Source organism: Allobosea sp. TND4EK4, assembly GCF_900156025.1.
Lineage (GTDB): Bacteria > Pseudomonadota > Alphaproteobacteria > Rhizobiales > Beijerinckiaceae > Allobosea.
In genome coordinates this window covers 1-57,671 of the sequence record NZ_FTMO01000009.1, presented here as the reverse complement: position 1 = coordinate 57,671, position 57,671 = coordinate 1, and the positions used below count along the sequence as shown (strand labels likewise).

The window sequence follows — 57,671 nt, the reverse complement described above, 5'->3', positions numbered from 1 at the left end:
CGGTCACGCCGCCCTCGTCCTGGATGAAGCCCTGAAGCCGTCGTCCGGTCCGGATGGCATCCTCGCCCAGCCGCTCGGCCACCGCGTCGCGGATCACCTTTTGCAGCCGGCCGCGGTGGATGGAGAATTGCGGCACCGGCGCGCCGGCGTGCAGCCCGCGCGGCTCGCGCCAGACCGCCTGCCCGAAACGGTTCATGTAGACCAGCTCGCGGGTGCGGATGCCGACCGCGTCGAGCGCCGGCAGCAGGCCGAGGTCCGCAAGCTCGCGAATGGCGTGCGGCAGGGTATTGATCCCGACGCCGACCTCGCGGATTTCGCTCGCCTGTTCGTAGACCGTGGCCGCGATGCCGCGCGAATGAAGCATCAGTGCCAGCGTCAACCCGCCGATCCCGCCGCCAACGATGATGGCCCGCATATCTCTATCCCCGCCTTATTATTTTAAGTTTGAAATATCGCGGCGGGCGTTGTCAATCGGGGCCGGCCCTCCTCGGCGGCGGCGGCCGGGAAACCGTCAGTCGAGGCTGCGGGCCTTTTCTTGCTGCATCGTCTTGGCGTGAAAGATGTTGTAGCCGACGAAGATCGAGACGACCACGAAACCGATCAGCGCGGCGACCGCGATCAAGACCCTGGCGGGCCTGCGGCTCTGCGGGCGGTCCTGGTCCATACGCTGGTCTCCTTGTCTCTGATCTGGACTGGATCAACGCTGGCCACTGCCGGAGCTGGGAAGAGGGTGCGCCAGCGCACCTTCAGCCCTCAGCGAGCCTTCAACGCGATCCAGACCGGAGCATGGTCGCTCGCCTTCTCCCAGCCGCGAACATGCCGGTCGACGCCGGCCGCCTTCAGCCGCTCAGCGAGCTGTGGGCTCAACAGCAGATGGTCGATCCGCAGGCCGGCGTCCCGGCCCCAGGCATTCCGGAAATAGTCCCAGAAGGTATAGATTCGCTCCTGCGGGTGGAGCTTGCGCAGCGCGTCGGTCCAGCCTTGTGCGACGAGTTCCGCGAAGGCTTCGCGCACTTCCGGGCGGAACAGCGCGTCATCGCGCCAGCGTTCCGGCTTGTAGACGTCGAGATCGGCCGGCATGACGTTGAAGTCTCCGACCAGCACGACCGGCACCTCATGCGCGAGCAACGTCGCGGCATGCTGGATCAGATGGCCGAACCAGCGCAGCTTGTAGTCGAATTTCGGCCCGGGTGCCGGGTTGCCGTTCGGCATGTAGAGGCAGCAGACGAGGATGCCTCTGACGGCAGCCTCGAGGTAGCGGCTCTGGCTGTCATCGTCTTCGCCCGGCAGGCTGCGCCGGGTCTCGACCGGCTCGGCGCCGCGCGTGAGGATCGCGACGCCGTTCCAGCTCCTCTGGCCATGCCAGATCGCCGCGTAGCCGGCGTCGCGGATCGCCCGCTCGGGAAACTTCTCCTGCGACGCCTTCAGCTCCTGCAGGCAGACGATGTCCGGCTTCGCCTCGCCCAGCCAGCGCAGCAGCACCGGAAGGCGGCCGTTGATGCCGTTGACGTTGAAGGTCGCGAGCTTCAAGGCCGGCTCAGCGCTTGCTGTCGCCGCGATCCCCCTGCCCCGGCTTCACCTCGGTTTTTGCCTTGCGACGCACATCCTGGGACAGAGAGCGGCCGACATCGTCGGATTCCTTGAACTGGCCCTTCTCGTCGCGCCGCACATAGCGCTTGTCGGTTCCGGTATCGATGAGTTCGCGTTTAGACATGGGCACCTCCCTGGAGCGATGCCTCTCCAACGCACGAGGACGCGATTGGATCGCGTTTGCCCCCGAAGCTCCCGTCAGCGCGTGTAGAGCGCCAGATAGCGCCGGGCGACATCATCCCAGGAGTAATGGCTGATCTGCCGGGCCACATCGGGGTCCAGCCCGCCCGCGACGCGCAGCGCCTCAAAGGCTGCGGTGATCGCATCCGCAGCCGCCTCCGGACGGCTGAAGTCGGCGAGGCGGACGGCCGGCAACTCCGAGGCCAGCCCCGAAAAGGCAGCGTTCGGCTGGACGACGGGCACGAGCCCGGCGCTCAACGCCTCGATCAGAACGAGGCCGAACCCCTCGAATTCCGAGGCCGAGACGAACAGCGAGGCCTGCCCGAGCAAACGCCGCACCTCATCGTCACCGAGGCCAAGGTGCAGGGACACATGGCGTTCCATCCCGGCCTTGGCGATCGCCGCGCGCAGGGCCGGCCCGGTCCAGTCCGAGGCGACGCCGACGAGGTCGAGGTGCCAATCCGGGTCGCGGCTGGCGAGGTCCTGCATCGTCGCGATCAGCCGGTCCGGCCGCTTGTTCTTGGAGAAGCGCCCGATGCTGACCAGCCGGCGCCGCGGTACCGGGCTGGCCGCCCCGGCGAATTTGGCGATGTCGACGCCGTTCTCGATCAGCATCACCCGTTCGCCGGCAATGGCCTGGAATCGCACCGCGTCGGCCGCGCTGCAGGCGGCAAGGCCGCGATAGGCGCGCGCCGAGAGCCGCGTCACGCTCCTGAACCAGAGCTCCTTCAGGGAGGCATAGTCGCCGGAGTGGAAGAAGCCGCCATGGGTCGTCGCGACCAGTTTCTTGCCGTGGACGAGGCGCCCGAGCGCCAGCGCATCGAAGAAGAAGTCGATCGCATGGACATGGACGATGTCGGCGTCTCGCAGATGCGCGAAGACGGAGGGGGCCAGCGGATAGCGGCTCGAGCCCCGGAAAGGAATCCGCGTGACCGGGATGCCGTCGATGACCTCTCGCGCCGGCAGGAGCCGGTCAGGTTCGACGAACAGCCGGTTCAGCGTGACGACGGAGGGCCGCAGGCCAAGACGCAGTTGCGCCTTGCAGAGATTCGAAACGACATCCTCCAGCCCGCCGCGATTGGGCAGGAACTGCCTGACGACATGGACGATGCGCGTGCCCTGGGGCAGCTCCGCGGCAACGGGAAAGCCAGTCGCGTTCAAGGCCGTGCCTCGCGCCCGCACACGGCCTTGCCCTTCGTCGCCCGGAAGCGGTCGATCAGCACCTTCATCTGCGGCCGCTCTCCCGAGGCGGTCGGCTCGATATTGAAGACATAGTCCGGCGGCCACCAGGCTCCGGCACCCCAATAGGCCCAGCCCACCCATTGCCGCGGATGGGCATCCACCCGCGCCGCGAGCTGGCCCAGCGCCGCGAGGCAATCCTGCTGCGAGGACGACGCGAACTCGCCGAGGAAGCCGCGCCGGTCGTGCTGCTTTAGCCAGGCCGTGACGCTGTCGATCGCCGTGACGGCGCGTTGAGCGGCAGAGCACTCGGCGGCGCGCCCCGAGAAATCGGCATCGAGATATTGATGGAAGTCGTAGGCGTAGCGGTCCAGCGGGTCCTTCACATCGAGGAGGTCGCGGCCGTTGTTGCCGACGGGCAGGTCGCTGGTCCAGCTATGGGCGCCGCCATAGGCGGTCCCGGTGACGAGGATGAGCTGGCCGGCCCCTGCCTGGCGGATCGCCGCGACGGCGACGTTCTGGATCCTGGCCCATTCGGCGCTGTGGATGTCGTAGGGCTCGTTCATGATCGAGAAGACGAGCTTCGGCCGGTCCTTGTAGTGCGACGCCAGACGCCGCCAGACATCGCCGAGCCGCTCGGCCGGCATCTCCTTCGAGCCGAGGCGGCGCTTGTCGTAATAGCCGAAATTATGCAGGTCGAGGATCGGGACCAGCCCGGCATCGGTGGCCTGGCGCACCGCCTGGTCGAGGCGGGCGAGTTCCATGATGTCGAGCCCTTCCCCCAGCGCCGGCTGGAGCCGCTCCCAGCGGAAGGGCAGCCGCACGGAGCCCGCGCCGAGCGCCGCGAGCCGCTTGAAGGCCGCCTCGGCGGGATAGGTGTAGTCCTTGTCCGGCTTGCCGGGCACGTCGCCGAACTCGGCGCCGGAAAGATTGACCCCGCGCAGGCACATCTCGGCCTGCGCCGGCGGCGCGGCGAGCAACGCCGCGACCAGTGCGAGGACGAGGCGCCTCACGGCGCCACCAGCCGGGTCAGCACGGCCAGCAGCCGGTCGGCCGCCGCGCGGTGGGTGAAGTTGTGGTCGGCATCGGCAATCATGGTCAGCGAGGCCTCGCGATAGCCCGAAAGCCGCTCGCCCCTCGCTCCGAAATAGGTGCGGTACTCGGCCATGCCGACATCGCCCTCGGCATAGACCAGCGAGACCTCGACCTTGCGCCCCGCGAGCACGCCCATGCGGCGATGGACTTCCCGGTGCAGCCGCCCATGCTTCGTCAGCCGGCCCAGGACAGGCGCGAGCGCGACCGAGACCTGCTTGTGCCAGCGGAAGAGGATGTAGCGCGCCGCCGGCCCGACCCTGAGCTGACCGGTGAAGAGTCGCCGCAACCCGCCCTTGCGCCGCAAGGTCGCGCCGAAATCGCCCACGCTGCGATGCGCGTAGCGAATCGCGTCCTCGACGCTCTCGTCCGGGTCCCAGACGAAGCGCTCGTTGTTGACCATGACGAGGCGGCGCACCCGGGCATCCGCGACCGCGGCATTGAAGGCGGCATAGGCCCCGCTGCATCGGCCGACCAGAACCGGAGGGGCGAAACCGCGCGCCGCCAGCGCATCGATCGCGAGGCTGACATCGTCGATCTGCGCCTGCGAATAGAGGATTTCCTCCGGGCCGTCGCTCGCCGCCGGGCTGTCGCCGATGCCGCTGCAGTCGAAGCGCAGCGAGGCGACGCCGCGCCTGGCGAAGGCGCGTGCCTGGTTCAGGGTCACCCGCGCCCAGCCGATATGGTAGTCGCGCCCCGCATTGACGAAGAGCACGGGGTCGCCTTCGGCCGCCGCGCCGGCCGGCTCGCAGAGGATGCCGAGCAGGCGTCCGTCCGGCCCGAAGCGGAAGGGCCGCTCGACGAAGCCCTCGCCCTTCAGCACCTCGTCGTCGCCCTGCGGCCGGGGGAGAGGGACCACGCGCTCGCCCTGCGGCGGGATGGATGCCGAGGCGCGCTCCAGCACCCATCGCACGATCGCCGCGAGTGTCTCGCGCGGCGGTCGCGCCGCCGTCGGATCGGTCGTCAGAACCTCATAGCCCTCATAGGGCTGCCGGGTGACGCTGCAGCCCAGCCCGGTCAGCACCGCTTCCACCGCGTCGTCAGCCGCATGCCCCGGTCGCGCGACCAGCAGCACCTCCTCGGAGGGCGCCGCTTCCACCGCATCCGCCTTCAGGCCGGCGATGGCATGCAGGCGCCCGGGGGCGATGCGGATGCCGGCGACCGCGCAGGCGGTGTCGTCATCGGGATCGACGCCGATGCCGATCCGGTCGCAGACCATGCGCGTCCAGACGGAAAGCTCGCGCTGATAGCGCTTGCCGTTCGCGACCGGCGCCATCAGCACGGTCCCGGCCAGCGGCTGCACCGCCTGAGCCGCATGCAGCGCCAGCATGCCGCCGAGGCCTTGCCCGACCAGCACCAGCCGCGAGGAGCCGCTGGCGCGCCTGAGCCGTTCTGCCGCCGTGCGGACGGTCTCGAACCAGTCGGCCAGGCCCTCGACATCGTCCGCCTCCGGCGCGTCGCCCTGGCCCGGCCAGTCGAAGCGCAGGCTGGCGATGCCGGCTTGCGAAAGCCCCTCGGCCAGCGCCTGCCAGGTGGTGCGCAGGCACATCTCCTCGTAGCCGACGGCGCCCAGCATCAGCACCGCGATCCCGGCATCGCCCGGATAGAGCAGGCCGAGGCTGTTGCGAATGACGACGGGCTCGCCGAAGCGCGAGGGCTCGTGCTCCGCCCCGGCCGGCCGCAACGGAATGATCTGTGTTGCAGCACGCACTGCCGAAGCGCTCATTGTCCCGCTCCATGGGCCGCTTCGGGCCGTTCGAAAGGTTTCTCGGTCGGCCGCCCGCCGAACAGGAAGGGCCGGATGAACGCACTGGCCATGTTGTCGACGCCCCAGCGCGACTTGACCCAGTGCCAGGCCACGAGATTGAGGGCGACCGTGAAGATGACGCTGGCGATGGCGATGCCCATCAGGCCGCCGATGCTGCCGAGCCACCAGAGCAGCCCGATATAGAAGACGAACAGGATCGCCCGCGCGCCAAGGAAGTAGCGCTCGCCGCCGCCGATCATCAGCAGCCAGGACCCCGGCCCGAAGAAGGCCTGCACGACCGCGAGTACGCAGAGCGCGGTGAGGACGTCTTCGTGCCGCACGAATTCGGGATTGAAGAGGGTGAGGACGAACGGCGCCAGCACAGCGAGGCAGACGCCGCCGGCCAGCGAGATCACGAAGCTGCCGAAGGAGAGCTGCGCGACGAGCTTCTGCACGCCGGGCATGTCGTTGTTCTGGACCCGCGCCGCGATCATCGGGATGCCGACGGTGTCGATCGCCGCCACCGGCAGCGTCAGCAGCATCGCGATGCGCAGCGCCACGAAATAGAACCCGGCCTTGTCCAGGCCGAGCAGCACCCCGATCAGGATCGTCTCGAAATAGGCCGAGGCCGAGATGAAGACGCCGTTGGCGATGAAGTAGCCGCTCTCCTTGTGCCATTCGGCCCGCATCGCTGCCGGAGCGCCGGCTCTCGCCCGCAGCCAGGCCGTTCCCTCCCGCCGCAGGAAGGCGGCGCATTGGTAGAAGGTCGTGGCGAAGAGCAGCGCCGTCAGGAGCAGCATGACGCCCTGCCCCCCGCCGAGGATGCCGCCGAGCCCCGCCGCCCCGATCGCCAGGATGGAGCCGCCGCGCCAGACGATCTCGCGCGGCAGCAAGGAGAGGTTGATCTCGCCATGGATGCGGAAATAGTTCTGCAGATATTCGCTGAGCGAAAACACCGCGGCGAAGACGAAGGCGAGCCACAAATGCCGATAGGTCTCCGGCAGCGAGCCGGAGACGGCATAGAGGATGGCCGCGCCCAGCAGCAGCAGAGCGTTGCCGAGCCCGAGCCAGGCCGCATTGACCCCCAATAGCGCCTGGTTCTGCGGCAGCTCGGCGCCCTGCTTGCGCTGATAATGCTTCACCACCAGGATCTGCTGGCCGAGCACGGCGATGAGGCCGAGCGCGCTGCCCACGGAGAACAGGAAGACATAGAGCCCGTATTCCTGCGTCGGCAGGAAGTGGCTCGACGTCAGCAGCACGAGGAAGCTCAGCAGCGTGCTGCTGAACCGCGACGAGAAGGCGGAGATGAAGCGGCGCCCCTCGACATGGCGCAGATGGCGAAGCAGCGCGATCACGGCAGCGAGCCCTTCGCCTGGAGCACGCGCGGCTCAGCCTTCGGCACGACCAGACCGGTCAGCACCTTGTCGAAAGCGGCCGCGACGCGTTCCGGCGCGTAGCCGAACGCCGCCTGCAGCGCCCCGGCCGACAGATCCGCAAGCCGGCCACGCTCGGCCAGCAGCTGGTCGATCCGCTCGGTGAGGCCGGCCTCGTCGCCAGGCTCGAACAGCAGGCCGTTGACGCCGGGCTCGATCGTCTCCGGGATGCCGCCATTGCGCGCGCCGATCACCGGGACGCCCTGCGCGAAGGCCTCGATAACGACCCGCCCGAAGGGTTCGCGGTACAAGGTCGGGATCACCAGGACGTCGATCTGCGGGAAGAACGCGTCCGGGCTCGTCCAGCCGAGGAAGCGGGTATTCCCGGCCGGAAACCGCTCCGGAAGGGTTTTCGCATAAGCGTGGGAGCCCGCCCCGGCCACGATGAACTCGACTGCGCGACCGGCCATGCGATGCGCGGCGCCCGCGAGCGTGTCCAGGCCCTTGATCTGGTCGAGAGCGCCGATATAGCCGACCCGCAGGGGCCTGTCGGCCGGCGGCACCGGGCGGGGCATCGCGCCGGGCGGCACGGCGACGGCACCGGGAATCCGGTGACGCGAGGCCCACGGGAAATAGCCCTCGGAAAAATGCCGCTCGAGGATGAAGTCGGTCTCGCCGATCACGGCATCGACGAAGCGGGAGCTCAGCTTCTTGCCGAAGGAGCTGGCCCGGCAGGAACCGCAGGCGCCCTCGCAATTGCGCCCTTCCCGCCACATGCTTCCCTTCCAGCAGATCAGGAAGGCGCTGCGCACGATATGGGCGACGGGCACGCCCCGGCTCTTGGCCGCCGCCCAGGTCGCGACGTTGATGTTCTCGATCGAGTCGGTCAGCACCAGATCGGGCTTGAGCTCGCGGATCTGCCGGCGCATCGCGAAGAAGGCCCGGGGGTTGAAGTTCTCCAGCGCATGCCAGACGAGCTTCTTCCAGGCTGGCCGCGGCAGGCGGTAGTTCCAGTCGATGTTGAGCGAGGACAGCCGCCGCACCGGGACGCCGTCATAGACCTCGTCGCGCGCCTCGTCGGCGACATTCACCACCGTGACCTCATGGCCGAGGTCGAGCAGCAGCTTGGCGACGATCATCGCCGAGATCGGCCCGCCGCCGTCGATGAACGGCGGAAACGCGGCGCAGGCCATCAGGATGCGCATGGAACTGCCCTGTTCGACGTCGCGGCGTCGATGCGCCGGTGCAAGGCCGGACCTTGCGCAAGGCGCCTTAAACAAATGTGAGCCGAACCCACGTTTCCGATCCGATCGTAAACGCCACGTGACCGCGATGGCCGAAACGGGAAAACCGTCGATCCGGCGCAGGGGCGGAGCCGACAATTTTCCTCAAAGTTGAGCTAACATCTCTGCGGCCCGGCGGGAACGCCGACGCAGGAATCCTGCGCCGATTTAGTTAATCCCGGCAAAGGGATAAGACGGGATTTCCCGGTCAAATCCTAACCTTGCGGTTATCCGAATCTTAACCGTGGCGTCCCAAGCATGGCGACGCGGCGTTGACGCCGGTGTTCGGCCCGATGCGGACCGGGCGGCAGAGTCGGACTAACGAGGAGGACGCGGGTGCAGGCTGCTGCCTTGGAGGCCGGCGAACAGACCATTGCAGCGGCGCCGGCCAGGCCCGCCATGGCGTTCAGCCTGCCCGAGATGCTGAGACTGCTGCGTCGCCGGCGCAGGCTGGTGCTGGCCAGCATCGCGGTCTGCATGCTCCTCGCCTTCGCCTACGCCGCGACGCGGCCCCCCGTCTACCGGGCCACCGCGGAGGTCCTCGTCGATCCCACGGCGCTTCAGGTCGTCGGCAAGGATATCGTCCGGACGGACACCTCCGCGTCGATCGACTTCGCCAATGTCGACAGCCAGGCCCTGATCATGGTCTCGTCGGGCGTGCTCAAGCAGGTCGTCGACGATCTGGGGCTGGTCGACGACCCCGCCATCGCCGGCGCGCCCGGCCTGCTGACCCGCCTGCTCGGCAAGATCGCGCAGCCGACGCCGGCCGAGCGCTTCGCCTCGGCGATCGACGGGTTGAAGCGCGCGATCGTGATCCAGCGCGTCGACAACTCCCTCGTCTTCCGCATCACGGTCTCGCATCCAAATGCGCAAAAATCGGCCGAGATCGCCAACACCCTGGCGCAGGCCTATCTGCAGCAGGGCATCGACGGGCGCCGCTCGGCGGTGGAGCGCGCCAACGCTTCCCTGATCGGCCAGATCTCGGGCCTGCGTGCCCAGCTCGACGAGGCCGAGCGGGCCGCTGACGAGTTCCGCAGCAAGAACGGGCTCATCAGCACCGGCGAAAGCGGGCTGGTCGTCACCCAGCAATTGCGCGACCTCTACAGCCAGATCGGTCAGGCGACCGCCGAGGTGGCTCGCCAGCAGGCCAGGCGCGAGCAACTGAGCCGCGTCGGCAGCGACCCTATCGCCCTTGCGGAGGCGCTGCCCGAGGCGGCGAATTCCTCTTCGCTGACCTCGCTCAAGGGGCAATACGCCCAGACCTCCCGCGAGATCGCGAGTCTGGGCGGCACGCTGGCGCCGCAGCATCCCCGGATGATCGAGCTGCGCTCCGAACTCGCCGAAACGCGTCGCCTGATGACCTCCGAGCTGACCCGGATCCGCGCCTCAGCGCAGGAGGGCTATCGACAGGCCGAGGCCAACCTCGCCAATCTGCAAAGGCGCGCCAGCGAGCTGACGCGCACGCAGGAGGTCAGCAGTGCCGCCCAGATCCGCCTGCGCCAGCTGCAGAGCGAGGCCGAGGCCATCCGCGTCGTCTACAACGCCTCGCTGCAGCGCGCGAAGGAACTGGACCAGCAGAAGAAGATCGAGACCAACAACTCCCGCCTGCTGTCCGAGGCCGTTCCGCCGGTCGTCTCCAGCAAGCCGCCACTGGCGCTGGTGCTGGGGGCAGCGCTGCTTTTCGGCGCCTGCCTCGGGCTGGGGCTCGCCTATCTACTCGAGCTCCTGCCTGCGAAGGGCGGTCTGCTGCCCCCTTTGCCGACCCTGTCGGCCCGCCTCCCGCGCCTGCCGAAGCTTCCCACCCGCCCCAAGCCCTCGTCGCCACCGACGCCGGCGAGTGCCGCTGCCGCCCTCGGCATCGGTACCGTGGTCTCGCTGCCGGAGGCGCAGGCGGAGAAGCGTGCCGCCCTGCGCCCGGTCGCCGACACGCTGGAGCAGCGGTTCGGCGAGCGGCTCCCGGCCACGATCACCGTTACAGGCTCCCTGCCCGCGGCGACGCTGGATTCCATCGCAGACCAGCTCGCGCAGGAACTCGCTCTGCGCGGCGAAAGCGTCCTGATCTATCAGGGCGATGTCGGCAGCCGCCACCTCAGCATTCGCCGCATCGGCGAGGACGAGCCCAAGCCCGCCCGCCGGCGTCACAGCTTCATCATCATGCGCCCGGCCACCGCGGAGGGCCGCGCTCATGCGGATGCCGATGGGGTCGTTCTCGCCACGGCTGTCGCCGGCCAGACCCTCGAGGCGCTGCAGGAAGCGGCGGACCGCGCCGCGCCGGAGCGCAGCCGCATCGTCGCGCTGGTGGTGGCGGATCCGGCCGGAAGCCCCTCCCGCGAGGCGGGCAAGGTGAGCTGGCTCAGCCGCTTCCGCCAGGCCGGCTGACATGAGCGACGCGTCGGCCGCCCCGTCGGTGCCTGGCGCACCGGCTCCGATCCTGCCGCTGCTGCTGCTGGTTGGCGCGCTGACCTTCAACATGGCGCTGTGCTTCATCAACACCAACGTCTTCGGCGTCAACGACGTGATGGTGATGGGCTGCGAGGTCGTCCTCGTCGCCATAGCCCTCTATCTCGGCCTTGGACGGAAAACCGGGCCCTATGTCGTCCTCGCGGTCTTCCTGTCCTATGCGGCGCTGCTGATGGCGCTGCGCCCGCAGCTCGACCCCAAGGCGGTGCGTGACTTTCTCATTCCGATCGCTTTTTATCTGCTCGGCCGAACCTGCAACGACATCCGCATCGCCGACCGCGCCGCGCTGATCTGCGGGATCATCGTCATCATCTTCGGCATCTTCGAATTCGCCGCGCTCGACGTCTATGTGAAGTATTTCAACATCATCAAATATTACGTGGCGCGCGGCACGGTCGCCCCAAGCGACGTGAAGCCCGATACAGGCGCCCTGTTCCAGAGCGGCCTCAGGCCCGACTCGCGCACCCTCCTGCCCTTTCTCGGGCCGCACCGCGCCTCATCGGTCTTCCTCGAGCCGATCTCGACCGGCAATTTCGGCGCCATCCTTTATATCTGGGCGCTCGCGCGCAAGGGCATGCGCCATCGCTGGCTGACGATGGCAGCCGGCGCCTTCGCCATCATCCTGAGCGACTCCCGCTTCGGCGCGAATGTCTGCATCATCGCCACCTTCGCCTGGCTCGTTGCCCCGCTCACGCCCCGCTTCGTCTGGCTCGCCGCCCCTTTCGCCGTGATGAGCGGGCTGGCCATCTACGGCTTCGTCAGCGCCGAAGTGAACTGGCAGAACAATCTGGGCGGGCGCATGCTCTGGGCGGCCAGGCTGATCACCTCCCTGTCGCCGGAGGCGGTCTGGGGGCTTTCCCCCGAAAAGCCCTTCCTCTCGGATTGCGGCTATGCCTATTCGCTGAACCAGATCGGGCTTGTCGGTGTCATCGGCTTCTGGAGCCTGTTCATTTTCATGCCCGAGCGCTCGGCACGGGCCTGGCGCCTTCGCGCCGCCGTCGCGACCTATATCTGCCTGCTCATGCTGGTCAGCGACTCGGTCTATTCGATCAAGACCGCCGCGTTGCTCTGGTTCATGGTGGGGTCCAGCGACGGCGACCAGACACAACCTGCCGACCTCGCCGAGCGGCAGGCACCGGCTCCCGTCGCTCACCCCGCCCCGTCCTTCGCATAGCCGGGGCCGAACGCCCCGGGAACGTTCCGCCCGGGACCGCGCAGGCGGCATATCGGCAGCAACTTCATTTACCACGGCGCGAAATCGCACGCCTTTTTGGCGTTGCTCGCCTGGGTTTTGAAGATCGTCGCAAGACCAAATTAAAGTCCTCGCGCCATACCTGCCGCAACGACAACAACAAGCGTCAACAGCAAGCAGAGCCGCGCGCCCCGCCTTCATCGGCCAGGATATCGGTCCTCCGAGATCCTCCGAAGGCCAGACGGGGCGCGGCGCGAGAAAGGGCAGGCCATGAAGACAAAGATCCGTGAAATCCTGACGAAGACCGCCAAGCTGCCCGTCGATGTCGCGACCCTGCGCGACGACGACGACCTCTTCAACGCCGGCCTGACCTCGTTCGGGACCGTCGAGTTGATGATGGCGCTGGAGGAGGCCTTCGACCTCGAATTCCCCGACAAGATGATGAACCGGCGCAACTTCGCCTCGATCTCCGGGATCGAGCAGGCGCTCCAGAGCATCCTGAGCGAGCACGCCTGATGGCCGCCCCCGCCCTGCGCTCCCAGCCTGCGCCGGAGTCCGGGGCCGGCGCCCCCGCTCCTGTCCTCGTCGATTTCGCCGGCGCGGCCGCCGCGGAAAAGGCGATGATCGCCGCCGCCCGCAAGGTCGCGAAGATCGCGGCCGAGCATGCGGCCGATGTCGATGCGAATTCCCGCTTTCCGCACGAGGCGTTCGAGGCGCTCAAGCGCGAGCGCCTGCTCGGCATCATGATCCCGGCCGCCCAGGGCGGCGCGCAGGCGAGCCTGCCGACCATCGCCGAAATCTGCTCGGTGCTGTCGCAGGCCTGCTCCTCGACCGGGATGGTCTACGCCATGCACCAGATCAAGGCGTCGAGCCTCGTCGTCCATTGCGGCGACGATCCCTGGCATGCCGGCTTCATGGAGCGGATCGCCCGCGAGCAGCTGCTGCTGGCCTCGGCCACCACCGAGGGCGGCGGCGTCGGCGGCGACCTGCGCAGCTCGGTCTGCGGCGTGGTGCGCGACGGCGAGGATTTCACGCTGGAGAAGGAAGGCTGCCTGATCTCCTATGGGGCGCAGGCCGACGCCATCCTGATCACGGCCCGCCGCACGCCCGAGGCCCCGCCTTCCGACCAGGTGATGGCGGTGATGACCCGCGACCAGTACCGGCTCGAGCGCAGCCATGTCTGGGACACGATGGGCATGCGCGGCACCTGCTCCGACAACTTTACCTTTGCCGGCCGCGCCCCGCTGCCGCAGGTGATCCCGACCCCCTTCGCCGAGATTGCGGCGCAGTCCATGCTGGCCCATGCCCATCTGCTCTGGGCGGCGATCTGGTACGGCATCGCGGCCGAGGCCGTGGCCCGCTGCGAGAGCTTCGTGCGGACGGAAGCCCGCAAGAAGCCGGGCTCCACCCCGCCGAGCGCATTGCGCCTGGCCGAGCTTCTGGCCAAGCTCCAGCAGTTCAAGGCGCTGATCGTCGCCGGGCTGGACCGCTACGAGCGCGCCCGCGGCGATGCCGACGAGCTCTCCTCGATGGGCTTCGTCGTCGCCATGAACAGCATCAAGATCGCCGCCTCGCAAAGCGTCGGCGAGATCGTGACGCAGGCTTTCCTGATCTGCGGCATCCAGGGCTATCGCAACGACAGTCCCTTGAGCCTGGCGCGGCTGATGCGCGATGCGCTCTCGGCCCCGATCATGATCAACAACGACCGCATCCTCGGCAACACCTCCAACCTGCTGGCCGTGTACAAGCACGATTCCAGCCTTTCCCGGTGATCTGAATGTGCCAGAACTGCCCCCAGCCGCAGGGCTTCCTCGCGGAACTGATCGACACCGGCCTGCTGATCGACACCGGCGTCGACGGGCTCTACGGCCGCAGCGGGCTGTTCGAGGAGGTCATCGCCCGCTTCGATGACCTGATCACCCGCTATGGCGGGCAGGACGGCGCCGAGATCGTGCGCTTTCCCCCCGCCATGAGCCGCAAGCATTTCGAGAAGAGCGGCTATCTGAAAAGCTTCCCGCAGCTCGCCGGCACGGTGCATTCCTTCGCCGGCGACGAGCGCGCCCATGCCCAGCTGCTGCATAACGTGGCGGACGGGGTGGACTGGACCGACGGCCAGGTCTCGACCGAGGTCGTGCTGACGCCGGCCGCCTGCTACCCGCTCTATCCGGTCGTCGCCAAGCGCGGCCCTCTGAAGGCCGACGGCGCGCTGTTCGACCTGCAGTCGTACTGCTTCCGCCACGAGCCCTCGAAGGACCCGGCGCGGATGCAGCTCTTCCGGATGCGCGAATATGTCCGCTTCGGCACGCCCGACCAGGTCACCGAGTTCCGCGCCACCTGGCTGGAGCGTGGGCAGGCGATGATGAAGTCGCTCGGCGTGCCGCTGGATGTCGACGTCGCCAACGACCCCTTCTTCGGCCGCGCCGGCCGCATGCTCGCCAACAACCAGCGCGACCAGCGCCTGAAGTTCGAGCTGCTGATCCCGATCGAGAGCAAGGAGAAGCCCACCGCCTGCCTCTCCTTCAACTACCATCAGGACCATTTCGGCACGACCTGGGGCATCCAGACCGCCGCGGGCGAGACCGCGCACACCGCCTGCGTCGGCTTCGGCATGGAGCGCGTGGCGCTCGCCCTGTTCAGGCACCATGGCTACGACGTCGAGGCCTGGCCGAAGGCCGTGCGCGACGTGCTCTGGGGCTGATGGTTCCGGTTTGCGCATGAACCGCCGCGTCATCCCGGACGCAGCAATGCGGAGATCCCGGACCCATGCCTGAACCTGCATCGGCAGCGTTCCGGAATGGATCCCGGTCAAGCCTGGGACGACCGCGCGAATGAACAGCGTCGAGACGACGCCACAAGCGAAGGGAAGCGGCGCATGACCGCCCATTCCGCGCTCGAAAAGCCGAGCGCCAAGGCCCTGCTGCCGGTCGACCCGCTGGCCTACAGCCCCCACGCGATGCATGCGGGCGAGCGCCACTGGCCGCAGACCAATTGCTATGCCGATCTCTGGATCGAGATCCTGCACGCGCTGGGCACTGAGCCCGCCGCCGCCTTCGGCTTCACCGTGGCGCAGGATTTCGAGGGCGACCAGTTCACCTTCTTCAAGCCGCCGCTGGACGATCTCGAGGCGCTCTACGGGCTCCAGGTCACGGAACTGGCGCTCTACGACGATCTGATCGGGCATATCGAGCAGCAGATCGCGCGCGGCCGGCTCGTGCTGATCGAGCTCGATTCCTTCTACATGCCGGACACGCAGGGCCTCTCCTACCGCGAGAGCCACGGCAAGACGACGATCGCGGTCAACCGGCTCGATCGCGCCGGCCGGCAGCTCGACTATTTCCACAATGACGGCTTCCACCGCGCCCAGGCTGAGGATTTCGACGGGCTCTTCCGCCTGCTGCCCGGCCAGCAACGCGAGGACACGCTGTTCCCCTATGCCGAGATGGCGCGCCTGCCGGCGAACCCGCCCGCCGAAGCCCATCTGAAGGCCACCGCCCTGCGCCTGCTCGCCCGCCACTGGGCGCGGCGCCCGGCGGCGAATCCGGTCGCGGCCTACCGTGCCGTGGCGATGGCGCAGGCCGAGGCGCTGGCCGAGCGGCCGGGCCAGGCCTTCCATCTCTATGCCTTCAACACGCTGCGCCAGCTCGGGGCGAATTTCGAGCTTCTGGCAAGCCATCTGGACTGGCTCGATGCGAGCGCCTTCACTGAAGCCCGGGACGCGGCCCTGCGCATCGCGGAAGGCAGCAAGATCGCCCAGTTCCACCTCGCCCGCGCCATGAAGCAGAAGCGCTTCGAGCGCTTCGACAACGCGCTCGGCGACCTCGCGACGGCCTGGGACGAAGTCGGCGAAGCGCTGGCGCGCCGCCTGACGGGCTGAGCATGGCCCGCATCGTCGCCCGCACCGGCGAAAGCGTCGCGCCCCTTCCGGGCTGGGAGTGGCTCGCCACGACCGCCAGCGCCGTCGACACCCCTTCGGCGCTGCCGGGCGAAGGCTGGCACGAGGCCGTCATGCCCGGCACGGTCGCCGGCACGCTGCGCCGGCAAGGCCGGCTGACCGATGCCAGCGCCGCCGCCATCGCCGATCAGGACCACTGGTACCGCACCCGCCTTGGCGAGCCGCTCGCGGGCGTGCTGCGCTTCGAAGGGCTGGCCACCCTCACCGAGATCTGGATCGACGGCGAGAAACGCGCCGAGAGCGCCTCGATGTTCATGGCCATCGAGATCGCCGTCGCGGCTGCGGCCGGCGCCGAGATCGCGCTGTGCTTCCGCGCGCTCAATCCCAGGCTCGCCGCCGCCCCGCGGCGCTCCCGCTGGCGCCCGGCGATGATCCAGCCCAACGGCCTGCGCTGGTTCCGCACCACGGCTCTGGGCTCGGCTCCCGGCTGGAACCCGCCCGGCCTGCCGACGGGGCCTTATCGGCCGATATGGCGGGTGGAGCGGGATCAAACCGCCCCCGCGATCACGGCCATCGACCTGAAGACGACCTATGAGGGGGGCACCGGGACCGTCGCGCTGACGATCACGCTGGGCGAAGCCCTGGCCGACGGTGGGTCCGTCACCCTGAATTGCGCCGAGGCGGCAGCCCCTCTCCGCCTCACCGCCCCGAACACCCTCACAGGAACCCTCACCCTCCCCGGCATCGCACCCTGGTTTCCCCATACCCATGGCGAGCCGGCCCTGCACGGCCTGACCGTGACGCTCGGCAGCGAAACCATCGACCTCGGCCGCATCGGCTTCCGCTCGCTGGCGGTCGATCGCGGCGCGGACGGCCAGGGCTTCGGCCTCATCGTCAATGGCGTGCCGGTGTTCTGCCGCGGCGCCTGCTGGAGCAGCGCCGACGTGACGGCGCTCGCCGGGGGACGCGGGGCCTACGAGCCCTGGCTCAGGCTGGCGCGCGAGGCCGGCATGAACATGATCCGCCTGCCCGGTGTCATGGCCTATGAGGACGATGCCTTCTTGGCGCTCTGCGACGAGCTCGGCCTGATGGTCTGGCAGGAGATGGCGCTGGCCAATTTCGACTATCCGCAGGCCGATTCCGGTTTCCGCGACGCCATCCGCGCCGAGGCCGATCAGCTGCTGGACCGGACGCAGGCCTCGCCCAGCCTCGTCGTGCTCTGTGGCGGCAGCGAGGTCTTCCAGCAGGCAGCGATGCTCGGTGCGCCGCCGGAGGCATGGTCCGGCCCGGTCTTCGACGAGATCCTGCCGGCTGCGCTCGCGGACAGGAGGCCGGACATCGCCTATGTGCCGAACTCGCCCTCGGGCGGCGCCCTGCCCTTCGTCGCGAATGCCGGCGTGACGCATTACTATGGCGTCGGCGCCTATCTGCGCGATCTCGACGATGCGCGCCGGGCGGAGGTGCGCTTCGCAGCCGAATGCCTGGCCTTCGCCAACGTGCCCGAAGAGGTGTCGCTGAGCAGCGGGCACCCGCCGGCGATCACCCATCATCCCGACTGGAAGCGTGGCGTCCCGCGCGACGCCTCTGCCTCCTGGGATTTCGAGGACGTCCGCGACCACTATCTCGGCCGGCTCTACGGGCTCGACCCGATACGGCTGCGCCGCGAGGACCCGGAACGCTATTTCGCCCTCTCCCGCGCCACGGTCGCCGAGGTGATGGAGGAGAGCTTCGCCGAATGGCGCCGCCCCGCCTCGCCGACACGCGGCGCGCTGGTCTGGCTGTTGCAGGATCTGCAGCCCGGTGCCGGCTGGGGCGTCATCGCCAGCGACGGCGAGCCGAAATCCGCCTGGCACGGGCTGAAGCGCGCCTTCCGGCCGGTGCAGCTCGCGCTCACCGACGAAGGCGTCAACGGCCTCGCGATCCACCTCATCAACGAAAAGCCCCAAGCGCTTGCCACGCATCTCGAATTGACCTGCTGGCGCGACGGCCGCACCGCCGTGGTCAAGGCCCGGCGCGAGATCGCGCTGGAGGCCCGCTCGGCCCGGACCCTGTCCGCTTTCGACCTCATCGGCCGCTTCTTCGACATCAGCTATGCCTACCGCTTCGGCCCGCCCGGCCATGACGTGACTTCGGCCGTGCTGCGCGACGCGGACAGCGGCGCCGTGCTGGCGCAGGCCTTCCATTTCCCGCTCGGCCGCGGCCATGAGCGGCACGATCTGGGGCTGGAGGCGACGCTCGAAGCGCAGGGCGAGGGCTGGACCCTGCTGGTCTCGGTCCAGCGCTTCGCCCAGTCGGTCGAGATCGTCGACCCGCATTGGCGGCCGCAGGACAGCTGGTTCCATCTCGCCCCGGGCGAACCCCGGCGGATTCGGTTGCTGGCGCGCCGCACGGCACCATCACGGCCGGCCGGCCTCGTCCGAGCCGTCAACGGCCTTCTCGATGCCAGCTATTGAAGGCTGACAGGCGCATACCGCCGTCATCGCGAGGGGCGAAGCGACGAGGCAATCCAGGGAGGCAAGGTGAACCTGCCGCCCAATCCCGTCTGGATTGCTTCGCAATGCTCGCAATGACGGAGGCGCAGAGGGTCGGTCTTCACCCCTTCGTCAGCGTCCTGCGCACCGCATCGCGCCAACCCGCCACCCTGTGCTTGCGCTCGCTGCCGGCCATCGCCGGGCTGAACCGGCGCTCCAGCCGCCATTGATCGGCGAAGCGGTCCGGCTCGGGCAGCAGCCCGGCCTCGAGCCCGGCGAGATAGGCCGCGCCCAGCGCCGTCGTCTCCAGCACGGTCGGGCGATCGACGGGCAGGTCGAGGATGTCGGCGAGGCGCTGCATCGTCCAGTCGGAGGCCACCATGCCGCCATCGACGCGCAGCACGGCCCGCTTGCCCTTGTCGGCTCCCGGCCAGTCGGCATGCATCGCGTCGATCAGGTCGAGCGTCTGGTAGCAGACGCTTTCCAGCGCGGCGCGGGCGAATTCGCGCGGCCCTGTGCCGCGCGTGAGGCCGAACATCGCGCCGCGGGCCGCTGAATCCCAGTGCGGCGCGCCCAATCCCACGAAGGCCGGCACGAGATAGACGTCCTGCGCCGGATCCGCGGCTTCCGCCAGCGGCCCGGTCTCGCTCGCCTTCTCGATGATGCCGAGCCCGTCGCGCAACCATTGCACGGCCGCGCCGGCGATGAAGATCGAGCCTTCCAGCGCATAGGTCCGCCTGCCGTCCAGCTGATAGGCGATCGTGCTCAGGAGCTTGTTGCCGGAGCGGACGGGAGAGCCGCCGGTGTTGAGCAGCGCAAAGCAGCCGGTGCCATAGGTCGACTTGACCATGCCGGGGTCGAAGCAGGCCTGCCCCACCGTCGCCGCCTGCTGGTCGCCGGCGATGCCGCGCACCGCGATCGGCGCGCCGAACAGCTCGGGCGCGGTGTCGCCGAAATGCGCCGCGCAGTCGCGCACCTCCGGCAGCAGCGCGGCGGGAATGTCGAGCAGGGCCAGCAGTTCCTCGTCCCAGGCGCCGCGGCCGATGTCGAACAGCATGGTGCGCGCCGCATTGGTCGCGTCGGTGGCATGGACCTTCCCGTCGGTCAGCCGCCAGAGCAGGAACGAATCGATCGTCCCGAAGGCGAGTTCGCCCGCTTCCGCCCGTCGCCGCGCTCCGGGAACGTTGTCGAGCAGCCAGGCGATCTTGGTCCCCGAGAAATACGGGTCGATCCGCAGGCCGGTGCGGCTCGCGACGAGTTCCTCATGCCCGGCTTCGACCAGCCTGGCGCAATGGGCCGCGGTGCGCCGGTCCTGCCAGACGATGGCACGGTGGATCGCGCGTCCCGTGCGCCGGTCCCAGATCAGCGTCGTCTCGCGCTGGTTGGTGATGCCGATGCCGGCGATGTCCTGCGCCGTGAGACCGGCCCGGCTCATGGCCTCGCGGGCCGTGGACAGCACGGTGTCCCAGATGTCCTCCGGCTCGTGCTCGACCCAGCCGGAGGCCGGGAAATGCTGCGGAAACTCCTTCTGGGCGCTGGCGACGATCCGAAGCCTCGCATCGAACATCATCGCGCGCGAGGAGGTCGTGCCCTGGTCGATCGCGAGGATATGTCTGGCGCTCATCGTCGTTTCCTGCCCTGTCTTCCGGCTCTCTGCGGCGCTCTGCGGCGCCGGCGGAGACTGCCGAGGCCCGCCGTGTCGTGCAAGGCCACAACCCGCCGAGCTGCACTTCCCCTTGGCACGGGGCTTGCGCTGTAGTTAGCTCGTTGGCGAAGCGGAAGCCGCGCTGGAGCGCGGCCCTGCCGGAGCGTCCAGGCCCGGCAGGTCGAAGGAATGGATCGTGGCGGTCGAAGACCGGCAGCAAGCGGGCGCCGCACATGCGGCGCCGCCAAAATCGAGTGTCGATCCCTGGCGGGCCGGCGCCGCTGCCGCTGTGGCCGCTCACCGCCAGCATGGTGCGCCGCAAAGCGCCCGGCCGCACGGGGCCACCTATGCCGCGCTCGACCTCGGCACCAATAATTGCCGCCTGCTGATCGCGCGCCCGGCGCAGCATGGCTTTCGTGTCGTCGACGCCTTCTCGCGGATCGTGCGCCTGGGCGAAGGCCTGGGAGCCAGCAGCAAGCTGGGCGATGCGGCGATGGACCGGGCGGTCGATGCGCTGAAGGTCTGCCGCAGCAAGATGGCGAATCGGGGCGTTACCCGCGCCCGCCTCGTCACCACCGAAGCCTGCCGCGCCGCCACCAACGGGCTCGAATTCGTCCGCCGCGTCTCGGCCGAGGCAGGACTCGCGCTGGAGATCATCGACCAGCGCACGGAAGCCTCGCTCGCCGTCTCCGGCTGCGCCGCTCTCGTCGATCCGAAGGCCGAAAGCGCGATCGTCTTCGACATCGGCGGCGGCTCGACCGAGATCATCTGGCTGGGCGGGCGCAACGAGGCGCGCGACCCCGCCGCCCGCATCCGCGAATGGGCCTCGCTGCCGATCGGCGTGGTCACCGTGGCGGAACGCTATGGCGGCGTCGATGTCGGCCGCGAGCTGTTCGAGCGCATGGTCGCCGATTGCGCCCAGGCGCTGGAGCCCTTCGCCGCGAAGGCGGCCCGTGCCTCCGGCGCCGCCGGCTTCCACCTGCTCGGCACCTCCGGCACCGTCACCACCGTCGCCGGCATCCATCTCGGACTGCCGCGCTATGACAGGCGCGAGGTCGACGGGCTGTGGATGCAGCAGGACGACGTGCTCAGCGTCATCGACCGCCTGATCGAGATGGACTATGCCGCACGCGCGGCGAATGCCTGCATCGGCCGCGACCGGGCCGATCTGGTGCTGGCGGGCTGCGCGATTTTCGAGGCGATCCGCCGCGCCTTCCCCAGCGAGCGCGTGCGCATCGCCGATCGGGGCCTGCGCGAGGGCATCCTGCTGCGCATGATGCATGAGGACCGCGCCTGGTGGCGGCGCAGATAGGGCATTTTCGAGCGAAGTGGACACCGGTTCGCGTAAAGAAAATGCGCCAGGACAGTTTGGATTTGAAACCATGAGCAACGCACGATCGGGAGGCGCCGGCGGCAAGACCGGGGCCGGCGCGCGCGACATGCGCGTCAAGGTCAAGAAGGCCGGCAAGCTCAAGCACTCCTCGCAGCTCTGGCTGGAGCGCCAGCTCAACGACCCTTATGTGAAGCGGGCGAAGGAGAAGGGATATCGTTCCCGCGCCGCCTTCAAGCTCGAGGAGATGGACGACCGCTACAAGTTCCTGAAACCGGGCCAGCGCCTGTTCGACCTCGGCTGCGCGCCCGGCGGCTGGTGCCAGATCGCGGCCGCGCGGATCGGGCTGGAGAAGGGCAAGGGCGCCATCGTCGGGATCGATCTGCTGCCGGTCGATCCGATTCCCGGCGTCGAGCTGATCGAGATGGATTTCATGGCCGAGGAGGCGCCCGCGCTGCTGACCGAGCGGCTGGGCGGCCGGGCCGACGGCGTCATGTCGGACATGGCGGCCAACACCACCGGCCACAAGAAGACCGACCACCTCAAGATCATCGGGCTCGCCGAGGCCGCGCTGGAGTTCGCCCATGACGTGCTGGCACCGGGCGGCTTCTTCCTCGCCAAGCTGTTCCAGGGCGGCGAGAGCGCCGAGCTCCTCGCCGGGCTGAAGCAGGACTTCACCACGGTGCGCAACGTCAAGCCGGCCGCGAGCCGGGCCGATTCGTCCGAGCTCTACGTGCTGGCCACGGGCTATCGGCGAAAGCCTGCCGGCGCAGAGAGCGAATGACGCTCGGCCTGCCGCAATTTGCGGATCTCGATGCCTTCGATGCGTGGCGCGCCGAGCCTGCGGGATGGCTGGCGGCGGCCCTGGACATCGCGCGCGAGGCGGACCTGCCCACCGGGCAGGTCACGATCTTCCGGACCGGGACCAACCTTGTCCTCGGCCTCGGTCCCTCGCTGATCCTCAAGATCTTCCCGCCGCAGCTTCGCGGGCAGTTCCTGGCCGAACGCGCCACCTTGCGTCAGCTCGCCGGCAGGCTGCCCTTGCCTATTCCCGAGCTGCTGGGCGAGGGCGAGCGGGACGGCTGGCCCTGGCTCGCCATGTCGCGGCTCGGCGGCGCTCTCGGCTCCGATCTCTGGCCGGGCCTGCCCGAGACCGACAAGGAGCGGATCCTGCACGAAATCGGCGCCACCATCGCGGCGGTCCAGGCCGTCCCGCCCGGGCCGATCGCGGCGCTCGGGCCGCGCTGGCCCGATCTCGTCGCCGGGCAGGTGGCGCATTGCCGCGATCGCCAGATCAGACGGGGCCTGCCGGAGCGCTACCTCCCCGATCTCGATGCGCTGCTCGCGGCGGTGCCCGCCACCATCCCGCTCGACGTCGCGCCGGTGATCCTGACGGGCGAATACATCCCCGAGAACTTCTTGCTCGAGGAGCGCGCCGATGGCTGGCACCTGTCAGGGCTGTTCGATTTCGGCGACGTCTTCGCGGGCCTGGGGGAGTACGACCTGCTCGGCCCGAGCGCCTTCATGGTGCAGGGCAAGCCTGGCCGGCTCGCCGCGCTCCTCGCCGGCTACGGCTATGGTCCCGGCCGTCTCGACGACGCGCTGCGGCAAAGGCTGCTGACACTGGTCTTCCTGCACCGGGCCAGCGACCCGATGCGCCAGATCGCGATCCCGGGCTGGCCCGCGAGAGCGGGAACCCTGCAGGAGCTCGGCCGGCTGCTCTGGCCGGGCTGAAAAGGGGTCGGCCGGTCCAGCCGCTCACTCCAGCGGCTTCTGGTCCGCGATCGCCTCTGCGGTGACCTTGCGCTTGCTGACCGGCCTGTGGCCCGAAACCTCCGTGCCGGCATCATGGGCGAGTTGCGCCATCCACAGCGCCGAGGAGGCCGAGATCAGCCCGACGATGACGAAGGCCGGCCAGAAATCCCCCGCCGCCAGCGCCCGCCCGCCATGGAAGGCGTTGGCCGCCTCCAGCGCGAAGGCGCCGATGGTGACGCCCATGCTGAGCGAGAGCTGCTGCGCGACGCTCGACAGGCTGGTGGCGCCCGACATGTCGCGATTCGAGACATCGGCATAGCTCAGCGCGTTGATGCCGGTGAACTGCAAGGAGCGGAAGCAGCCGCCGATCAGCAGCACGGAGAGCATGATCGCGTGCGGTGTCGAGGGCGTGAACAGGCCCGACGCCGCCAGGAAGGCGGAGCCCAGCAGCGCGTTGACCGTCAGTACGCGGCGAAAGCCGTATTGCGCCAGGATGGTGCGCGCCAGCGTCTTCATGATCAACGCCCCGGCCGCCGAGGCGAAGGTGATCAGGCCCGATTGCAGCGGGTCGAGCCCGAAGCCGAGCTGCAGCATCAGCGGCAGCAGGAACGGAATCGCGCCGATCCCGGTCCGGAAGATCGAGCCGCCGATCACGCCGATGCGGAAGGTCGGGATGCGGAAGAGCGAGAGGTTCAGCACCGGGTGCGGCACCCGCCTGGCATGGAACCAGTAGGCGATCAGGGCCGCGACGCCGGCCATCGCACAGCCATAGGACACCGCCTGCGGCACCAGGTGCCGCCCGCCCGTCGCCAGCCCCATCATCAGGCTGGCGAAGCCGAAGGCCGACAGGACGAAGCCCTTGACATCGAGCGGCGCGACATCCTCCTCGCGGATATCCTCGAAGAACAGGCTCGACAGCACGATGCCGACCAGCCCGATCGGGATGTTGATGAAGAAGATCCAGCGCCAGTCGAAATAGGTTGTGATGAAGCCGCCGAGCGGCGGCCCCACCACCGGCCCGACCAGCGCCGGCACGGTGAGATAGGCCAGCGCGCCCACCATTTCCGCCTTCGAGACGCTGCGCAGGATGACGAGCCGGCCGACCGGCACCATCATCGCCCCGCCCATGCCCTGCAGGAAGCGCGCTCCCACGAAGGCGCCCAGCGAGTTCGACATCGCGCAGCAGATCGAGCCGAGCATGAAGATGCACAACGCCGAGCGGAAGATCGTCCGCGCCCCGAACTTGTCCGCCATCCAGCCGGAAATCGGAATGAACACCGCCAAGCTGACCAGATAGGAGGTGAGCGCCAGCTTCAGCGCGATCGGGTCCTCGCCCAGCGACTGCGCGATCATCGGCAGCGAGGTCGCGATCACGGTCGAGTCGGTGTTCTCCATGAACAGTGCGCAGGCGACGATCAGCGGCAGGAGTTTGGAGCGTTGCACGGCCTCGACCTTTCCCGGCAGCGCGATCGGCGCGGCCGAAATCATAAGCACGGCTATTAATCCAGCGATGGCGGCCTGACGAGGAGAAAACCGCCGAAATCGGCCCCTTCCGCCCGCCCGGAGCGCGAACCGGCCATGCGCCAGGATTATGCCGAAGCGCCGAAGGCAACGCCGTCATGCACCAGCCGCAGATGGCGCCGCCAATCACCCTTCCTATCTCCGAAGGGCTCGATCGGTCGGGCCGGCGGAGGGGCGAACGCCGTCAAACTTCGGAGTGAATCCATGCCCATCATCTCTCCATCCCTTTTGACGGCCCTCGACAAACGCCTTCTGGCGCGGACATTGGCGGCCGGCGGCTTCGCCATCGCCTTGGGCTACGGCCTTGCAGCGGCCTCGCCCGCCGCGGCCGCACCGGGCGACTGGCGGGCCGGCTGCCAGTTCAGGAGCATCCCCGGCGGCGCGGCCGACGGCATCCGCTACGACGCCTGCATGCACCAGCGCGACTGCCAGACCCTGGCCAACGCCGCCGGACGCCAGATCTTCGAATCGGGCTGCTTCTGGGTCTCGCCGGAGGCGGCGCAGCCTTCGACGCAGCGCCCGACTCCGCCTCCCCCTCAGGCCCGCTGACCAGCTCCTGTCGGCCCGGTTCGCGCGCCCTGCGCGGACCGGGTTGCCGCACTGCAAAAGAATCGGGCCCGCGGGCTAGCGAAGCCGCCGGACGCGTGCTAACGGGCCTCGTCAACTCGGCAACGGGCTCTTCCGCCCCCGCCGCCCCAGAGAGCCGGCCTGCCCGGCGTCGGAGTTGACCATGACGCTTTCCCTCGACGGTCTGATTCGCGACGGCCTCACCTTCGACGACGTGCTGCTCGAGCCGGGCCCGTCCGAGGTCATGCCGGCCGATGTCGACATCCGCACGCAGCTCACCCGCTCGATCTCGCTGAACCTGCCGATCATCGCCTCGGCGATGGACACGGTCACCGAAGCGCGCATGGCCATCGCGATGGCGCAGGCGGGCGGCCTCGGCGTCATCCACCGCAATCTCGAACCGGACCAGCAGGCCCAGCAGGTCCGGCTGGTGAAGAAGTTCGAGTCGGGCATGATCGCCAACCCGATCACCATCCACCCGGACGAGACGCTGGCCGACGCGCTGACCCTGATGAAGCAGAACGGGATTTCCGGCATCCCGGTGGTCGAGCGCGGGCCCCAGGGACACAAGGGCAAGCTCGTCGGCATCCTGACCAACCGCGACGTGCGCTTCGCCGCCAATCCCGGCCAGCCCGTCTCCGAGTTGATGACCAGGGAGCGGCTGATCACGGTGCGCGAGGGCGTCAGCCCCGACGAGGCACGCCGCCTGCTGCACCAGTTCCGCATCGAGAAGCTGCTGGTCGTCGACGATCACTACCGCTGCATCGGCCTGATCACCGTCAAGGACATGGAAAAGCAGGTCGCCCATCCCAGCGCGGCCAAGGATGGCCATGGCCGTCTGCTCGTCGCAGCCGCCACCACCACCGGCGAGCAGGGTTTCGAGCGCTCCGAGATGCTGATCGACGCCGGCGTCGACCTCATCGTCGTGGATACCGCCCATGGCCACTCCGCCAAGGTTCTGGAAGCGGTCACGCGCGTGAAGAAGCTCTCCAACGCCGTGCAGGTCATTGCCGGCAACGTCGCCACCGCCGGTGGCGCGAAGGCGCTGATCGACGCCGGTGCGGATGCGGTCAAGGTCGGCATCGGCCCGGGCTCGATCTGCACCACCCGCATCGTCGCCGGTGTCGGCGTGCCGCAGCTCACGGCGGTGCTGGACGCCGCCTCAGCCGCCTCCAGGGCCGGCGTACCGGTCATCGCCGATGGCGGCATCAAATATTCGGGCGACCTTGCCAAGGCGCTGGCGGCCGGCGCCTCCTGCGCCATGGTCGGCTCCCTGCTGGCCGGCACTGACGAGACCCCCGGCGAGACGTTCCTCTACCAAGGCCGCTCCTACAAGGCCTATCGCGGCATGGGCTCCGTGGGGGCGATGGCGCGCGGCTCGGCCGACCGCTATTTCCAACAGGACATCAAGGACACGCTGAAGCTGGTCCCGGAGGGCATCGAGGGCCAGGTCGCCTATAAGGGTCCGGTCTCGAGCACGCTCCATCAGCTCGCCGGCGGCCTGCGCGCCGCGATGGGCTATGTCGGCGGCAAGGACCTCAAGGACTTCCAGGCCAAGGCCCGCTTCATCCGCATCACCAGCGCGGGCCTGCGCGAGAGCCACGTCCATGACGTCACGATCGTGCGCGAGAGCCCGAACTACCCGACGCGGTCGTAAGGCTCTCGATCGCGACCCGGCAAACTCGAAAGCCCAGGATCATCCCGGGCCAGCGGCTCCAGCCGCGCCGATCCGGGATCCATGCCTGACCCGTTCCGGCATGGATCCCGGGTCTTCGCTTCCTACGCCTCGGATGACCCGCTTGTTTCCGCACGATCTCGGGAACGGGCGGCGTGCCGGATCGATGCGCCGGTTGTCTTTCCGGCCCGAGCCTCCCAGACTGCCGCCTAAATCGCGCCGGAGCAGCCCGCATGACCGTGAATCTCGTCTACCCGGCGCTCGCGCTGATCTTCTGGATCTTCATCGTCGGCCTCATCCTGATCAAGCGCCGCCGCGACGCCCTCCTCTCCCGGGCCGTGAGGCCCGAACAGGTCAATGTCTCGACCGAGGCCTATCCCATCCCGGCCCGCCTCGCCTCGGCGAACTTCTCGAACCAGTTCGAGTCGCCGGTGATCTTCTTCGCGCTGATCATGCTGGCGATGGAGGTCAAGGCGACCAGCCACCTGATGACGCTGCTCGCCTGGCTCTATGTCGCCAGCCGCATCGTCCACACCCTGATCCATATCGGGCCGAACAAGCTGCCGCTGCGCGGCGCGATCTACGGCGTCGGCATGGTCGCGCTGCTGGGCCTGTGGTTCGGCGTGGTGCTCGCCGTCGTCTGAGCATCCGCTCGGGCCGTTAAGCATCGCCGCAGAACGCGCGCGACGGCCCGGCACGGCCCGTTGAACCTTAACGGAAAGTAAACTACACCCTTCCTGCGGCGGACGGTGGACAAGCGTAGTTTGGAGTGACGCGATGTTGCGTGTCCGTGAAGTCCCCGTGCGGGCGAAAGCCCGTAGCGGAGAAACCCGCCTCGCGGCCAGCGTCACGGCTCCCCTGTCATCCTTAACCGCATCATCGCGGCGCGGCCGTATCCTCGCCATGGGCCTCACCGGCCTCGCGCTCGGCATGGGAAGCGTCGTGCTCACCGCCTCCATGGTGCAGGCCGAGGACGACGCCGATATCCGCGCCTTTCTACGGACCGAGGCCGCGCGCTACGCCGCCCAGCAGCCGCAGCCCCGCATGGCCTACGCCTCCACCCCGCCGAGCGCCTATGCCCCGGCGCGGCAGGGCTGGCGCATCCCCCTCTTCCAGACCGGTCCCAATGGGCTGATCGCGCATCCGCCGGTCGATCTCAACCCGTTCCGGCGCAAGGAAAAGCCGGCGACGGCCGCCCGCACCGGCGGCGGCAAGGCGCCCACCGCGGCGCAGCTCCACCGGACGGCGTTCGCGACCGGGCGCAGCGCCCGCACCATCTGCGTGCGCCTCTGCGACGGCTATCACGCGCCGATCGGATATCTGCGCGCCTCGGCCGACCTCAAGGCCCATGAGGCGCTCTGCCAGGCCATGAATCCGGGCCTGCCGGTCAAGGTCTTCACTGTCGCGGCGGGGGCGGAGACCATCGACGACGCCCGCGCCTCGGACGGCAAGACCTACCGCGCCCTGCCGACCGCCTATGCCTATCAGGCCGCGGGCGACAAGGCCTGCCGTCCCGCCATTGTCCAGGCCGGCGAGCGGCGCGTCTCCCTGCTGCGCGACATCACGCTGCGCCCCGGCGACAGCGTGGTGCTGGACGGTAAGGTCAGCACCTTCACGGGCGGATCATCCTGGCCCTATAGCCGGCGCGACTTCCGCGATTTCCGCTCCGCAAGCGAGCTCACCAAGAGCCAGCGCCGCGAGATCGACGCGCGCGTCGGCATCTCCCGGATGGAGGCGCAGGCCCGCAAGCTGCGCGGCGCGATGAAAATCCGCGAGGCGAGCCTGCATGACGACACCGTGATGAGCGACGCCGTGCTGCGCGGCTCGCTCGACACCTCCGATCGCGGCCCCGTGCGCCTGATCCCGCTCGCTGCCATGCGCTGACCGACGCAGGGGCGGCCCGGCCTGCGGAAAAACGGCATGAGCAGCTGCGGCCGCCGGTCCGCCCCCGCCGCAGCCCCCTGTCGCAGGATGACGTGCGAATTTTCCGCATCATTTCCGCAGGATGCGCGGCAGTTTGCATCCATTCCAAAGAAACCGTGTTCTAGAACTCGTCTAAACATTTGATTTTACAAAAAATTGTTGCCTTGACGGCTGCACTTCGCCGCCCTTATCGCGCCCTTTCGGGATCGATGGCCCGGCCAGATCGCCCGCAAGGAGGAGCAAGGATGATGATCGGAAAGAAGCAGCTGAGCCTGTTGGCCCTGTCGGCCTCTCTGCTGGCGACGCCGGTGCTGGCCCAGAGCGTCAATCTCTACACGACGCGCGAGCCCGCCTTGCTCAACCCGGTGCTGGAAGCCTTCACGAAGGACACCGGCGTCAAGGTCAACGCCGTCTTTCTGAAGGACGGCCTTCAGGAGCGCATCCGCGCCGAGGGCGCCAACAGTCCGGCCGACCTGATGCTGCTGGTCGATGTCGGCGAGATCGACGCCGCCGTCCAGGCCGGCATCACCCAGCCACTGAAGTCGGAGACCATCGCGAAGGTCGTCCCGGCACAGTTGCGGCCGGACGATGCCTGGGTGACGCTGACCAAGCGCGCGCGCATCGTCGTTGCCTCGAAGGAGCGCGTGGCGCAGGACACGATCACCTATGAGGAGCTCGCCGACCCGAAATGGAAGGGCAAGTTCTGCATCCGCGCCGGCCAGCACCCCTACAACAACGCCTTCTTCGCCGCGATGATCGCCCATGACGGCGAGGCGAAGACGGAGACCTACCTCAAGGCGCTGCGCGCCAACGCCGCCCGCAAGCCCGGCGGCGGCGACCGCGACGTCGCCCGCGACATCCAGTCCGGCCTCTGCGACGTGGCGATCATCAACACCTACTACATCGGCCTTATGAGCCAGGCGAAGAACGAGCAGAAGGGCTGGTTCGACGCGATCAAGCCGCTGAAGACGACCTTCGCCAAGGGCGGCACCCATGTGAACGTCTCGGCCGTGGCTCTCGCCAAGAACGCGCCGAACAAGGCCGACGCGGTCAAGCTGGTCGACTACATGCTGGGCGAAAAGGCGCAGGCGCTCTACGCCAACGGCAACTTCGAATACCCGGTCAACGCCGCCGTCACCGACAGCGCCGCGGTCAAGCTGCTTGGGCCGGTGACGCCCGACACCATCTCCCTCTCGGAGATCGCCAGGCAGCGCAAGCCCGCGGCCAATCTCGTCGACAAGGTCGGCTTCGACAGTTGAGCGCGGCGGGCGCGATCGACACGTCCCGGCGGCCGCCCCTCGCGGGGCGGCCGTCGACGCGTCTGGCCTTCGCCGTTCTCGGCGGCGGCGCCCTCGTCCTGCTGCCGCTGGCGGCGCTCGTCGCCACGGCGCTGTCGGCCCCGGAGGCGGCGTCGATCTGGCCGCATCTGGCGGCCCATGTCCTGCCCTCGGCCCTCGCGCAGACCGCCCTGCTGCTGGCCGGCGTTGGCCTGCTCAGCGCGGTCATCGGCGTCGGCACCGCCTGGCTGGTCACGCAATACGACTTCCCCGGCCGCCCTTCGCTGGAATGGCTTCTCGCCCTGCCGCTGGCGCTGCCGACCTACATCACGGCCTATATCTACGTCGAACTGCTGGGCTTCACCGGCCCCCTCCAGACGGCGCTGCGGGCGCTGACCGGCTGGCGCAGCTTGCGGGACTACTGGTTCCCCGACCCGCGCAACATCGCCGGCGCGGTCGTCATCATGGCGCTGGTGCTCTACCCTTATGTCTATCTCAGCACCCGGGCGCTGTTCGGGCTCCAGAGCGCCAGCATCGCGGAAGCGGCACGCACGCTGGGCGCCGGCCCCCGGCGGCTGTTCTGGCGCATCGGCCTGCCGCTGGCGCGCCCGGCCCTCGCGGCAGGGCTCGTGCTCGTCCTGCTCGAGACGCTCAACGATATCGGCGCCACCGAATATCTCGGGGTCCAGTCGCTGACGCTGTCGATCTACACCACCTGGCTGAACCGAGGCTCGCTCGCCGGCGCGGCGCAGATCGCCTGCGTGATGCTGCTCGTGGTCTTCGCGCTGATCGTCGCCGAGAAGCGCCTGCGCGGCCAGCGCCGCTTCGCCCTGCCGACGCGCCAGGCACGGCCCGTCGCCCGCCGCCGCCTGCGGGCACCGGCTGCGGCTCTGGCGAGCCTGGCCTGCGCGCTGCCGGTCCTGCTGGGCGCCGCCATCCCCCTCGCCTATCTCTGCACCGAGATCCTGCGGAGGAACCTCCTCGCCCAGTTCGACCTCGCCTTGCTGCGCCAGCTCGGCCATGCCGTGCTCCTTTCGGGAACGGCCGCGCTGGTCGTGACGGCGCTGGGCTTCGCCATCGCCGCCGCCGTTCGGCGCGGACGGGAGCGCTGGCTTGCGCCGCTCGCCCGTATCGCGGCGCTGGGCTACGCCGTGCCCGGCACGGTGCTGGCGCTCGGCCTGCTGATCCCGCTCGCCGCCATCGACAATGCGCTGGCCGACGCCGCCCGGCACTGGTTCGGCCTTGGCACGGGCCTCCTGCTGATCGGCTCCGGCACGGCCGTCGTCATCGCCTATGTCGTGCGTTTCCTGACGATCGGGATCTCGGGCGTCGAAAGTGGTCTCTCCCGCGTCTCGCCGCGGATCGACGACGCGGCGCGCGCGCTCGGGGCCCGCGGGCCCGAGATCCTGCGCCGCCTGCACTGGCCGCTGGCCCGCGGCGCCACGGCGGCGGCGGCGCTGCTCGTGTTCGTCGACGGGCTGAAGGAGCTGCCCGCGACGCTGCTGCTGCGCCCCCTCAATCTGGAGACGCTGGCGACCACGGTCTACGGCCATGCCTCGCGCGGGGCCTTCGAGGAGGGCGCGCTGGCGGCGCTGCTGATCATCCTCGCCGGCCTCTATCCGGCCATGATCCTGGCCCGAACAGGCCCGGATCGGCGGGGATAGGCTCCCTGCCAAGCTCGACAATGCCCCTGCTTCAGCCTAAACCCTTGCTCGCCAGGGGGGCTGGCTGACTGTCGGCACGGTGCCGATTCGGAAGTCCATGACCAGACGCGCCGCGTTCCTTGCCTTCTGCCTTCTGATCGCGGCCGGCCTGCTCGGCTCGCGCTCCTGGGACGTCGCGCTCGGGCGGATCGAGAAGCGCACCGTCCAGGCCATCGAGCAGCGGACCGGCTTTGCGGTGACCTCGCTGGCGCGGGCCGAGTTGGCCCTGCTGCCCCTGCCCCGCATCAGCCTCTCGGACATCGCGTTCAGCCAGAAGGACGGCGCCGTCGCCGGGCGCTCGACACGGGTCAGGGCCTATCTGCGCCTGCTGCCGATGCTGACCGGCCAGCTCGATTTCGACCGCATCGACCTCGTGGCGCCGGAGCTCGACATCGCCGTCCCCGCCGGCAGCGACGGCGTGACGGACTGGCTGGCGCCGCCGCTGGCGGAGCTGGAGAAACTGCGCAGCCAGAGCCGCATCGTCATCCGCTCGGGCTCGGTCTTCCTGCGCTCGGGCGGGGCGATACAGTCCGTCGTGCGCGACCTCGACCTCGTCATCGCCGAGCGCGAGCGCAACCAGCCCTTCGCCCTGTCCGGCTCGTTCAACTGGCGCGGCACGGCGACCGATGTCAGCCTGGTCTGGCCGGTGGTCGGCGGCAGCGCCAAGGCCTCGCTCTCCGCCTCCTCTCCTCTGATGAAGCTGCGCTTCGACGGTATCCGCTCCGGGCCGGACGAACCCTTCATCAGCGGCACGCTCGCCCTCAGCACCCCGGCCCTGCCGCGATTGCTGGCCTGGTTCGGCGAGAATTCCAGGCTCGCCAACGCGCTCGGCGCGCTCAACCTCACCGCCGACCTGCAGCTCAGGCCGCACGAAGCCTCGTTCAACAACGCCGCCCTGAGCCTCGACGGCGAGCGGCTCGACGGGGTGGTGAAGCTCACCGAGAGCGACGGCCGGCTCGCCCTCTCGGGCACGCTCGCCGGCTCGACGCTCGACCTCGGCCGCATGGTCGACCGGCTGCCGCTGCCCGCCATCGACGGCAGCGACCGGGCCCCGCTCGACCTCGACGGCTGGACCGGCCGCGACATCGACCTGCGCATCTCCGTCGATGCGGCGGCCCTGAAGGGCGCGCGCCTCAAGGATGTCGCGAGCTATGTCCTGGTCAGGCGCGGGCGCTTCGAAACCGGGATGCTGCGCGCCTCCGCCTATGGCGGAACGGTCAAGGGCCGCCTCCTCGCCGTCTCGGCGCCGAGCGGGGTGGACATCAAGCTCCAGGCCGGCTTCGACAAGGTCAATCTCGGCCAGGCCGCGGCGGACATGCCGCAGCTCACGCGCCTCACCGGAACGGGTGGCTTCCAGCTCGCGCTCGACGGCGCCGGGCACAGCTTCGACGAGCTGATGGGTTCCCTGACCGGCAGGGCCGGCCTCAACCTGCGGCAGGGCGAGCTCGGCGGAATGTCGCTGCCCGACCTGCTGCGGCGGGCCGAGCGCGGCCCCATGCCCCTCGCGCGCGATTGGCGCAAGGGCCGCACCCCCTTCGAAAGCCTTTCCGCCAATGCCGGCATCGCCAACGGCTTGCTCGTGCTGACCGATGCGCAGATGACCGGCACGAATTACCGCCTCGCCCTCGCCGGCAGCGCCCTGCTGCGCACGCGCGAGCTCGACATGACCGCGATCCTGGCGGGTCCGTCCGGCCAGCCCCGGCTGCCCTTCGTCATCAAGGGGCCGGTCGAGGCGCCCTTCGTGGCGCCCGAAAGCGAGGCCCAGCTCGATCCGGCCGCCGCGACGGGAAGCGCGCCGGCCCGCCCCGGCCGCTGACGCGCCCCCTGCTTCCGTCGCGCTTTCTCCCGTCGCCGAAATCCGCTCTCATGCGGCCACGGCCCTTGAAGGCCGATCGGGAGGATGAGACATGCGCAGCTGGATCAAGGGGGCGCTCGCCTTCGCCACGACAATGATGGCCGCAACGATGATGACGGGCATGGCCGCAGCACAGGAACTGATCGTCGAGAAGAAAATCTTCGAGCTGCCGAGCTTCACGACGCAAGGCGGCCGCACGCTGAAGCAGGTCCGGGTCGGCTGGGAGAGCTACGGCACGCTCAACGCCGACAAATCCAACGCGATCCTGATCTGCCACTTCTTCTCGGGCAACTCGCACGCCGCCGGAAAATACGACGCCAAGGATCCGCAGCCCGGCTATTGGGACGCGATCATCGGCCCCGGCAAGGCGATCGACACCACCAAGTACTTCGTCATCGCCTCCGACACGCTGGTGAATCTCAACACCGGCGACCCCAAGACCACCACCACCGGCCCCGCCTCGACCAATCCCGACACCGGCAAGCCCTATGGGCTCGACTTCCCGGTCGTGACCGTGCGCGACTTCGTCGAAGTTCAGAAGGCCCTCGTCGAAAGCCTTGGAATCAAGAAGCTCGCACTGGTCGCCGGCCCCTCCATGGGCTCGCTCCAGACCTTCGAATGGGCGGCGAGCCATCCGGAGATGGTGGCCAAGGCGATGCCGGTGATCGGCGCCGGCGAGGCCAATGCCATGCTGATCGGCTGGCTCGACGTCTGGGCCGCGCCCATCCTCGTCGATCCCAACTGGAACAATGGCGACTATTACGGCAAGGCGCTGCCGCTCGCCGGCCTCGCCAAGGCGCTGACGGCGGTGACGCTCCAGGCCAACCACCAGGACTGGGCCGATGCCACCTTCGCCCGCCGTCCCGCCAAGGAGGGCGAGGACCCGGGCAAGACCCTTCTCGGCAAGTTCCAGGTGCAGAGCGTGCTCGACAATGCCGGCATGGCCCGCGCCAAGACCTCCGACGCCAACCATTTCCTCTATCTGGTCAAGGCGAACCAGCTCTTCGCCGCGGGCGGCACCTCGCTGGCGGACGGCATGAAGAAGATCACCGCGCCGATGCTCTACATCACCCAGCCCAAGGATCTCGTCTTCACCGCCGAAACGGTGGACCAGACCCTGAAGGCGGCCAAGGCCGCCGGCCGCGACGTCACCCACGTCACCATCGACGGCGCCCGCGGGCACCTCGACGGCGTCGCCTCGATGAAGCAGGCCGAGGGCGCGATCCGGGCGTTCCTGGAGAAGTGACGAAACAGGCGTCATGCTCGGGCTGCCCGAGCATCTCGTGACGCGGGGGCGACGGAGCCCCTGCCGGAATGAGATTCCCGGGTCGAAGCTGCGCTTCGCCCGGGAATGACGGGACCTGCACCGAAAGCCCCGTCCGGCTGTCGCCGCGGGGTTTCGGATGGGGCGATCCCAAGGGGATGCGCGGGGTTAAGGGCGGCGCACGGTTTTGGCCGCGTGCCGATGTCGATGTCGAGTGTCGAAGTCGATGCGGCGCCTGCCGGCCCCGCCCGAAACCCCGCGCGCGGTTGTCTTGTGAGGTTGTTCGTAAAGGCGTCACCGGGCCTGCCTGTTCGGCCCGGCGGCGAGAACCCCTCCGGACCTCGGCCACCCGCATGATGGCGCAAGATCCGAACACCGCATCCAGCCCGGCCACACGATGCCTCGCGAAGCCCCCTTGGTCGGGCGGGACGGCGCGAGGATAAGGGCGGAGCGGCTGGCGGGGATAAGTCTCCAGCAGACGGCAATCGAGAGAGACCTCCCGGCTATCCTGCGAAGCGCTCGCGATAGCTTTGCGGGCTTGCGGCGAAGCGGCGCTGGAAGGCGCGGCGCAGCGTCTCCTCGGAGCCGAAGCCGCAGCGCAACGCGACGCGGGTCACGCTCATGCCCTGCTCAAGCAGCCGCCGCGCGGTCTCGATCCGGATCGCCTCGACCGCCTTGGCCGGCGTGCGCCCTGTCGCTTCCCGGTAGTGGCGGGCGAAGCTGCGCAGGCTCATCCCGGCGCGGTCGGCGAGCCTGTCGAGCGTCAGCTCGCCCCGCAGATTCTCGACGATCCAGCCATGCAGCGCGTCGAAGCGCCCGTCCCGCTCCTGGAGTGACAGGGCGGCGCTGAACTGGGCCTGCCCGCCCGGCCGCTTCAGGAAGACGACCAGTTGCCGCGCGACGGCGAGCGCCGCGGCTCGCCCGAGATCATGCTCCACCAGCGCCAGAGCCAGATCAATGCCGGCGGTGACGCCGGCCGACGTCCAGATGTCGCCGTCGCGGATGAAGATCGGGTCCGGGTCGAGGCGGACCTTCGGGAAGCGCCGGGCGAAGTCGTCGCAGCGTTGCCAGTGGGTGACAACACGCTTGCCGTCGAGAAGACCTGCGCAGGCCAGCAGGAACGCACCGCTGCACACCGAAGCCGTCCGTTGCGCCGAGCCTGCGCGCCGGCCGATCCAGTCGACAAGCGTCCGATCCTCGCAGGCCTCGTAGACGCCCCAGCCGCCGGCGACCACCAGCGTGTGGAGCGGCACTGCCTCGGCCAGCGGATGGGAGACGAGCTCCAGCCCGGCGCTGGTGTGGACCCGCTCTGTCCTGGCGACGACAACCGGCTCGTAGGGCAAGGGACGCCCTTCGAAGCCGGCCAGGTCGTTCGCGGTGGCGAAGACCTGCAACGGCCCGGCGACGTCCAGCAGCTGGACCTTCTCGAAGGCGACGATCTCGATGCGGCGGGGAGCGTTTGGCATGAAACGAGGGTTTGTTGGCAATCCGGCCAGAGCTTCGGCTGCTAGGGTTTCGCCGTCAACAAGGATGATCCGCCATGACCCTCCGCTTCGGCCTTCTCGCTTTCCCGCAAGTCCAGCAGCTCGACCTCACCGGCCCCTACGAGGTCTTCGCCTCCGTGCCGGGAGCCGAGGTGCACCTGATCTGGAAGGATCTCCAGCCGCTGCGCAGCGCAACCGGCCTGATGCTGACGCCGACGACAACCTTCGAGGATTGCCCGCCGCTCGACGTGCTCTGCGTTCCGGGGGGCGCCGGCATCAACGCGCTGCTGGAGGACGAGACGGTGCTGACCTTCCTGCGCGAGCGCGCGCCCGGGCTGCGCTACCTCACCTCGGTCTGCACCGGCTCGCTGGTTCTGGGAGCGGCCGGATTGCTGCAGGGCAAGCGCGCCACCTCGCATTGGAACGCGCATGATTTCCTGGCGCGCTTCGGCGCGACGCCGGTCGCGGAACGGGTCGTCCGCGACGGCACGCTGATCACCGCCGGTGGCGTCACCTCCGGCATCGATTTCGGCCTGACGGTGGTCGCCGAGCTACTCGGCGAAACCGAAGCGCAGACGATCCAGCTCGCGATCGAATACGCGCCGCAGCCACCTTTCGACGCCGGGACGCCCCGCGAGGCCCCGCCCGAAATCCTGCAAGCGGCCCGGCAGCGGCTTGCCGGTTCACGGAAAGCCCGGGAGGCGATTCTGGAGAGGCTCTAGGCCCCCTCACCCGCCCCCGACCACGGCCCTCGCCCCGTCGATCACGAACTGCACCGCCAGCGCGGCGAGGATCACGCCGAGCAGGCGGGTCAGCACGATGTTGCCGGTCACGCCCAGCAGCTTCGCGATCCGGGAGGCGGCGAGGAAGACGGCGAGGCAGCACAGGATCACGAGGCCGCAGATCGCCGCCAGCGTCGTCAGCAGCAGCGGGTCGCCCTGCGCCCGGCCGGCGAGCAGGATCGTCGCGGTCAGCGCGCCCGGCCCCGCCATCAGCGGGATCGCCAGCGGGAAGGCCGCGACATTGCGGATATGGTCCTGGGTGATCGCCGTCTCGGCCGTCTGCTGCTTGCGCTCGGTACGCCGCTCGAACACCATCTCGAAGGCGATCCAGAACAGCAGCAGCCCGCCGGCGATGCGGAAGGCCGGCAGCGAGACGCCGAGCGCCTTCAGCACGATGTCTCCCGCCACGCCGAAGAAGGCCATGATGCAGAAGGCGATGATGCAGGCGCGCACCGCCACCTGCCGCCGCTCGCCCGCCGACATGCCGCGCGTCAGCGACAGGAAGATCGGCGCCAGGCCCGGCGGATCGAGCGTCACCAGCATGGTGACGAGGGCGGAGGTGGCAAAGTCGATGAACATGGCCGCCAATCTCCCACGGCTTTTGCCGCCCGTCACGGGCGCAGAAAGGCGGGAATGTGGCAGGAGCTGTGGACGGCTCCGAAAACCGCCTGCAAGATGTTGAAATCACTGATCTATTTTTTACCCGAACGCGGTCCGCTTTCGCTGGCTTAAACGGCCGGAATCGGCTAGCCAGAAGCTTGAATTTCAGCAGGAATCGGACGTTTCCCCTTGAGCGACGAGAACGACGACAAGCGCGACGGCGCCCCCGAATTCGGCGGCGACATCAAGCCGATCGCGATCACGGACGAGATGAAGAAGAGCTATCTCGATTACGCCATGAGCGTGATCGTGAGCCGCGCGCTTCCCGACGTCCGCGACGGCATGAAGCCGGTGCATCGGCGCATCCTCTACTCGATGTGGGAAAACAACCACACGCCGGACCGCAAGCACGTCAAATCGGCCAACATCGTCGGCTCCGTGATGGGTCAGTACCATCCCCATGGCGACCAGGCGATCTACGACGCGCTGGTGCGCATGGCGCAGCCCTTCTCGCTGCGACTGCCGCTGGTCGACGGACAGGGCAATTTCGGCTCGATCGACGGCGATCCGCCGGCGGCGATGCGCTACACCGAGAGCCGGCTCGACAAGTCGGCGATGCCGCTGCTCGACGATCTCGGCCGCGACACGGTCGACTTCCAGGCCAACTACGACGACAGCCGCTCGGAGCCGAAGGTCCTGCCGGCCAAGTACCCGCAGCTCCTCGTCAACGGCGCCGGCGGCATCGCGGTCGGCATGGCGACCAACATCCCGCCGCACAATCTCGGCGAGGTCATCGACGGCTGCTTCGCCTATATGGACAATCCGGAGATCTCGATCGAGGAGCTGAACCAGGTCATCCCCGGCCCGGATTTCCCGACCGCCGCCTCGATCATGGGCCGCAGCGGCATCCGCTCCGCCTACGAGACCGGCCGCGGCTCCATCGTGATGCGGGCCAAGACCCATATCGAGGAGCTGCGCAAGGAGCGCGAGGCGATCATCGTCACCGAAATTCCCTATCAGGTGAACAAGGCGACGATGGTCGAGAAGATCGCCGAGCTGGTGCGCGAGAAGCGCATCGAGGGCATCTCCGACCTGCGCGACGAATCCAGCCGCGAGGGCATCCGCGTCGTCATCGAGATCAAGCGCGACGCCGTCGCCGACGTGGTCCTGAACCAGCTCTACCGCTTCACCCCGCTGCAAACCTCCTTCGGCGCCAACATGGTCGCGCTGAACGGCGGCCGCCCCGAGGTCCTGAACCTCAAGGACTTCATCTCCGCCTTCGTCGAGTTCCGCGAGGAGGTCGTCTCCCGCCGCACGCGCTACCTGCTGAACAAGGCCCGCGAGCGCGCCCATGTGCTGTGCGGCCTCGCCACGGCGGTCGCGAATATCGACGAGGTCATCCGCCTCATCCGCACGGCGCCGACGCCGAACGACGCCCATGACTCGCTGATGGCGCGCGACTGGCCGGCCGGCGACATCGCCCCGCTGATCGCGCTGGTCGACGATCCGCGCCACCCGATGAACCCGGACGGCACCTATCGCCTCTCCGATGCGCAGGCCAAGGCCATCCTCGAGCTGCGCCTCGCCCGCCTCACCGCCCTCGGCCGGGACGAGATCGGCGAGGAGCTGGAGAAGCTCGCCCGCGAAATCGCCGATTATCTCGACATCCTCGGCTCGCGCGCCCGCATCCAGGCGATCATCCGGACCGAGCTCGCCGACATCCGCACCGCTTTCGCGACGCCGCGACGCTCCGTCATCGAGGATTGGGGCTCCGATCTCGACGACGAGGACCTGATCGCCCGGGAGGACATGGTCGTCACCGTCAGCCATGGCGGCTACATCAAGCGCGTGCCGCTCTCGACCTACCGGGCGCAGCGCCGCGGCGGCAAGGGCCGCTCCGGCATGGCGACCAAGGACGAGGATTTCGTCGCGCGGCTGTTCGTCGCCAACACCCATACGCCGGTGCTGTTCTTCTCCTCCGAGGGGCAGGTCTACAAGGAGAAGGTCTGGCGGCTGCCGCTCGCGGCGCCGAATGCGCGCGGCAAGGCGCTGGTCAACATGCTGCCGATCGAGGCGGGCGAGCGCATCACCACGATCATGCCTCTGCCCGAGGACGAGGCGAGCTGGGAGACGCTGGACGTGATGTTCGCCACCGCCTCCGGCGGCGTGCGGCGCAACAAGCTGTCCGACTTCGTCAACGTCAACCGCGCTGGCAAGATCGCGATGAAGCTCGACGAGGGCGACCACATCGTCGACGTGCAGATCTGCACCGAGAACGACGACGTGCTGCTGACCACGGCGGACGGCCAGTGCATCCGCTTCGCCGTGCCGGAGGTGCGCGTCTTCAAGGGCCGCGACTCCACCGGCGTGCGCGGCATCAACCTGGCCAAGAACGACAAGGTGATCTCCCTCGCCATCCTGCGCCATCTCGACGCCACACCGGACGAGCGGGCCGCCTATCTGAAGCACGCGGCCGCCGCCCGCCGCGCCCTGACGGGCGAAGCCGACGAGGCGACGGAGGCTGCTCCGGCGGTCGAGGCCGATGCCGAGGACAGCGCCGCTGGCGACATCGAGCTCGGCCAGGAGAAATACGCCGCCATGGGCGCGGCCGAACAGTTCATCCTGACCATCTCGGAGAAGGGCTACGGCAAGCGCACCTCGTCCTTCGAGTACCGGGTGACCGGGCGCGGCGGCAAGGGCATCGTCGCCATGGTCGTCAATGACCGCAACGGCAAGCTCGTTGCCTCCTTCCCGGCGGTGGAGTCCGACCAGCTCATGCTGGTGACGGATGGCGGCCAGCTCATCCGCGTGCCGGTCGATGCCGGGCCGGACAACCGCATCCGCATCGCCGGCCGTTCGACGCAGGGCGTGACGGTGTTCAACACCGCCAAGGACGAGAAGGTCGTCTCGGTCGAGTGCATCAACGACGACGGCCAGGGCGAGGACGCCGACGGCGGCGAGGAGCCGGGCGACGAGATGCCGGGCGCGGAGCCGGCGGAGGGCTGATATCGCCACGGACCGTCATTGCGAGCGTCAGCGAAGCAATCCAGGAAGGCGTGATGTCCTGCCGCTCCTGGATTGCCTCGTCGCTGCGCTCCTCGCAATGACGGCGAGCACCGGCGAAAGCCGGCACGCTTCCATTTGACTCCCCGCCCCTCCCGCGTTCCCCTCCCCGCATGAAGGCCCGTTCCGCCCCCATCCGCACGCCCGCCATCACGCCTGAAATCATGCTGCGCGCCTATGCGGCGGGCATCTTCCCCATGGCGGAGACGGCGGACGACCCGAACCTGTTCTGGGTCGAGCCGGAGCTGCGCGGCACCATGCCGCTCGACGGGTTCCACCTCGCCTCGCGGCTCGCCCGCACCGTGCGCTCCGACCGTTTCGAGATCCGCGTGGACAGTGACTTCGCCGGCGTCATCGCCGCCTGCGCCGAGGAGCGGCCGGACCGGCCGGAAACCTGGATCAACAGCCGCATCCGGGAGATCTTCGGCGAGTTGCATCGGCTCGGCCACGCCCACAGCATCGAAAGCTGGCGCGAGGGGCAGCTTGTCGGCGGCCTCTACGGGCTCTCGCTCGGCGCGGCCTTCTTCGGTGAAAGCATGTTCCACCGCGAGACCGACGCTTCGAAGGTGGCGCTGGTCCACCTCGTGGCGCGTCTTCGCCGTGGCGGCTACCGCCTGCTCGACACCCAGTTCCAGACCGGCCACCTCGCTCGCTTCGGCACCCTCGAAATCCCCCGCGACGCCTATCGGGTGAAGCTGGCGGAGGCACTGGAGGAGACGGGGAACTGGTGGTCCTGGCCGAGGCAGGCGACGGTGTCCGGGGCAGAGGCCTTGGCGGCCTTGCGCGACTGAGACGGCGCGGAAGACCTCACGGCCGGGTTCGCCGGTCGAGCCTGGCGACCAGCCAGACGATCGCGATCGCAACCGTCACGCCCCAGCTGACCTCGGTGACGCGGGAGAGCATCATATGCTGCGCGCTGGTGCCGGGATGCGGCACCAGCAGGATGATCGTCGCGGTGATGCCGGCAAGGCGCGCCGCGCTCGCCACGTTGAACAGCCAGGCGCACAGCACCGAAAGCCCTGCCGAGAGCGCGTAGCTCAGCAGCGTCTGGCCGGTGACCAGCACCACGGCGACCCCGATGACGCCGCCGATGGCGGCGCCGACGAACTGGTCGCGCGCAGTCGTCCGGGTCGCTCCGAACTCGCTCTGGACCACGGAGATCGCGGTGATCGCGGCCCAGAAGCCTTCACGCAGCCCGAGCGCCTGTGTCGGCAGATAGGCAGCAAGCGCCGCGACCGTCGACATGGCCGCGTGCTCCAGCCCGTCCCGAAACCGTTGCGAGACCGGCACACGCTTGCCGAGGTCGCGCAGCATCTGGCGCAGCCGCCGGATGCGCCCGCTCTCGCGCCGCCCGCCTGGCTCGGGAGCGAGGCGGATCAAGGCTCAGTTGCTGCCGCCGGCTGCGGGGTCGCGCCCGCCCGGCCCGGGATTGGTCGGGAAGAAGCGCTGGCTCGGGCGCTGCTGCGGCTGCACCGGCACACCGCGCGGCGGCTCGATGCCGATGCGACCGCCCTGGTCCGATGCCGGAGGCTGCTGAGGCGGCGGCAGCGGATTGGCCGGCCGCACCGGGCGGCGCGGCTCGTCGGACGGCGGCGGCGGCTCGGGGTCCTTCGGATCGACGATGACTTCGGTCCCGCCTTTGCAGTCCGTCAGCCAGACGTCGTAGATCGGATGCTCGACGCCGTGCAGGCCAGGGCTGTCGGCGAACATCCAGCCGGTGAAGATGCGCCGGTACTCGTTGTTGAAGGTGACCTCGTCGACCTCGACGAAGCCGTCGGTCCGCGGCGCCTCGGTCGGCGGGCGCGTCCAGCAGACGCGGGGCGTGATCTGCAGCGCGCCGAACTGCACCGTCTCGTCGATCGCAACCTCGAAGGAGATGATGCGGCCGGTGACCTTGTCGAGACCGGCAAACACCGCCGTCGGGTTCTTGATGCGGTCAGCCAGCGCCGGGCCGGTCGCCGCCGTCCACATCAGCGCGCTCGCGGCAAGGCCGGCCAGGATCGGGAAACGGGTCAGGGACGGCATGTGGGCTGCGAATCTCTCCGGTGCCATCGGAGCGGCACGAACGAGGCGCAGTAACACGGCAAAGCCAGCGGAAAAAGGGCGGCGGATCAGGCGCCGCCAGGCAAATATCCGGAGGATCGCCAAACATCGCGGGTCATCCCGGACAAGCGGCAAAGCCGTGCCGATCCGGAATCCATGCCGGGGCTCTGCCGATGAAGGTTCCGGCATGGATCCCGGCCCTCCCGCGGTCGCCCGGGATGCCTGCGCTCCTTCTCGAAGCCGAAACGGAAAAAGCCGCCCCTCTCGGAGCGGCCCATCCGCGCGGGGCAGCGAAACTCAGTTGCCCGGCGTCCAGGGCTGGTAGTCGCCGGTGGCCGGCGGGCGCTCGCCCTCGGCCAGGGTCGAGCCCTTGGGGCGGTAGGCCAGCGCCGTGCCGGTCCAGTTCGGCTGATGCGGCTGCTGCCATTCGCGCGGCTGATAGCTTTCCTCGGAAGGGGCGACATCGACCGTGTGATGCAGCCAGCCGTTCCAGCCCGGCGGGATCATCGAAGCCTCGACCGGCCCGTTATAGACCACCCAGCGACGCTGGAAGCCGAGCGCCTTGTCCTTCGCCCCGCCCTTTGTCCGATAGTAGACGTTGCCGAACTCGTCCTCGCCGACCCGCTCGCCGAAGCGCCAGGTATGGAAGCGGGTGCCGATCGTCTGGCCGTTCCACCATGTGAAGATCTGCAGCAGCCAGTTCTTCATCGTCTGCCCAATCGTCTCGCGCATGCCTTTGCGGCGCCGCAACAGGGCGGCCCGACCTGGCGCGACTTATGCCGCCGACGCCCTGCCCTGTCCAGTGCGCAGCGCCCGATCGGCCGTCCCAGCGGATCATCGCGGGCGAGGCCCGGCGACGATCCACCCTGCACGCTGATTCTCGGCGCAGGACCTGCATCGGCCATGCCCGAAACCTGTCGCGATTCGGACGGGCGCCAGCCCTCGGCGGGGCGGCGATCCGACGCTTTTCAACCACTTGCCCCCCGGCATGGATGCAGGGCTTCCGCGCCGGCCGGATTCAGGCTTGGTCAACCATGAATAGGGGGCATTTTACGGACTGCGCTTCGGCGCCCGGTGTGGCAATCTTGCCGATGAAGCGGGATTCTCGAAGCGCTTTCCGAGGCTTAGCGAGCGGCTTGAAACTTATCCCCATAACCCACACATCCCTACCAGATGTCGTGTCCACAGGGTTTGGGGAACACCATTCCTTGACGCCGGCTTGGTATCGGCGCTAGATTTTGACCATCGCATGACGGCCGGCGGCACCCCCTCTGGATGACTGCGACCTAGTTTTCCAGAGTGTTCCGCGCCTGCCGCCGCATCCGCCTTCACCGGTGGGAGCGACTGGATTTGCGCGGATGGCTCTGGCCGCGACCGGGCCCACAGGCGGGAAGACACCGCCAAGGCCCACGGGGCATCAAAACCGAGTTGGGCTGACATCAGGAGCCGGTGATCAACCGGCCGCGCGGGCGTTTCACCCGCGGCATTCAAGGGACGAAGATCATGCGCATCGAGCGCCGCTACACCTCCGCCGGACAGTCGCCCTACGCCGCCATTCCCTTTCGTTCCGCCGTCAGCGAGATCAAGAACCCGGACGGCTCGGTCGTCTTCCGACTCGAAGGCATCGAGGTGCCGGAGGCCTGGTCGCAGGTGGCGAGCGACGTCCTCGCGCAGAAATATTTCCGCAAGGCCGGCGTGCCCGCGCGCCTGAAGAAGGTCGAGGAGAACGACGTTCCCTCCTTCCTCTGGCGCTCGGTCGCCGACGAGGCCGCTCTTGCCGAGCTGCCCGAGGGCGAGCGCTACGGCTCCGAGATCTCGTCGAAGCAGGTTTTCGATCGTCTCGCAGGCTGCTGGACCTATTGGGGCTGGAAGGGCGGCTATTTCACCTCCGAGACGGATGCGCAGGCCTTCCATGACGAATTGCGCTTCATGCTCGCCACCCAGCGCGTCGCGCCGAACTCGCCGCAATGGTTCAACACCGGCCTGCACTGGGCCTATGGCATCGACGGGCCGAGCCAGGGCCATTTCTACGTCGACTTCAAGACCGGCAAGCTGACGAAGTCGAAGTCGAGCTACGAGCACCCGCAGCCCCATGCCTGCTTCATCCAGGGCGTGCAGGACGACCTCGTCAACGAGGGCGGCATCATGGACCTGTGGGTCCGCGAGGCGCGCCTGTTCAAATACGGCTCGGGCACCGGCTCGAACTTCTCGATGCTGCGCGGCGAAGGCGAGAAGCTCGCCGGCGGCGGCAAGTCCTCGGGCCTGATGTCCTTCCTGAAGATCGGCGACCGCGCTGCCGGCGCGATCAAGTCGGGCGGCACGACGCGCCGCGCCGCCAAGATGGTCGTGGTCGACGCCGACCATCCGGACATCGAGGCCTATATCGACTGGAAGGTGAAGGAGGAGCAGAAGGTCGCCGCCCTCGTCACCGGCTCCAAGACCGTCAAGAAGCACATGAAGGCCGTGCTCAAGGCCTGCGTGAACTGCGAGGGCGACGGCGACAGCTGCTTCGACCCCGAGCAGAACCCGGCCCTGAAGCGCGAGATCAAGCTCGCCCGCAAGGCGATGGTGCCGGACAACTACATCAAGCGCGTCATCCAGTTCGCCAAGCAGGGTTACAAGGACATCTCCTTCGACACCTATGACACCGACTGGGATTCCGACGCCTACCTCACCGTCTCGGGCCAGAACTCGAACAATTCGGTCTCGCTGACCGACGACTTCCTGCGCGCGGTCGAGACCGACGCCGACTGGAACCTCACCGCCCGCACCTCCGGCAAGACGATCAAGACCCTGAAGGCCCGCGACCTCTGGGAGAAGATCGGCTACGCCGCCTGGGCCTCCGCCGATCCCGGCCTGCACTTCAACTCGACGATGAACGACTGGCACACCTGCCCGGCTTCCGGCCGGATCCGGGCGTCCAATCCGTGCTCGGAATACATGTTCCTCGACGACACGGCCTGCAACCTGGCCTCGGCCAACCTGCTGCAGTTCTACGATACGCAGACCAAGTCCTTCGACGTCGAGGGCTACGAGCATCTCTGCCGGCTCTGGACCGTCGTGCTCGAGATCTCGGTGACGATGGCGCAGTTCCCGAGCCGCGAGATTGCCGAGCTCTCCTACGAGTACCGCACGCTCGGCCTTGGCTACGCCAATATCGGCGGCCTGCTGATGACCATGGGCCTCGGCTATGATTCCGAGGAAGGCCGTGCGCTGGCCGGCGCGCTGACCGCGATCATGACCGGCGTCGCCTATGCGACCTCGGCCGAGATGGCGGGCGAGCTCGGCCCCTTCCCCGGCTACAAGAAGAACACCAGCCACATGCTGCGCGTCATCCGCAACCACCGCACCGCCGCCCATGGACTCGCCGACGGCTATGAGGGCCTGAGCGTCACCCCCGTGCCGCTCGACCACGCCACCCTCGCCCGCCTCGGCGGCTCGGCGGTGACCATGGCGGAGCGTTCGCGCGCCGTCTGGGACGAGGCGCTGGAGCAGGGCAAGCGCTACGGCTACCGCAACGCCCAGGCGACCGTGATCGCGCCGACCGGCACGATCGGCCTCGTCATGGATTGCGACACCACCGGCATCGAGCCCGACTTCGCCCTGGTGAAGTTCAAGAAGCTTGCCGGCGGCGGCTACTTCAAGATCATCAACCGCGCCGTGCCCGATGCGCTCCGCGCGCTCGGCTACCGCGAGGCGGACATCGCCGAGATCGAGGCCTATGCCGTCGGCCACGGCTCGATGAAGCAGGCTCCCGGCGTCAACCCCTCGACGCTGCGCGCCAAGGGCTTCACTGACGAGAAGATCGAGGCGATCGAGGGCGGGCTGAAGAGCGCCTTCGACATCAAGTTCGTCTTCAACAAGTGGACGCTGGGCGAGGATTTCCTCACCCAGACGCTCAAGGTCCCGGCCGAGAAGCTGAACGACATGTCGTTCGAGCTCCTGCCCTTCCTCGGCTTCTCCAAGGCCGAGATCGAGGCGGCCAACGTCCATGTCTGTGGCGCGATGACGCTGGAAGGCGCCCCGCACCTCAGGAAGGAGCACTATTCGGTCTTCGACTGCGCCAACCCTTGCGGCCGCATCGGCAAGCGCTACCTCTCGGTCGACAGCCATATCCGCATGATGGCGGCGGCCCAGCCCTTCATCTCGGGCGCCATCTCCAAGACCATCAACATGCCCAACGACGCCACGGTCGAGGACTGCAAGAGCGCCTATATGCTCTCCTGGAAGCTGGCGCTGAAGGCGAATGCCCTCTACCGCGACGGCTCCAAGCTCTCGCAGCCGCTCAACTCGGCGCTGATCGCCGACGAGGACGACGAGGCGGACGACGCGCTGGAGACGCTGGTCGCGGCCCCGATGGCGGCGCGCGCCACCCAGATCTCGGAGAAGATCGTCGAGCGCATCGTCGAGCGCATCGAGCGCAAGCGCGAGCGCGAGAAGATGCCCGATCGCCGCACCGGCTACATCCAGAAGGCCACCGTCGGCGGCCACAAGGTCTATGTCCACACCGGCGAGTACTCGGACGGGCGCCTCGGCGAGATCTTCATCGACATGCACAAGGAAGGCGCGGCCTTCCGGGCGATGATGAACAACTTCGCCATCGCGGTCTCGCTGGGCCTGCAATATGGCGTGCCGCTGGAGGAGTATGTCGAGGCCTTCACCTTCACCCGCTTCGAGCCCTCGGGCTTCGTCGCCGGCAACCAGTCGATCAAGAACGCGACCTCGATCCTCGACTACGTCTTCCGCGAGCTGGCGATCTCCTATCTCGGCCGCAACGACCTCGCCCATGTCGATCCCAGCGAGATCGGCCATGACGTGATGGGCGGCGGCGTCGGCCAGGACAAGGCGCCGGATGCGACGCCGGTGATGACGACCCCGCTGGCCTCGACCGGCTTCCGCCGCGGCAAGCCGATCAGCCTGCTGGCGATCCAGGGCGGCGGGGCCGCCAACGACGCGGTCGCCCGCGCCACCATGCCGGCCGCGACCGGGCTGGCCACCGCCGGCGCGACCGCGCTGAAGGAAGAGCCGGAAGCCTATGGCGAGGCGGAGATGTCAAAGCTCGGCTTCTCTGTCCCGGCCGCCCAGCCGACAGCCTCCGAGCGCCGTGCCGAGGCGATCATGAAGGGCTATGTCGGCGACAGCTGCGGCGAATGCGGAAACTTCACCCTCGTCCGCAACGGCACCTGCCTGAAGTGCAACACCTGCGGCTCGACCACCGGCTGCTCGTGAGCGATAATGCGCAGTTGGTGAAAATCGAGGCATAGTGTTGCCGCGATTGCAGGTCGAGTTCCGCAATTCGGATGGGCGCCCGACAATGTCGGGCGCCTTTCATTGTTGGGTTCCGTGAGATCATTGTCCGGGGTGCGGCGGGCGGATTGATGGAATGCTCGACTCTGCTTAGAGCGCCATTGAAATTGATGGCATGCGATCCCCGTTGATTTGATCATCCAAGACGCACGTTAGGGATGGCGGCTCTGTCGCTGCTTATCGCGGGAGCGGACGCCTGTGGTCCTGAGGAAAGATGTCGACTCTAGATGCCCATGGTTTAGCGGAGTTTGGCGATACCAATGCCGTCGAGCTTTGCGCGATCCTTTATAGACTCTTCGCTACGGGTCATTGCTTTCGCAATCGCCTTCAGGGCCATGCCCTTTCCAGCAAGCAATTTCAGTTTTTGAATCTCCTCAGAGGTCCAGGGTTGGCGGTGCCGTTCAAATCGCTCAGTCAAAATCCACTCCTGCAGGCGCTCACCGTTAAAGATTGATCTATAGCAGCAATGCCATGAATTTGACCGACTTGTACCGAGGTCAACTACCGGCTCGCGCCACAACCGGACATTGGTCGTGGGCTGTGAAGCGAAGGTCGGCTTTGACGCTCGAATGTATCAATCCGGCGAGGAAACCAACTAGCTCAGCCTGGCGGTGCATGCCCAGCTTCTGAAGTATCGACCGGATCTGCGACCTGACGGTCTCCACAGATACCCCGCATGCCCTGGCGATATCGGCCGCGCTCTGTCCCGATGTCAGGACGCGCGTGACGCGTGCCTCGCCCGGGGTGAGATCCAAGAGAGCATTTCAGAATCGAGGTCGCCGCTCCGGCCGTCGCCGCTGGCCTCTTGAACGGATCCCCTTTCGCCATTGCCGCGCTAGCCGTCGTTCGAAGAGTTCAGTTCGTCGGGCGTGACCGCTTCATCGCCACCGATGCCCGCGGCCTGCCGCAGCGCGTTGTTGATGCGATCCTGCCAGCCTGGTCCGCCACTTTGAAAATGGTCGAGCACGCTGCGATCGATTCGGAGCGAAACGAGTTCTTTCGCTCCGGGAACGCTTGGCCGCTTGTCGGCAGGCGTCGGGGCTTTCGGAGCGGCGGGCTTAAACAGTGCCTCGGCCTTGTCCCGGGCGCTGTTGGGCCTGCGAGGTCTGTCGCTGTTCATGGAGCCTCTTTGTCGTTGGTCGCCGTGCCGGCCGGCGTCGCTCTATCGAGCAAGCGTCTCGGTCAGGTCTTGGCCTTTACACGCCGTGGGCTCTTAGCAATTGCTGCCTTGTCGACAGCAGTTGCAGCCTTCCGACCAAGACCCATCGACTTGGCCAAGGCCGAGCGCGCTTCGGCATAGTTGGGTGCCACCATCGGATAATCGGAAGGCAGGTCCCATTTCGCTCGGTACTGGTCAGGCGTCATATCGTACTTGCTGCTGAGATGGCGCTTCAGCGATTTGAACGCCTTGCCGTCCTCGAGGCAGATGATCGCATCCGGGGTAACCGATTTCCTGATCGAAACGGCCGGGACAAGCGGCTGGGCAGCGGGCGCGGCAGCTTCAGCTCCCAAGCCAGCCAGTGCTGCATGAGTCTTCGCGATAAGCTCGGGCAGATCGGCGCGGGTGACATTGTTATGTGCCACGTAGGCCGCAACGACCATCGCTGACAGATCAATAAGCTGGTTGTTGTCTTCAGACATTCGTACTTGTAATCCTAGGAGATGATCGGAATGGACGGCGACGCAGACGTTGCCCTCGCCGAGGTTGAAGGTGAGCTAGCCGCTACGCCGAGTGGCCCGCAACAATTTTCGGGCCGCCTCTAATACATCATATCGAGCCAGAAGCCTGCAGCCCGTCGATCTTCCAATCGCCCGCGAAAGAAATGGCACTCCTCGATGCCACGAGCGTGCCCTGGACTGCACCAAGCGCTGGCGAAAGGGCGGTAAGGCCGACCACGCGTCGACATCCGGTCATCACCCAATTTGGCCGTCGTCAGCAGAGTTTTGGCCACCGCTGGACATTGGCGCCTTGCTCGAGAGCAGACGTTCGGCGGCATCTGGATTCTGCTGAGTGGCGGAACGCCCTAAGCATAAACACCCGCGTCGATCGCCTCCACATATTCAAGGAATGCCTCGGCGCGGCCCTCGGCAATGAGTTGCAGGGCCGATCGGCCCGAAAGGCCTGTTAGAGGTTCCGATCGAAACCAAGCGTAGGCTACATCTGCCGAGGCAAATCGAGGCTCGATGATGGAGAGGATCACCTGACCGGCTTCTTCCGGGCTGAGATTCTTAACGACGCTGCGGTGTCGAAATTTCTCAGTCATTTGCGACCCCGAGCACCCAGCGGAACTTCGACTAGGAAGGTGGCTTGGACGTTACCACACTCGCGAACCTATCCAAGTCGACCAATCGCTCATCGACGCCGGGCCGGAGATCGATTCCCTCCGGAATAGCGAGGCGCGTTATGTGGCAGCGCTCGATATCTCAAAGCGGGAATCCGAGTTAATGTAATCGAGAGAAATCTGAGGAAGATCGCAGAACGCCTTGATCGTGCAGACGAAGCACCTGCGAAACTGGCGTTGCCTGCTATGCTAGTCGGGAGGCTTCGTGGGCTGATCGATCGGCGTCAGGTAGCGTGAAAGACTTCACGCCGCCTCCCGCGAGCGCGTTCGCGCAAGCGACTCGCTCAAAGCGGCAAAGCAGGTGCTCGAAGCGTATGGAGCCACCGAACAGGACGAAGCGCTATGTGCAGGGCTGAATTTCCCAAGATGGACCATTGCAGACATCAGGAAGGTCCGCACCAGGACAGTGCCGCCAAATCGGCAGCCTTTCATCCGTAGCACCGCGGTCTGTGCCGGCCTGTCCATGTGGCGGATAACGACCTCATGCGGATTGCGTCCCGGAAGCATGTGGCCGGCATGTGACCCATGATATCTGGGTTCTGGATTTGGACGATGTCGACCGACCTCTGCCGCCGGGCCCGTCCGCCCATCCGAGCAGCGCTAGGTTGAAGGTGCTGCCGAGAATTCCAATCCGGACTGTCGGCGTCGCCCCTCGAGCATATCAGGGTAATCGGGCTAGCTATCTTGATCTTGCTGCGATCGGCCTGCAGTCGCAGCAAATCCTCGCCAACTGACATATCCTATCCTTCAGAGCGATGTTGCGCGGGTTCGCCGTCGAGGTCGCCGGAAGAGAGCGCGGGAACGAGGTTCGACGTCATCGCGGAAGTCTCCCCGCCATCACCCGGTCATGCAGCATCATCCCCGCCGCCATGGCCGCGACGAACAGGAAGATCGGGACGAGACCCATCGACAAGGCCGAGACCGCCGGGCCCGGGCAGAAGCCGGCCAGCCCCCAGCCGGCGCCGAACAGCGCGGAGCCAGCCAGCAGCCGCCGATCGATCCCCGTCTTCTCCGGCAGATGGAAGTCGTCGTCGAGCAAGGGGCGCCGCAGGTGGCGCTGCAGCATGACGCCCGGCACCGCTACGAGCAACGCACCACCGAGCACGAAGGCCAGGCTTGGATCCCAATGCCCGCTCGCGAGATCGAGAAAGCCGAGCACCCGCGCCGGGTCAAGCATCCCGGACAATGACAGCCCGAAGCCGAAGAGCGCGCCGGCGAGCAGCGCAACGACGATGCGCAGAGGCGCGAGACGATTCACCGCAGCAGCTCCATCAATGTCGCCACGGTCATTCCCGCAGAGAGAAAGGTCGCGGTCGCGGCGAATGAACGCTTCGAGAAGCGGGCGAGACCAAGGATGCCATGGCCCGACGTGCAACCCGAGCCCAGGCGCGTGCCGATTCCGACTGCGAATCCAGCGACGAGGATCACGGGCCAGGAGGCCGCGATCGTGACATCTGGGAAGCTCCCGAAGGCCAGCCTGTAGAGCGGCGGGCCGCTCAGGAGCCCGATGACGAAAGCCGCATTCAGCGGGATCTGCCCACCGCCGAGCAAGCGGCCGACGATGCCGCTGATGCCGGCGATCCGCCCATCGAGCAGCAGCAGCGCGACGGCCGAGAGGCCAAGCAACATGCCGCCGATCAGGGAAGGCCAATAGGCACTCATGGCTGCTGCTCCGGTTCGCAGAAGATGGCGTAAAGGGCTTCGATCAGACGCGCAGCCTTCTCTTCGCTCAAACGGTAGAAGATCTGCTTGGCGTGGCGGCGCGTGGTGACAACGCCTGCCTCTCGCAGCGCACCGAGCTGCTGCGACAGCGTAGGCTGACGGATGCCCAGCCGTTCCTCGAGCTCGCCGACGGCGTACTCGCGCTCGGCAAGGGCGCAGGCGAGCCTCAGACGGGCCGGATGCGACAATGTCTTGAGCAGGGCGGAGACCTCGCCGGCACGCGCCTCCATCTCGGCCGGAGGCATGGCGTGGACCGTCTTGGCGTGCGCCGTTTTGGCGTCCATCACCACGCGGCCCCCACGAGCGCATCGAGCGGGAATTTGAGATAGCGCCTGCCGTTGGCTTCGGGCTCCGGCAGCCGGCCGCCGCGGATATTGACCTGCAGCGCATGCAGGATCAGCTTCGGCATCGGCAGGGTGCGGTCGCGCGCCTCCCGCAACACGACGAAGCGCTCCTCCGTCATGCCGGTCAGATGCGGGTTCGCGTGCTTCTGCTCGCCCACCGTGCTCTCCCATTTTGCGGCGCGCCCGCCGGGCTCGTAGTCGTGCCCGGTGAACAGGCGCGTATCGTCCGGCAAAGCCAGGATCGCCTGTATCGACGCCCAGAGGTCCTTGGAGCTGCCGCCCGGGAAATCCGCCCGCGCCGTGCCGGAATCCGGCATGAAGATCGTGTCGTGCACGAACGCCGCATCGCCGATCACATAGGTCACGGAGGCAAGGGTGTGGCCGGGCGAGAACATCACGCGCCCGGTGAGCTCGCCGACCTTGAAGCTGTCGCCCTCGGCAAAGAGCCGGTCCCACTGCGAGCCGTCGGTCGCCAGCTCCGGCCAGTTGTAGAGGCCCTGCCAGAGCTTCTGGACATCCGTGACGCGCGCGCCGATAGCTGTCTGCGCGCCGGTCTTCTGCTTGAGATAGTGAGCGGCCGAGAAGTGATCGGCGTGAGGATGGGTGTCGAGGATCCACTCGACGGTGAGCCCCTCGCGCGCCACATAGGCGAGGATCGCTTCGGCCTGATGCGTGGCGGTCGCCCCGGACTTCTCATCGAACTCATAGACCGGATCGATGATCGCGCAGCGCCTCGTCTTCGGATCGGCGACGACATACTGGATGCTGCCGGTGCGCGGCTCGTGGAAGCCCTTCACCAGCGGCGTCCGGGCCGCATTCCGGGCGAGCCACTGCACGGCGCCCGAGAGATCGAAGCCGTGCGCGCGGCCGAAGGCCTCGACCTCGCCGGGCTTCATCCGCCCTGCCAGCACCTCGCCGAGCACATGCAGCGTCAAAGATCGCGTGCCGCTGCGGCAATGGGCGTAGACCCGCCCCTTGGCCCCGCACACCGCCTCTTGAAACGAGCGGATATCGGCTTCGGTGATCGTCGCCGCCGTCACGGGGATAAAGCGATAGGCAAGGCCCGGCCGCTCCAGGGCTGCCTTCTCGGCAGCGTTGCCGGGCTGCCCCTGCTCCTCGCCGTCGGGTCGGTTGTTGATAATGGTGGCGAAGCCGGCGGCCGCCAGCGCGGCAAGGGCCTCCTGGCGCGGCTGGCTGGCGACTGTCAGCCGGTCATCGATCTTCACGGCGGTCATAGTGAGCAACTCTCAGCATGAAACATTATACAATTATGTATAATGTATATCGATAAGATGCAAGCCCACCTGCGGGCGATCCCGCTGATAGCGTTCCAACGCTTCGTCCGAAGCGGCTGAAGGCGTCCGATCAGGCTGGACGTCGAAAGCTTCGAATTCGGCGGAGCGGTCGGGCCAGTCGCGGTGACAAGCGCTATCGGTTATGCGGTTGGCGCAATCTTCACAGTCATCTCGACAACCCTGCATCGAGCGGGCACAGCCGGCCTTCTCGCCGGGGGCTTGCTTGACGCTGCGGAATCGCCGCCAGCCGTATTTAGAATCATTCTACTCTGTTGACCCAAAAAGGTACGCGTGCCACTGACTAGAATGATTCTAAACTCGATCGGCGACCCACGTCGCAGAGCTCGTCGCGGGCCGCGTCTTTGAAGGCCGGCAGTTGAAAAGGCCGGAGGATGAATCAATGCGAGCCCTTCACAAGGAAAACCATCTCATCGAACGCATCGGCTGGCTCCGCGCAGCTGTACTGGGCGCCAATGACGGACTGATCTCGACATCGAGCCTGATCGTCGGCGTCGCGGCCGCCACCGCAGCCTCCGATGAAATCTTGGTGGCGGGCGTCGCAGGTCTAGTAGCCGGCGCGATGTCGATGGCGGCAGGCGAGTATGTATCCGTCAGTTCCCAAGCAGATACCGAGCAAGCTGATATGGCGCGCGAGCGAAATGAATTGGCCAACCAGCCGGAGGCTGAGCTCGCGGAGCTTGCCGCGATTTATGCGCAGCGCGGTGTATCTCCCGACCTGGCCCAGCAGGTTGCCAAGCAGATGATGGAGAAAGATGCACTCGAGGCTCATGCGCGCGATGAGCTCGGACTGTCGAGCCATGTAATGGCCAAGCCCGTTCAGGCGGCCTTCACGTCTGCAGTGACCTTCTCGGCGGGAGCTGCGCTGCCGCTGATCGTGGCTCTTCTTACCCCCGCAGGAACGGCCGCGTGGAGCGTGTCCATCGCCGGACTGATCGGGCTTGCCGCTCTTGGCGCGATCGGCGCCCGTGCTGGCGGCGCAAGCATCTGGAAGCCAACCGCGAGGGTGATGTTCTGGGGTGCAGTCGCCATGGCATCCACGGCCGGTATTGGCTCTCTCGTTGGGCGGGGTGTTGGACCATGAAACAGATATCAATCGATTATCGGACATTCATGTCGTTGATCGCAGTCTTAGGCAAGTCCTAGCCCCCGTCGGCACATGGTTGCCGGTCGAGGGGCTTGTCATTCTGCCTCGGCTTGGATTGAAGTTCGTCTATGTTACTGGCGGGCTTCCGGCCGCCAGGAGCGCGCTGTCCGCTCTGTGGCGGGAGCCCCCCCTTGCTATTGACCTGTTGATGGTGGTCGCCGCTTCGGCAGCCGCGATCGTCGGAGTTCCGTTCGAGGGCGCAGTGCTGCTGAGCCTCTTCAGCGTTTCCAGTACGCTCGAACATATGCGCTCGCGCGAGCGCGCCGGGACGTCGAGGCCTTGATGGCGATGTGGCACCTATCCGTCCTGCGCGATGGCACGCTCGAGCGGATATCCTTGCGTTGGGTTCACAGGCCTTAGCCGCTAGCCGTCGGCTCGGATCAACCGAGGAAAACTGCGGCGTTGAATTAAGCCCGGTCGATGGCACCGAGACAGGCGTATTTCTACCCCCATCACGGCCCTGGGCACCAAAGGTGCTCACGAAATGAACCCTCGACGCGGTCTGGAACTACGCGCCTTCAAAAGGCAGCACAAATTTACCGATAAGTTACTCTAAGTTTCAGTTTCACATTCAGGTCTTTGAATTGTAGCTTTTGACGGATAATCCCCGAGAAATATTCAGCGCTTGGGTTCGACGTCATAGACGCACGCTCCCGATCCGGCTGCCCGATTGAGGCGCCGAGGCCTAGCAACTGTCGCATACACGCGCTATCTCAACTCATAGGATCGCTCGGCGCGAGTCGCTGATCGGCAAAGGTGTCGAATGAACACATTTAACGTCGAAAAGGCAGCACAGGTCACCGCATACTTTGCCCTCCGCGAAGGAGGCTCCATTGACGTGCTCAAGGTGGCCAAGCTCGTCTATCTCGCGGAACGAGCCTACCTAGATGCATATGAACTGCCTCTCACCGGTGACACGCTGGTCGCCATGCCTCACGGTCCGGTCCTCTCCCAGACCCTTGATCACGTGAACGGCGTCACTCCGGACAATCCGGAATGGAAGCACTACGTCGGAGCTCGAGCTCACTACGCCGTACAGGCCGCCCCCGGCGTTTCCATTGAAACTCTAGACCACCTCTCCATCGCGAACATCGAAGTGCTCGATGAGGTTTGGTCCAAATATGGACATCTGGACGGTTTCGCTCTGCGGGACTTGACCCATGACGAGTGCACCGAGTGGACTGATCCAAATGGCTCATCGCGGCAAATCAGCTATTCTGATCTGTTCCGTGCACTTGGCAAGCCAAACGTCGAAACGCTCGTAGAAGGCGTCGAAATCGCGAACGCGGTCAAATCCGCTTCAACGCGTTTCGGCGCTGGCGGAATGCGGCACTAGTTCACGAACGACTATGCGGGCCTACCATACGACCTGGACGCCAGAACTCGGCGCGTGCCTCTTAATCCCGTCGGGGCCGAGGCACGATCCCAATAGGATGCACCTCCACGTGGTGATCACCGCAGTCACCCCGGATGGAAAGGCGTTGGTAGTTCCCATCACCAAATTGACGAACACGAAAGCGGACGACCTCGCCTGCGTGCTTGGCAACGGGGGTGATGGCGACCATGAATTCCTGCACAAGCCAAGCTATGCCTTCTATGAAGAGGCGTCGATTTGGCGCGTTGATCAGCTGACAAACTGCGTTCGCAATCGCACCTTTGTCGCCAAGCAACCCGCAAGCAGCAAGATGCTATCTCGCCTTCAGCAGGGTGGTCGGATTTCAAGGCGGATTCGGCCCATCCATCAGCGGATGCTGTAGCCAAAAAGCGCCAGAACGCCGGGCGCGCCTAGATTCACTCTTCCTAGATGCGATGGAATTGCTTCAGCAGCGCCAAGCCAAGCGTTACTTAGCGATGGGTTTATCGTGTACCAATGCCTCATCCTGACCGCCGCCGGTTTCCGGCCATTGATCCACAAGCGGGGGTAGCCGATGACCAGGCTAGGAGAAGACTGAGTAACTACAATGCCCCTGGAGCTCACGAAGGAAACTCTCGAGCTGGCCTTTGACGATCTCGGTCAAATCGCGCGGTTCCGTGGGCTCATTGCTGACATCGCGGTTTACGGCGGCGCGTGCCTTCTCCTCGCAACCGACGCTCGTCAGGTCACCCGCGACGTCGACTCCGTCTTTATGGCGGAACCAGAGTTCCTCTATGAGGCTGCTGACGCGATCGCTCGGAAGAAGAACCTACCCGACGACTGGCTCAACCAGTCAGTCAAACATCTGGTTACCTCCCCAGGCAGCCGTCAGCCTCGCTTGAACGTCTTCGGAGAATATCCGCGGGATGATGGAACGCCTGGATTGCGGATCTTTCTGCCGCCGCCAGAGTACATTCTTGCGATGAAGCTGATAGCCTCCCGTCGCGAGGACCTTGATGGCGCCCGTCGCGATCGCCACGGCATTACTCAGCTGATGCATATTACCAGCATCCGAAGCGGCGCTGCCATTATGGAGCTGGTTGTCCGCCGTCAGCACCAATGGCACAGATTTGAGGTTGTGATTTAAGGAGGATTTGGGCTTCGTCGTAGTGACGAAGGAACGAAGATGAAGCCCA

General features: G+C 67.4%; 50 protein-coding genes (1 of these 50 running past the window's edge). 26 read left to right on the top strand and 24 right to left on the bottom strand.

The features are described from left to right. The 9 genes from BW981_RS15190 to BW981_RS15160 all read right to left on the bottom strand — a co-directional run. Positions 1–415, bottom strand: partial view of a flavin-dependent oxidoreductase gene (locus BW981_RS15190; protein ID WP_076440670.1) — the beginning only. The gene continues 827 nt to the left of window position 1, outside the view; the window shows 415 of its 1,242 coding nt (coding positions 1–415); the start codon lies at positions 413–415; the stop codon falls past the left edge of the window. 96 nt (positions 416–511) lie between these two features. After that, the gene (locus tag BW981_RS23115) at positions 512–664 is read right to left on the bottom strand and encodes a hypothetical protein (RefSeq protein WP_175624140.1); all 153 of its coding nucleotides are present in this window, start codon (positions 662–664) and stop codon (positions 512–514) included. 89 nt (positions 665–753) lie between these two features. Continuing rightward, the gene (xth, locus tag BW981_RS15185; protein ID WP_076440668.1) at positions 754–1,530 is read right to left on the bottom strand and encodes an exodeoxyribonuclease III; all 777 of its coding nucleotides are present in this window, start codon (positions 1,528–1,530) and stop codon (positions 754–756) included. A gap of 7 nt (positions 1,531–1,537) precedes the next feature. Beyond that, positions 1,538–1,714: a hypothetical protein gene (locus tag BW981_RS23110; RefSeq protein ID WP_175624139.1), complete on the bottom strand. Its 177-nt coding sequence runs from the start codon at positions 1,712–1,714 to the stop codon at positions 1,538–1,540. 74 nt (positions 1,715–1,788) lie between these two features. Then, on the bottom strand, positions 1,789–2,931 hold the full coding sequence (locus tag BW981_RS15180; RefSeq protein ID WP_076440786.1) for a glycosyltransferase family 4 protein: 1,143 nt from the start codon (positions 2,929–2,931) through the stop codon (positions 1,789–1,791). Continuing rightward, a complete protein-coding gene (locus tag BW981_RS23425; protein WP_076440666.1) occupies positions 2,928–3,962 on the bottom strand; it encodes a glycoside hydrolase family 5 protein in 1,035 nt (344 codons plus the stop codon). Before BW981_RS23425 ends, BW981_RS15180 begins: the two co-directional genes overlap by 4 nt. Then, positions 3,959–5,767, bottom strand: a complete 1,809-nt coding sequence (locus BW981_RS15170) for an alpha/beta fold hydrolase (RefSeq protein ID WP_083712389.1) — start codon at positions 5,765–5,767, stop codon at positions 3,959–3,961. Before BW981_RS15170 ends, BW981_RS23425 begins: the two co-directional genes overlap by 4 nt. Then, the gene (locus BW981_RS15165; protein WP_076440662.1) at positions 5,764–7,143 is read right to left on the bottom strand and encodes a lipopolysaccharide biosynthesis protein; all 1,380 of its coding nucleotides are present in this window, start codon (positions 7,141–7,143) and stop codon (positions 5,764–5,766) included. Before BW981_RS15165 ends, BW981_RS15170 begins: the two co-directional genes overlap by 4 nt. Next, positions 7,140–8,366: a glycosyltransferase family 4 protein gene (locus BW981_RS15160; RefSeq protein WP_076440660.1), complete on the bottom strand. Its 1,227-nt coding sequence runs from the start codon at positions 8,364–8,366 to the stop codon at positions 7,140–7,142. The genes BW981_RS15165 and BW981_RS15160 overlap by 4 nt, the downstream gene beginning before the upstream one ends. 414 nt (positions 8,367–8,780) lie before the next feature. Here BW981_RS15160 and BW981_RS15155 point away from each other — a divergent pair, with 414 nt between their 5' ends. From BW981_RS15155 to BW981_RS15125, 7 genes are all read left to right on the top strand, one after another. Then, positions 8,781–10,823 carry a GumC family protein gene (locus tag BW981_RS15155; protein ID WP_139333782.1) on the top strand — a complete coding sequence of 681 codons (2,043 nt, stop codon included), beginning with the start codon at positions 8,781–8,783 and terminating at the stop codon, positions 10,821–10,823. Between the two features lies 1 nt (position 10,824). Further along, positions 10,825–12,078 (top strand): hypothetical protein, encoded by a 1,254-nt coding sequence (locus BW981_RS15150; protein ID WP_076440656.1) that lies wholly within the window; start codon positions 10,825–10,827, stop codon positions 12,076–12,078. Between the two features lie 288 nt (positions 12,079–12,366). After that, entirely contained in the window at positions 12,367–12,612 is a 246-nt protein-coding gene (locus BW981_RS15145; protein ID WP_076440654.1) for an acyl carrier protein, read from the top strand. 104 nt (positions 12,613–12,716) lie between these two features. After that, positions 12,717–13,868, top strand: a complete 1,152-nt coding sequence (locus BW981_RS15140) for an acyl-CoA dehydrogenase family protein (RefSeq protein ID WP_076440784.1) — start codon at positions 12,717–12,719, stop codon at positions 13,866–13,868. Between the two features lie 5 nt (positions 13,869–13,873). Beyond that, the gene (locus BW981_RS15135) at positions 13,874–14,794 is read left to right on the top strand and encodes an amino acid--[acyl-carrier-protein] ligase (protein ID WP_076440652.1); all 921 of its coding nucleotides are present in this window, start codon (positions 13,874–13,876) and stop codon (positions 14,792–14,794) included. Between the two features lie 174 nt (positions 14,795–14,968). Continuing rightward, entirely contained in the window at positions 14,969–15,970 is a 1,002-nt protein-coding gene (locus tag BW981_RS15130) for a DUF1839 family protein (RefSeq protein WP_076440650.1), read from the top strand. 2 nt (positions 15,971–15,972) lie between these two features. Beyond that, entirely contained in the window at positions 15,973–18,441 is a 2,469-nt protein-coding gene (locus tag BW981_RS15125) for a glycosyl hydrolase 2 galactose-binding domain-containing protein (RefSeq protein WP_076440648.1), read from the top strand. A 139-nt stretch (positions 18,442–18,580) separates the two neighbouring features. Here BW981_RS15125 and glpK read toward each other — a convergent pair whose 3' ends face one another. Beyond that, positions 18,581–20,083 carry a glycerol kinase GlpK gene (gene glpK, locus BW981_RS15120; protein ID WP_076440646.1) on the bottom strand — a complete coding sequence of 501 codons (1,503 nt, stop codon included), beginning with the start codon at positions 20,081–20,083 and terminating at the stop codon, positions 18,581–18,583. A 217-nt stretch (positions 20,084–20,300) separates the two neighbouring features. On the opposite strand from glpK, the gene BW981_RS15115 reads away from it, so the two are divergent. The 3 genes from BW981_RS15115 (at position 20,301) to BW981_RS15105 (ending at position 23,168) form a co-directional block, all read left to right on the top strand. Further along, complete coding sequence (locus BW981_RS15115) at positions 20,301–21,416, top strand: Ppx/GppA phosphatase family protein (protein ID WP_076440644.1); 1,116 nt, start codon at positions 20,301–20,303, stop codon at positions 21,414–21,416. A 70-nt stretch (positions 21,417–21,486) separates the two neighbouring features. Beyond that, complete coding sequence (locus tag BW981_RS15110; protein ID WP_076440641.1) at positions 21,487–22,218, top strand: RlmE family RNA methyltransferase; 732 nt, start codon at positions 21,487–21,489, stop codon at positions 22,216–22,218. After that, on the top strand, positions 22,215–23,168 hold the full coding sequence (locus tag BW981_RS15105) for a phosphotransferase family protein (protein WP_076440639.1): 954 nt from the start codon (positions 22,215–22,217) through the stop codon (positions 23,166–23,168). The genes BW981_RS15110 and BW981_RS15105 overlap by 4 nt, the downstream gene beginning before the upstream one ends. Positions 23,169–23,192: 24 nt before the next feature. Here BW981_RS15105 and BW981_RS15100 read toward each other — a convergent pair whose 3' ends face one another. Further along, the gene (locus tag BW981_RS15100; protein WP_076440782.1) at positions 23,193–24,632 is read right to left on the bottom strand and encodes an MFS transporter; all 1,440 of its coding nucleotides are present in this window, start codon (positions 24,630–24,632) and stop codon (positions 23,193–23,195) included. Between the two features lie 282 nt (positions 24,633–24,914). Between BW981_RS15100 and BW981_RS15095 the strand changes: the two genes are divergently transcribed. The 8 genes from BW981_RS15095 to BW981_RS15060 all read left to right on the top strand — a co-directional run bounded on the left by BW981_RS15095 (position 24,915) and on the right by BW981_RS15060 (position 34,956). Beyond that, positions 24,915–25,259, top strand: coding sequence for a hypothetical protein (locus tag BW981_RS15095; RefSeq protein ID WP_076440637.1), 345 nt, complete (start codon positions 24,915–24,917; stop codon positions 25,257–25,259). A 181-nt stretch (positions 25,260–25,440) separates the two neighbouring features. After that, on the top strand, positions 25,441–26,934 hold the full coding sequence (gene guaB / locus BW981_RS15090) for an IMP dehydrogenase (RefSeq protein WP_076440635.1): 1,494 nt from the start codon (positions 25,441–25,443) through the stop codon (positions 26,932–26,934). 251 nt (positions 26,935–27,185) lie between these two features. Continuing rightward, entirely contained in the window at positions 27,186–27,596 is a 411-nt protein-coding gene (locus tag BW981_RS15085; protein ID WP_076440633.1) for an MAPEG family protein, read from the top strand. Positions 27,597–27,855: 259 nt separating this feature from the next. Beyond that, positions 27,856–28,836, top strand: coding sequence for a DUF2865 domain-containing protein (locus BW981_RS15080; protein ID WP_076440631.1), 981 nt, complete (start codon positions 27,856–27,858; stop codon positions 28,834–28,836). A gap of 284 nt (positions 28,837–29,120) precedes the next feature. After that, the gene (locus BW981_RS15075; RefSeq protein WP_348521409.1) at positions 29,121–30,134 is read left to right on the top strand and encodes an extracellular solute-binding protein; all 1,014 of its coding nucleotides are present in this window, start codon (positions 29,121–29,123) and stop codon (positions 30,132–30,134) included. After that, positions 30,131–31,816: an ABC transporter permease gene (locus BW981_RS15070; protein ID WP_083712387.1), complete on the top strand. Its 1,686-nt coding sequence runs from the start codon at positions 30,131–30,133 to the stop codon at positions 31,814–31,816. Before BW981_RS15075 ends, BW981_RS15070 begins: the two co-directional genes overlap by 4 nt. A 97-nt stretch (positions 31,817–31,913) precedes the next feature. After that, on the top strand, positions 31,914–33,671 hold the full coding sequence (locus BW981_RS15065) for an AsmA family protein (RefSeq protein WP_076440629.1): 1,758 nt from the start codon (positions 31,914–31,916) through the stop codon (positions 33,669–33,671). 91 nt (positions 33,672–33,762) lie between these two features. After that, positions 33,763–34,956, top strand: a complete 1,194-nt coding sequence (locus tag BW981_RS15060; RefSeq protein WP_076440627.1) for an E22 family MetX-like putative esterase — start codon at positions 33,763–33,765, stop codon at positions 34,954–34,956. Between the two features lie 521 nt (positions 34,957–35,477). Here BW981_RS15060 and BW981_RS15055 read toward each other — a convergent pair. Continuing rightward, positions 35,478–36,440 carry a GlxA family transcriptional regulator gene (locus BW981_RS15055; RefSeq protein WP_076440625.1) on the bottom strand — a complete coding sequence of 321 codons (963 nt, stop codon included), beginning with the start codon at positions 36,438–36,440 and terminating at the stop codon, positions 35,478–35,480. Positions 36,441–36,514: 74 nt separating this feature from the next. Between BW981_RS15055 and BW981_RS15050 the strand changes: the two genes are divergently transcribed. Further along, the gene (locus BW981_RS15050) at positions 36,515–37,180 is read left to right on the top strand and encodes a DJ-1/PfpI family protein (protein ID WP_076440623.1); all 666 of its coding nucleotides are present in this window, start codon (positions 36,515–36,517) and stop codon (positions 37,178–37,180) included. Positions 37,181–37,186: 6 nt separating this feature from the next. On the opposite strand, the gene BW981_RS15045 is transcribed toward BW981_RS15050, so the two are convergent. Beyond that, on the bottom strand, positions 37,187–37,819 hold the full coding sequence (locus BW981_RS15045) for a MarC family protein (protein WP_076440621.1): 633 nt from the start codon (positions 37,817–37,819) through the stop codon (positions 37,187–37,189). A gap of 210 nt (positions 37,820–38,029) precedes the next feature. Between BW981_RS15045 and gyrA the strand changes: the two genes are divergently transcribed. Beyond that, positions 38,030–40,846 carry a DNA gyrase subunit A gene (gene gyrA / locus BW981_RS15040; protein ID WP_076440619.1) on the top strand — a complete coding sequence of 939 codons (2,817 nt, stop codon included), beginning with the start codon at positions 38,030–38,032 and terminating at the stop codon, positions 40,844–40,846. Between the two features lie 170 nt (positions 40,847–41,016). Beyond that, positions 41,017–41,694 (top strand): leucyl/phenylalanyl-tRNA--protein transferase, encoded by a 678-nt coding sequence (gene aat, locus BW981_RS15035; RefSeq protein ID WP_076440617.1) that lies wholly within the window; start codon positions 41,017–41,019, stop codon positions 41,692–41,694. A gap of 16 nt (positions 41,695–41,710) precedes the next feature. Here aat and BW981_RS15030 read toward each other — a convergent pair whose 3' ends face one another. The 3 genes from BW981_RS15030 to BW981_RS15020 all read right to left on the bottom strand — a co-directional run bounded on the left by BW981_RS15030 (position 41,711) and on the right by BW981_RS15020 (position 43,654). Continuing rightward, on the bottom strand, positions 41,711–42,283 hold the full coding sequence (locus tag BW981_RS15030; protein ID WP_076440616.1) for an FUSC family protein: 573 nt from the start codon (positions 42,281–42,283) through the stop codon (positions 41,711–41,713). Positions 42,284–42,286: 3 nt separating this feature from the next. Then, a complete protein-coding gene (locus BW981_RS15025; RefSeq protein WP_139333788.1) occupies positions 42,287–42,874 on the bottom strand; it encodes a DUF2155 domain-containing protein in 588 nt (195 codons plus the stop codon). A 369-nt stretch (positions 42,875–43,243) separates the two neighbouring features. Then, positions 43,244–43,654, bottom strand: coding sequence for an NADH:ubiquinone oxidoreductase subunit NDUFA12 (locus BW981_RS15020; RefSeq protein ID WP_076440776.1), 411 nt, complete (start codon positions 43,652–43,654; stop codon positions 43,244–43,246). A gap of 795 nt (positions 43,655–44,449) precedes the next feature. Here BW981_RS15020 and BW981_RS15015 point away from each other — a divergent pair. Further along, positions 44,450–48,175, top strand: coding sequence for a vitamin B12-dependent ribonucleotide reductase (locus tag BW981_RS15015; RefSeq protein WP_076440774.1), 3,726 nt, complete (start codon positions 44,450–44,452; stop codon positions 48,173–48,175). A 316-nt stretch (positions 48,176–48,491) separates the two neighbouring features. Here BW981_RS15015 and BW981_RS15010 read toward each other — a convergent pair whose 3' ends face one another. From BW981_RS15010 to blh, 8 genes are all read right to left on the bottom strand, one after another. Further along, positions 48,492–48,671 carry a hypothetical protein gene (locus BW981_RS15010; RefSeq protein ID WP_076440612.1) on the bottom strand — a complete coding sequence of 60 codons (180 nt, stop codon included), beginning with the start codon at positions 48,669–48,671 and terminating at the stop codon, positions 48,492–48,494. A gap of 417 nt (positions 48,672–49,088) precedes the next feature. Then, positions 49,089–49,373, bottom strand: a complete 285-nt coding sequence (locus BW981_RS15000; RefSeq protein WP_076440608.1) for a BrnA antitoxin family protein — start codon at positions 49,371–49,373, stop codon at positions 49,089–49,091. A gap of 62 nt (positions 49,374–49,435) precedes the next feature. Next, complete coding sequence (locus BW981_RS14995) at positions 49,436–49,894, bottom strand: Ros/MucR family transcriptional regulator (protein WP_076440606.1); 459 nt, start codon at positions 49,892–49,894, stop codon at positions 49,436–49,438. 383 nt (positions 49,895–50,277) lie between these two features. Continuing rightward, complete coding sequence (locus BW981_RS22630) at positions 50,278–50,517, bottom strand: antitoxin Xre/MbcA/ParS toxin-binding domain-containing protein (protein ID WP_139333780.1); 240 nt, start codon at positions 50,515–50,517, stop codon at positions 50,278–50,280. A gap of 892 nt (positions 50,518–51,409) precedes the next feature. Next, positions 51,410–51,853 (bottom strand): YeeE/YedE family protein, encoded by a 444-nt coding sequence (locus BW981_RS14990; protein ID WP_076440605.1) that lies wholly within the window; start codon positions 51,851–51,853, stop codon positions 51,410–51,412. Further along, a complete protein-coding gene (locus tag BW981_RS14985; protein WP_076440603.1) occupies positions 51,850–52,257 on the bottom strand; it encodes a YeeE/YedE family protein in 408 nt (135 codons plus the stop codon). The genes BW981_RS14990 and BW981_RS14985 overlap by 4 nt, the downstream gene beginning before the upstream one ends. Then, positions 52,254–52,601 (bottom strand): sulfite-sensing transcriptional repressor BigR, encoded by a 348-nt coding sequence (bigR, locus tag BW981_RS14980; protein ID WP_076440601.1) that lies wholly within the window; start codon positions 52,599–52,601, stop codon positions 52,254–52,256. Before bigR ends, BW981_RS14985 begins: the two co-directional genes overlap by 4 nt. After that, the gene (gene blh, locus BW981_RS14975; RefSeq protein ID WP_076440599.1) at positions 52,601–53,896 is read right to left on the bottom strand and encodes a bifunctional sulfur transferase/dioxygenase Blh; all 1,296 of its coding nucleotides are present in this window, start codon (positions 53,894–53,896) and stop codon (positions 52,601–52,603) included. Before blh ends, bigR begins: the two co-directional genes overlap by 1 nt. Before the next feature lie 460 nt (positions 53,897–54,356). Here blh and BW981_RS14970 point away from each other — a divergent pair, with 460 nt between their 5' ends. The 4 genes from BW981_RS14970 (at position 54,357) to BW981_RS14950 (ending at position 57,622) form a co-directional block, all read left to right on the top strand. Then, positions 54,357–55,058, top strand: a complete 702-nt coding sequence (locus tag BW981_RS14970) for a VIT1/CCC1 transporter family protein (RefSeq protein WP_076440597.1) — start codon at positions 54,357–54,359, stop codon at positions 55,056–55,058. 826 nt (positions 55,059–55,884) lie between these two features. Further along, a complete protein-coding gene (locus BW981_RS14960) occupies positions 55,885–56,457 on the top strand; it encodes a Panacea domain-containing protein (RefSeq protein ID WP_076440593.1) in 573 nt (190 codons plus the stop codon). 109 nt (positions 56,458–56,566) lie between these two features. Further along, on the top strand, positions 56,567–56,878 hold the full coding sequence (locus BW981_RS14955) for a hypothetical protein (RefSeq protein WP_139333779.1): 312 nt from the start codon (positions 56,567–56,569) through the stop codon (positions 56,876–56,878). Between the two features lie 204 nt (positions 56,879–57,082). Then, positions 57,083–57,622: a hypothetical protein gene (locus BW981_RS14950; RefSeq protein WP_076440589.1), complete on the top strand. Its 540-nt coding sequence runs from the start codon at positions 57,083–57,085 to the stop codon at positions 57,620–57,622. Positions 57,623–57,671 lie beyond the last annotated feature (49 nt).

Coding starts and splice junctions, on each gene's coding strand:
- BW981_RS23115 (WP_175624140.1), bottom strand. CDS start 664: ATGGACCAGGACCGCCCGCAGAGCCGCAGGCCCGCCAGGGTCTTGATC.
- BW981_RS23110 (WP_175624139.1), bottom strand. CDS start 1,714: ATGTCTAAACGCGAACTCATCGATACCGGAACCGACAAGCGCTATGTG.
- BW981_RS15170 (WP_083712389.1), bottom strand. CDS start 5,767: ATGAGCGCTTCGGCAGTGCGTGCTGCAACACAGATCATTCCGTTGCGG.
- BW981_RS15160 (WP_076440660.1), bottom strand. CDS start 8,366: ATGCGCATCCTGATGGCCTGCGCCGCGTTTCCGCCGTTCATCGACGGC.
- BW981_RS15150 (WP_076440656.1), top strand. CDS start 10,825: ATGAGCGACGCGTCGGCCGCCCCGTCGGTGCCTGGCGCACCGGCTCCG.
- BW981_RS15145 (WP_076440654.1), top strand. CDS start 12,367: ATGAAGACAAAGATCCGTGAAATCCTGACGAAGACCGCCAAGCTGCCC.
- BW981_RS15140 (WP_076440784.1), top strand. CDS start 12,717: ATGATCGCCGCCGCCCGCAAGGTCGCGAAGATCGCGGCCGAGCATGCG.
- BW981_RS15135 (WP_076440652.1), top strand. CDS start 13,874: ATGTGCCAGAACTGCCCCCAGCCGCAGGGCTTCCTCGCGGAACTGATC.
- BW981_RS15130 (WP_076440650.1), top strand. CDS start 14,969: ATGACCGCCCATTCCGCGCTCGAAAAGCCGAGCGCCAAGGCCCTGCTG.
- BW981_RS15125 (WP_076440648.1), top strand. CDS start 15,973: ATGGCCCGCATCGTCGCCCGCACCGGCGAAAGCGTCGCGCCCCTTCCG.
- glpK (WP_076440646.1), bottom strand. CDS start 20,083: ATGAGCGCCAGACATATCCTCGCGATCGACCAGGGCACGACCTCCTCG.
- BW981_RS15110 (WP_076440641.1), top strand. CDS start 21,487: ATGAGCAACGCACGATCGGGAGGCGCCGGCGGCAAGACCGGGGCCGGC.
- BW981_RS15105 (WP_076440639.1), top strand. CDS start 22,215: ATGACGCTCGGCCTGCCGCAATTTGCGGATCTCGATGCCTTCGATGCG.
- BW981_RS15095 (WP_076440637.1), top strand. CDS start 24,915: ATGCCCATCATCTCTCCATCCCTTTTGACGGCCCTCGACAAACGCCTT.
- guaB (WP_076440635.1), top strand. CDS start 25,441: ATGACGCTTTCCCTCGACGGTCTGATTCGCGACGGCCTCACCTTCGAC.
- BW981_RS15085 (WP_076440633.1), top strand. CDS start 27,186: ATGACCGTGAATCTCGTCTACCCGGCGCTCGCGCTGATCTTCTGGATC.
- BW981_RS15080 (WP_076440631.1), top strand. CDS start 27,856: ATGGGCCTCACCGGCCTCGCGCTCGGCATGGGAAGCGTCGTGCTCACC.
- BW981_RS15075 (WP_348521409.1), top strand. CDS start 29,121: ATGATGATCGGAAAGAAGCAGCTGAGCCTGTTGGCCCTGTCGGCCTCT.
- BW981_RS15065 (WP_076440629.1), top strand. CDS start 31,914: ATGACCAGACGCGCCGCGTTCCTTGCCTTCTGCCTTCTGATCGCGGCC.
- BW981_RS15060 (WP_076440627.1), top strand. CDS start 33,763: ATGCGCAGCTGGATCAAGGGGGCGCTCGCCTTCGCCACGACAATGATG.
- BW981_RS15055 (WP_076440625.1), bottom strand. CDS start 36,440: ATGCCAAACGCTCCCCGCCGCATCGAGATCGTCGCCTTCGAGAAGGTC.
- BW981_RS15050 (WP_076440623.1), top strand. CDS start 36,515: ATGACCCTCCGCTTCGGCCTTCTCGCTTTCCCGCAAGTCCAGCAGCTC.
- BW981_RS15045 (WP_076440621.1), bottom strand. CDS start 37,819: ATGTTCATCGACTTTGCCACCTCCGCCCTCGTCACCATGCTGGTGACG.
- aat (WP_076440617.1), top strand. CDS start 41,017: ATGAAGGCCCGTTCCGCCCCCATCCGCACGCCCGCCATCACGCCTGAA.
- BW981_RS15025 (WP_139333788.1), bottom strand. CDS start 42,874: ATGTGGACGGCGGCGACCGGCCCGGCGCTGGCTGACCGCATCAAGAAC.
- BW981_RS15020 (WP_076440776.1), bottom strand. CDS start 43,654: ATGAAGAACTGGCTGCTGCAGATCTTCACATGGTGGAACGGCCAGACG.
- BW981_RS15015 (WP_076440774.1), top strand. CDS start 44,450: ATGCGCATCGAGCGCCGCTACACCTCCGCCGGACAGTCGCCCTACGCC.
- BW981_RS15000 (WP_076440608.1), bottom strand. CDS start 49,373: ATGAACAGCGACAGACCTCGCAGGCCCAACAGCGCCCGGGACAAGGCC.
- BW981_RS14995 (WP_076440606.1), bottom strand. CDS start 49,894: ATGTCTGAAGACAACAACCAGCTTATTGATCTGTCAGCGATGGTCGTT.
- BW981_RS22630 (WP_139333780.1), bottom strand. CDS start 50,517: ATGACTGAGAAATTTCGACACCGCAGCGTCGTTAAGAATCTCAGCCCG.
- BW981_RS14985 (WP_076440603.1), bottom strand. CDS start 52,257: ATGAGTGCCTATTGGCCTTCCCTGATCGGCGGCATGTTGCTTGGCCTC.
- bigR (WP_076440601.1), bottom strand. CDS start 52,601: ATGGACGCCAAAACGGCGCACGCCAAGACGGTCCACGCCATGCCTCCG.
- blh (WP_076440599.1), bottom strand. CDS start 53,896: ATGACCGCCGTGAAGATCGATGACCGGCTGACAGTCGCCAGCCAGCCG.
- BW981_RS14970 (WP_076440597.1), top strand. CDS start 54,357: ATGCGAGCCCTTCACAAGGAAAACCATCTCATCGAACGCATCGGCTGG.
- BW981_RS14960 (WP_076440593.1), top strand. CDS start 55,885: ATGAACACATTTAACGTCGAAAAGGCAGCACAGGTCACCGCATACTTT.
- BW981_RS14950 (WP_076440589.1), top strand. CDS start 57,083: ATGCCCCTGGAGCTCACGAAGGAAACTCTCGAGCTGGCCTTTGACGAT.